Origin of the sequence: Streptomyces sp. GS7, assembly GCF_009834125.1 — a bacterium.
In the GTDB taxonomy this organism is placed as follows: Bacteria; Actinomycetota; Actinomycetes; order Streptomycetales; family Streptomycetaceae; genus Streptomyces.
Genome location: NZ_CP047146.1, coordinates 4631347 through 4689017, shown reverse-complemented (window position 1 = coordinate 4689017; position 57671 = coordinate 4631347). Strand labels below are relative to the sequence as shown.

Here is a 57671-nt window from a genome sequence, read left to right as displayed (position 1 = left end):
GGTCACATACGTGCAGCCATCCGGCAGCACCGCTGTGACCACCGCATTGGTCGCGTCGTGGTTACCCTTGTTGGCCACCGTCCACACAAATGTGGCCTCCCGCCCGGCAACTGCGTCCCTGGGGAATGCCTGGCCAGTGATGACGAGATCGGGCAGCGCGGTCTGCGCCGTGGCTTCCCGGTTCACTTCAGGTGTCCCGGTCGCAACCGCCTTCACCGTCGCGGCAAGCGCACCCTTGGCATCGTCCGCCACCGTTCCGTGCGCAGTGATCCGGACCGAGTGCGCCCCGCTTGTCGCGGTCGGCACGGAAGGCATCTTGATGATGATGTCGTTGCCGCTCCGCGTCCCGGGATAGGTAGTGCCGTCCAGGGCGGCGCTCGCGCTCACCGTGTGGGTGTGGTCGGGCATCGCCACGGTGAGGACCGCTTCATGGGCTTCCGAGGGCCCGTTGTTCGTCAACGTCCAGTTGTAGGTGACCTGCTGTCCGCGTGCGACCGGGTTCGGGGACGCCGTACCTTCCGTCAGCGCCCAGGCTCCGTGCGGGTCGGTCCTGAGCGTGACCTTCTTCGAAGCCGGCCAGGCGTTCAGAGCCGAAACATAGGCCCACGCCTCCTGGTTGCCCTGTACCGGGGCGGGTACTGACGCAGTGATCTTCAGGTCGACGGTGTGCTGGGCGGCGAGGTCCTGGGTGAGCGGACACATGATCCGACCACCGCCGGCATCGACGCATCCGGTGGGGCCATCGACGAAGAGGAAGCCCTTCGGGAGCTGCACCAAGGCCACCACGAACCGCGCATCGGTGCGACTCCCGGTGTTCTTCACCGTCCAAGTGAAAGTCACCTTGTCCTGGCCCGGAACTGCGGGGTTTGGCGCTGCCGAGGAGTTGCCGATCTTCAACATCGTCACTCCCCGGTCTTCCTCTTCCTTGTCCGGGTCGTCGCGATCGGGCTCGTCCGGATCAGGCATGCCACCGCCCCCACCTCCGAACGGCAGCCCAGAGAAGTCGGCCAGTCCCGCGAAAGCCCCGAAGGAGTCACCGACGAAGGAGAAGATGTCTGTCAGCCAGTTACACGACAGGCCGCCGCCAGCATCACCGCCGCCGGAAGCTACGGGGATCGTTGCATTGCTGGGGCCGGTGTCCCCGGAAACCGCCGTCACTTGAGCCGTCGCCGTCACCGCATTCCCCGACGGGCTGTCGGTGTGTCCGGCGATGCGGAACCAGCGCGACTCGCCAACGGGCAAGTCTGCCAGGTCCATCTGCACGTGCCCCTGGCCGTCGAGGGTGTACTTGTCGGAGACCGTCACCCCTTCCGGCAAGGCCACCGATACGTGCACCTTCCAGGCAGCGGACGGTCCTGTGTTGGTGACCTTCCAGCTGAAGAACACATCGCCGCCCGATGGTGCGAGTGTCTGCGGCCACACCCGTACTTCCTGAACCGAGAGCGTCGCCTTCACAGTGACGGTTGCCCTCAGAGGCACGTTGTCGGCGCCGTCAATCTGGAAGCTGCCGTTGCCGTAAGTACCCGGCGCGGTAGCACCGGACGTCTTGATGCGACAGGTGTAGGTAAGAGGCTCTTTGTGGTTGCCCGTGTCATTCAGGTCAGGGTTGTCGGTGAACGTCAGCGTCCGGTCATCTATACGGGTCACCGTGGGATCGAAGGTGTGCCCACTGCCGTATTCCGAGTGCACCACAAGGTCCGCGAACACGCAGTTGTCCGGAGCCTTGACTGTGAACTTCCTGCTGCCCGGCACCACCGGCATGCCCGGCGTCCTCGGACTGACCGTCACCTTCACATCAGCCGCCGCACCACCCGCGACCACAGCAACCGGCTCAGCCGCACCCACCAGATCCTTCACGTCCTGAGACGCTTGCACCGTCGCTGTCAGGTCCGCCTTCGTCGCCGCATACCCGTCCGGCGTGAACGAGCAGCCGTCCTGCTGTGTGTGGGGCCCCAAAGCCGTCTTAGTGTCCGCTGTCACCTGCGCCGACCACACCACCGTGCCCGCAGTCGGATTCGGCCCTGACCACAACCACGTCCTCCCGCCATTCGACAACTCCGCGTCATCGACGGTGCCGCTACTGCCGTTCTCCGACCAGCGTGGCTTCTGGGAAGAGTCGAAGGTGAAACCCGCTGGCAACGTGAGCTGAGCCTTGCCGCTGTATCCACGCGAGAACACCACCGACGCCGCTACCGTCCCCGAACCGCCCGCAATCACAGGAGGCGTCTGCGACTGCGTTACCGACGCTATCGGTGTACCCAGCACCGTGAACGACACGTGTGCTTTCACGCCCGCCCCATGGGAGGCGAACGCGTCTACCGTGTGCTGGCCCGCCGGCAGATCACCGGTGTAAGACCACTTCCCGTCCGTCACTGGCACCGTCTGCCACGGACCACCACCGCCATCCAGGTACAGGTCCACCTTCCCTGATGCCGCATTCGATGTCCCCGTGATCGTCACCGGCAACCCAACCTGTGCCTTCTCTCCCGGCGATGTGATCGCGATCGCCTCAGCCACGGTCGCCGTGAGGGGGAAATTGTCGGCGCCGTCGATATGGAAAATGCCGTTGCGGTACGTACCCGGCGCCGTGGTCCCAAGTGTCTTGATATGGAACGTGTAGGTAAGAGGCTCTTTGTGGTTGCCCGTGTCATTCAGGTCAGGGTTGTCGGTGAACGTCAGCGTCCGGTCATCTATACGGGTCACCGTGGGATCGAAGGTGTGCCCACTGCCGTATTCCGAGTGCACCACAAAGTCCGCGAACACGCAGTTGTCCGGAGCCTTGACTGTGAACTTCCTGCTGCCCGGCACCACCGGCATGCCCGGCGTCCTCGGACTGACCGTCACTTTCACATCAGCCGCCGCACCACCCGCGACCACAGCAACCGGCCCAGCCGCACACACCAGATCCTTCACATCCGATGACATCACCGTATTCTCTTGGGATGCGTGGAGACCGTTGTCCCAGCCCACGGCAAAAGTATGGGCACCGGGAGGGAGATCCCGGGCAGGGGAAATTCTCCACTGGCCATCCATGGACGTTTGCCCGTAAACAGTAGGGTCGCCATTGCAGGAGAGATATATGGTCGGCGGCGGCGACATGGTATCTGCGGTACCAATGAAGACTTCCCGAGCTGAAATTGGTGCACCGGGAGCAGGGGATGTGATCTTCAAAGGTCCCAATGCGACATTGAATTTCAGGTCGGCGGAAGCGATGGGCTGCACCTGGACATCCCGATCGCCGAAGAGGAACCATCCGGCCTTGCCGGAGCCCGCTCTGAAATCTTCAGTGGCCGACACCTGCGCCTTAATGTATGAGATGCCTTTGTTAATCGAATGAGGGAGAGGTACGGGGCATACGAGATTGTCCGGGCTTACAAGCTCCCATTCCTCGGTCCAGGATTCTCCATTCTCCACCTCCCGAGTGACCGACGAAGAGGAGAAGGAGAGGCCAGGCCAGGTCAGTGCGAAACCAATATCCATGCTTTCTGGATTGCGAGACCTGCTGGAATCCAGTCGGATGCCTATCGTGCATGAGGAGTCGGGTGCAATCCATGGAACCCAGGGAAGATCGGCGCGCACCCACTCATCCTCGTTCTGCTGCCGTGCCATTATTGCTTGCCTCCTGCGTAGATCTATTTGACGGAGAGACACCTTCTCGACCTCTCCGTGTGACGTGTCCGTTGACTTTTCAAGCCGAGCGGGGCAACCTCCGTGCGCCCGTCGCCACCCAAAGCCCAAGATTCAAGGGGCCCCTGGCCGTTTCTGAGGCACTTGAAGTGCCCGGTTCTGCATCCTGGCCCATTCGTGGGGCAGCGAACCTCGCCGACGGCCGACTTGCGGATGCACGTCGGCGTCACCGCACCCGCCTCATCGCAGCCGTAAGCCCCAACTGCCCGTATCCACAGACAATGGACCGGCGGATCGGTCGTCCTGGACACCGACCAGGCTCGCGCCCGCGCCAGCGCCCGCGACTACCTCACCAAGTACCTGTCCCTGCCCAACTACACCAGTTACCTCACCCGCGCCGGCTACACCGACGACGACTTCAAGGACGGCGGCAGCGACCGCCTGGTCGAGGCCCGGGTCGCACTCGGCGACGCCGAACAAGTCCGCACCCGCATCGAGGAGTTCCACAAAGCCGGAGCCGGCCACGTCGCCGTGCAGATCGCCCTGTCCGAAGGACAGGGCTACCCCGAACTGCTGCGGCAGTACCGCGAACTGGCACAAGCCCTGCCCCTGAAGCCCTGACACCCCCGCAACCCGCCGGCCCTCCGCGGCCGGGCGGTGGTCAGACGTCGGTGACGCGCAGGCCCGCGTGCACCTTGTACCGGCGGTTGACCGAGACCAGATTCGCCACCAGCGGCTCCACCTGATGAGCGATGCGCAGCTGCCCCGCATAGACCCCGCGCATCCCCGGGATACGGGCGGCGAGCGCCTGCACGATGTCGGCATCCGCCCGCTTGTCCCCCAGCACCATCACATCGGTATCGATCGTGCCGATGCCCGGGTCGGAGAGCAGCATGGCGGGCAGGTGGTGGAAGGCGGCCGTCACCCGCGACCCCGGCAGCAGCGCGGCGGTCTGCTGGGCGGCGCTGCCCTCCTCCGGCTTGAGCGCGTAGGCACCGTGCTTGTCGAACCCCAGCGGATTGACGCAATCGACCACCAACTTGTCCACCAGGTCCTCAACCGCCTTTACCTGCGGCGTCGGCAGATCAGACACACCCTTCCCGAGCGCCACGACCAGCGGGCCCACCTCCGTCGCCGTGGTAGCAACGGCGGTGGGCCTGCCGGTTTCGTTCCAGCGCGTTATGCCCGCAGGAACGAGGTTGAGCGGCTGATCAAACGGTCGAAGATCTCCCGGGCCGTAGCGGCATGCTTCGACAAGAGTGCGTATGCCTTTCACGGCACTGTGGCCTTCGCAGCCATCCCTCTCTGGCTCCGCACGTGACCTGCCAGGCAATACCTACACGGCTCTACCCGAGTTCGGCCTTGTACTTGTTCTGCAAGGTGAAATAGCCATTTTCTAGCTTGGTGAGCAGCCATTCGCTCTTGGAGGCGTCGTCACTAGCGCCTCCCCTTGCGCTCTTTCCCGAGGCCACGTTGTCCTCGCCATCGAACGCTCGGAGATAGGACGCTTCGGTGCCCACGTCGGTCTTGTACTTGTTCTGCAGGAGGAAGGAGAAGAGCCCTGTCGGGATGAGGTTCCATTCGCGCATGGAGGTGTAGTCGCTGGCACCTCCCTTCGCGGGTCCTCCGAGGGCCACGTGGTCGTTTCCCTGGAAGGTTCGCAGGTAGCAGGCTTCGTCGTGCGCGTCGGTCTTGTACTTGTTCTGCAGGTAGAAGTAGCCATTGCCTGCATCGACGAGCTTCCATTCGCGCATGGACGTGTAGTCACTGGCACCTCCCTTCGCGCCCCAGCCCAAGGCCACGCTGTCCTTGCCCTGGAACGTTCGCAGGTAAGGCGCCTGCGGGTGCGGCAGATCCGGATCGGGGTTGATGTACCACCGCTGGGCCGGCGTGCCGTTGGAGGTCCATTGCCGGACATTGGCTCCGTTGTCGTGGCTGCCGTCTTCGACGTCCAGTACTTTGCCGCTGTTTACGTTGGTCAGGGTGTAGGTCGAGTCGTCGTTGTGCCGGAGGCGCCACCACTGAGCGGGCGTCTTGTTGTAATCCCACTGATCGACGTTACGTCCGTCCTCGGTGCCGGACTGCCAGACGTCCAGGACCCGCATGCTGCCGGCGTTCCACACGACGTAGTGCCCGTCGGACTCCTGGAGAGTCCATTGCTGTTCCGGCTTGCCGTTGAGTTCCCACTGCTCGACGCTGGCCCCGCCGTCAACGCTTCCGCCCTTCACCCCCAGGGCTTTTCCGCTGCCGGCATTGGTCAGCGTGCGCAGCGGCTGGGGCAGCCGGTCCAAGGAGAGGAACAGGTAGACCATGCCTTCGCCGTGGTCACGGCCGTCGACCTCGACCCTGGTCTCGTAACTTCCCGTGATGCCCGCGAGCGCCGAGGGGGTGAAGGCGGCCATGGTGGTGGCGAGGTGGTCGTCGGCCATCCAACTGGTGCACGCGTCGATGATGGCGGCGATGGCGACGACTATGGCGATACCGATGCCCTCGGCGATGATCTTGGCTATCTCGCCGTCGAGGATGTCCTGGACGAGTTCCAGCCACATGCTGGGATCGGTCAGGTCGTCCTTCAGCGCATTCAGGATGTCGTCGAGAGCGCCGCCGTACTTCTCGTAGCCGCTTTCGTCGTCCTGCTCCCACCCATCGACGGTGCACACCAGGCCGTTGTCGCTGACCGGCCCGTACCAGAGGGTGTTCCCCTGGAAGTAGCGGAAGGTGCCGGTATACATGTCCTCCATCACCTCGGACTTGTACTTGGTGTGCCGGACCCGGTCGGTGGTGACGAACCCGAAGTAGTACTCGTCCTCAGGGGTGCCGTGATCGTCCCCGCCCTGCTGCCCGCAGTAGAGCTTGTCCGCGCGGAGGCTGAACAGCCCGGAGTCGGTGCCGTTGCCCGGCCGTTCGGCGGCAGGACTGCTTGAGCTGCGCCCGTGCAGGGTCAGACTCCAGCCGGCCGCGGACGCAGCCTGGGAGAAGGCCGTCGGCTGCGCCTCGAGGGCATCCTCGCGCATGCCAGCCGGAGCGGCGGCCACGGACGGGTCCGCAAGGTCGACCACCTTGACGTTCGGCTGCGTCAGGATGTCGACGACCATCTTCGGGGCATCGCGGCGGAAGTCCTGCTCGGTGTACCCGCGCTCGGTCGTCAGACCGGCAATGGCCTCGGGGAAGACGGCCTCCCTGGCCGCCTTCCCGGCTCCGGCGTGCACGGCACCCAGCTCGGCCAGTTGGCCGTCCGAGAAGCCCATGCGCCTGAACGGGCCGACCAGCTTCTCCTCGAAGCCCGTCAGCTCCTTCCCCTCGCCAAGTCGCGCGAACGCGTTCAGCGTTACACCCACCAGATGATGCCGAGCACGGTTCTCCTCCACGCGCTGCAACCGGGGATGACCATCGCGCGGACGCTCGTCCACCAAGGCGCCACGCAGACTGGCAAGAATCTTGTCGTGGTCGTCAGGGTGCGGAAGCCTCATCAAGAGCCCTTCGGGACAGTCGGCGAGAGGCAGGCGGCAGACTTCACGCCGCAGCCTCACTCCGAGATCAACTGGTCAGTAGCCCCATCCTGAAACCCCCGGCGGGCCCGCCACCAGAAGGGTCTGAGGGGTCCGTCCCAGTCTTGGGCCCCTCTCTAAGCGGAACATACGCCTCCGGAATGAAGTGCTCATTACACCTTCGGCATACGCCGCTGCCCCGAATGGCATACGCACGCTGTCGCGGCGGGGGCTGCAGTGCGCAGGCCGTCGGAGGGAGTTCCCCGGGAGCGGAGAACGCGACGCGTGACCGGCCCTGCAGAGCCGTCGCCGTGGGACTCTAAACTCGACCGGTGATCATGAAAGTTCGCGGCCGGGCAGCACTCGCGTCCTGCGCCGAGATGTTCCTGGCCGGGATCGCCATGCTGGTTACGGACCAGGTCGTCGTCTACCTCAACGAAATGCCGCAGGGCCGGTGGGAAACCGCGGCGCTCAGCGGCGCCGCTCTGCTCTGCTTAGCCCTCCGCCGCCGATGGCCGGTGGCCACGCTCCTGGGCTTGGCAGCCGTACTGGGCGCATTACCCGCTGCGGGCCTGCCCACAGCGATGGCAGCTTGCACGGCAGGCCGCGCAGCCGCGGCACGCCCGGGCTCCGGACTACGGTGGCGACTGCCGGCCCTCGGCGGGGCGACGGTACTCCCGGTCCTCACCGCGATCCCCGATGTCGGCCTGGGCATGGTGCTGTCGGCGGTGGCGGTGGCAGGTCCTGGTCTCGTGGGCACGGTGATGGGGCAGCAGGATCGGCTGGTGACGGCGCTTCGGGACAAGGCCGCCGCTGCCGAGGATGCCTCGCGGCTCGCTGAACGTGCCCGTATCGCCGCCGAGATGCACGACCTGATCGGTCACCGGCTGAGCCTGGTCTCCCTTTATGCGGGCGGCTTGGAAATGACCCTCGGCAAACTGGCGCCCGAGTTGCGTGGTGATGCGGTACGGCTCCGGGCAATGGCAGGCGACGCACTGGACGAGCTGCACGAGGTTCTGGGGGTGCTGGGCCCGCCGGACGACGCACAGACGGATGCGGCAGGGTCACGTGCCGATGTGGAGGCGCTGGCTGGGGCCTCGTCGTCCGCGGGTGCCCAGGTCCGCCTGGACTGGACGGGCCCGGACGTGGCAGACACCGCCTCAAGTGTGCGCCGCGCGCTGGACCGCGTGATCCGCGAGGCCCTGACGAACGCGCACCGCTACGCGCCGGGGGCAGCGGTGACAGTGACCGTGACCGTGGACGAACGGCAGGTGCTGGTACGCGTCCGCAACACTGCCGCAACGAGCCCTCCGACCTCCAGTGGCACCGGCCGGGGGCTGGTCGGCATCCGGGAACGCGTGGGGCTGCTGGGCGGTGAGGTGCGGACCGGCGCCACGGACGACGGCGGCTTCGCCGTAGAGGCGACGCTGCCGCTGGTCACGCCCACCATTGCCTCGACCCCGAAGGAGCCTGCCGCGAACGCCAGCGTTCCGGCCCCTTCGCACTGGCCCCGCCTGGCCGCCGGGGCGCTCGGGCTCGTCGCCGTCGCGGGCCTGCTCGTGCTCGGCCTCCGGTACGCGTATCCGCCGGCCGAGCCCTCCAAGTACGCGGAAAGCGTCGACTCCATCCACCGCGGCATGACCCACGCCGAGGTCGTCTCACGCGTCGGAGTGGATTCCGCAGCCACCCGTGCCGCGGCCGCCGGCCACGCCCCGCACAAACCCGCCGGGACAACGTGTCTGTACCCCTACTCTGCTGAGACGGTCCGCGACGGTCGGCTCAGCCTGGTCCGTTACTGCTTCATGAACGGCCGCCTGACCAGCATCGACCGATTCGACGTACCCGTGGAGACAGGATGATCCGTGTGCTGCTCGCCGACGACGAAGCACTGGTGCGGGCCGGAGTGCGGCTCATCCTCAGCCACGCCGACGACATCGAAGTCGTGGCCGAGGCCGATAACGGGGAGGGGACCGTGGAAATCGCCGCTCGCGAACACCCTGACGTCGCGCTCGTCGACGTCCGCATGCCCGGCACGGACGGCCTCTACGCCGTCGGCCGACTCACCACCCTCAACCCCCCGGTCGCCGTCGTCATGCTCACCGCATTCGGCGACGAGGAGAACGTCACCCGCGCCCTCCACGCCGGAGCCAACGGGTTCCTGCTCAAAAACTCCGGCCCCGAGGAACTCATCCACGCAGTGCGCGCCGCAGCCGCCGGCGACGCGGTCCTCTCGCCCAGCGTCATCGCCCACGTCGTACGGCGCATGCGGCAGGACTGCCGGGCGGACCGCACGCGGGCGGCGGTCGAACGGATCGCGGCCCTCACCGGCCGTGAACGGGAAGTCCTCGCCATGCTCGGCACTGGGCTCACCAACGCCGAGATCGCCCGGCGGATAGGCGTGGAGACCGGCACGGTGAAAGTCCACGTCGGCCGCATCCTCGCCAAGCTGGGCACCTCGAACCGAGTCCAGGCCGCGCTCATCGCGTACGAGGCGGGGATGGCCGACGGAACAAGCGCAGTAGGGCGCGCTTGACCCGTACGCGGCCACCGCAAGGAGAGGGACGGCGGTGAGCGTCATCGGCCGCAGGCGTGCGACCGCGTGCCTGACTCCGTAGGCCGCCGCGGCGATGAGCGGTACTGCGATGAGAGCGACGGCGCCCCAGCCCAGGAGAACGTCCCAGTTGCCTTACGCATCCATGCCACCGCCGAGGAGATGGTGGCCAGTGCGGTGTTGCTGCTCGGGTGCCCCGCGATACCAGCGCGCTAAGGGCTGTCCCGTAAATGATCTAGGGCATGCTCGATGACCTGTGCCTTCTCGTCACCCGGCGAGGGTCAGGTTGTACAGGCGGGCTATGCCGAGCATGGCGTGGTGGACGCCGTTGCCTTTGAGGCGGCAGTCGCGGAGGATCTTCCAGCTCTTCATGCGGGCGAAGGCATGCTCGACGCGGGCGCGGACTTTGCGGTGCGAGGTGTTGTGTTCCTCTTTCCAGGCCGGGAGTTCAGCCTGGCCTGGCTCGCGACGGTGCGGGATGACCAGGCCGGTTCCTCGGTATCCGCCGTCCGCGATGACGGTGGTCTGGCCGACAGCGTCCTTGGCGCCGGACAGCTCCCACGCTTGCAGTCGTTGCGGTTGCCGGGCAGAGGCCGGCCGACGGCGACGACGAGCCGGGAGTCGGCGTCGATGACGACTTGGTGGTTGGTGGAGTACCGGTAGTTCTTCGACTGCTCGGCGACGGTGTGGTCGCGTGTGGGGACCAGGGTGCCGTCCACGATCAGCACGGCGTCCTTGCGGAACCGCTTGCGCTGCTGGAGCGCGAGCGAGGGGCCGAGGTGGTCGACGATGCGGTCGGCAGCTGACTTCGACACCCCGAACAAGGGGGCGAGTTGACGCAGGGTGAGGTTAGTGCGCCAGTACGCGGCGACCAGCAGGACCCGGCCCTCCAGCGGCAGGCTCCAGGGCCGACCCTTGCGGACCGGGTCCGCGCCCTCGCGACGCAAGGCGTTGATCAGTTTGCCGAACTGCCGCGGACTCAGCCCGGTGAACGGGGCTATCCAGGACGGCTCCGAAGCCGTGATCACACCAGACACAGCAAGATCATCTCACCTGTGACCAGCAGTTACGGGACAGCCCTTAGCTTGTTTTTTAAGATCCAGTCTCGAATGTGCTTCGAACTTGATCAGCGTTTTCGCAGTTCAGCGGACGTGAAGGCGGCCTTCGGCTGATCATGTGCTCCGACCAAGGAACGCACACACTCAGCACGAAGGCCGTAAGGATGAGTCTGTCGCATCACGCCGTTGAACATGGGCAGTTCACAGAACTGTCACGCTTCCGAGGCGAGTTCTACTCCTGTCTGACCAGGCGTGCGGACGCACAGTTCGAGTTGGCCGATGCCGTGCTGAGTGCGGACGGCCCGGTCCGTTCTCTGGTTGAGTTGTCGCTGGTGGGGGAACATCGCCGCGGGCACGGTGGCCTCTACGACGCCTTGGCCGCCGGCCGGATGGACATCGGCCGGCTGCGGCGGGCAGTGGCCGCAGTACCTCTGCCACGGGCTGCGGACGGCCGGCTGGTGCTGGCCGCCGACATCACCTGCTGGCTGCGGCCCAACGCACACACCTCACCGCAGCGGATCCTGTGCCACACCTACGGCCGCGGCAAAGACCAGCACATTCCCGTTCCGGGTTGGCCGTACTCGGTGATCTGCGCGCTGGAGACGGGCCGCAGCTCGTGGACCGCGCCACTGGACGCGCTCCGACTGGCACCGGGCGACGACGACGCCACCGTCACCGCCAGACAGATGCGCGAGTTGGTCGGCCGGCTGATGGAGGCAGGGCAGTGGAAAGGCGGCGACCCCGAGATCCTCATCGTCGTGGATGCCGGATACGACGTGCCCCGCCTGGCATTCCTGCTCAAGGATCTGCCGGTGCAGGTGCTGGGCCGGATGCGTTCGGACCGCGTCCTGCGTCGTGCCGCCCCACCGCGAAAGCCCCATACGATAGGCCGCCCGCCGCGTCACGGCGGCGAGTTCGCCTTCGGCGACCAGTCCACCTGGGACATCCCAAACGCGCAGACCGTCACGCAGACCCGTCTGTACGGCACCGCCACCGCCCAGGCATGGGACCGTCTCCACCCACGGCTGACACACCGTTCCGCCTGGGTCGCCGAACTGGGAACCCTCCCGGTCATCGAGGGAACTGTGATCCACCTGCAGGTCGAGCACCTGCCCAGCGGCGCCATCCCGAAACCGGTGTGGCTGTGGTGGTCGGGCACCGACGCCACCCCCACTCAGGTCGACCTGCTCTGGCAGACCTTCCTGCGACGCTTCGACATCGAGCACACCTTTCGGCTGTTCAAACAGACCCTCGGCTGGACCCGCCCCAAGATCCGCACCCCCGAAGCCGCCGACCGGTGGACCTGGCTCATCCTCGCCGCATACACCCAACTCCGCCTTGCCCGGCCACTGGCGGCCGACCTGCGGCGGCCCTGGGAACGACCAGCAGAGCCCTACAAACTCACCCCTGCCCGAGTCCGCCGCGACTTCAGGCACCTCCGCCCGAAGACCCTCTGCCCCGCCGAAGCACCGAAACCCTCCCGCCCCGGCCCAGGCCGACCACCCGGCCGCAAGAACACCCACCCCACACCCCGCCACGACGTCCACACAGTCCGCAAAACAGACAAAACGAAACGACGAACGAAGAAATCAACAACCCCACGACCCCGCCGCAAAGGTTAAAGATCAAGTTAGCCACAACACAGCCCGTTGCCAACCTAGTTGGAGAGCGAAATGCAACGGGCGTCGGGGCTGCCGATACCAGCGCGGTCCAACTCGGGCCAGCCTGAACGTTTTTCGCAATGGCCGGGAAATTGTACTGTGGTGCGACAACTGGCATCGGGTTCTCGACCCCGGGCAGTGCAGAGTTCTGGACCATGGAGTGCCGCATGACCCCCGGAAGTCGACGTGTTTCCCGACGTAACGCCGCCGATGCTGACTTTGTGCTGACTTGCTGACCTGGAAATGCCCTCTGACCTGCAACGATGCCTTGCCGTGTCTCTTCGGGTTCCACTGGCAGTGGGTTTGGGGCAACGTTGCGGGTGAAGTGGGTTGGCCAGCACGTATGCAGCTCAGAGGTGGTGCAGAGTGGATTGGTGCATGTGCATGTGCCGCCACCTGTCACCACCTCCGGTAGGGTGCATGCTGACTCAATGCTGATTCAACTGAGGCCTCGTCAGTTAAATGCGATGGTGCGCTACTTCATCCGCGTGTGCCTTGAGCCGGGGGAGCGGGCAGCCTCGCGTGCCCGAGCTGTTGAGCCGGCGAGAATTCGCAGTGGACCCTGATGTAGATGTCTGCCCTGTGAGCCTGTTCGGTGCCTTGGAAATCCCCTTGGAGGCGCGATGACTGAGGGAGACGTGGTTGGAGTGGCGCAACAGAAGCGTCGTGCTGGCGGAGGGGCTTGCATGTACACGCCTCAGCGTGAGATTGGGCGAGGCTCAGTTATCGACGGCCGGGCTTTGGCTCGGTGCCGTGTCAGTGGACGCGGCCCTCATGGCTCCGAGCTCTTCGCGTATTGCTGTGACTACGTCTGCGTTCTGGAAGTCGAGGAAGAAGTGCGCGCCGGAGAACACGCGCAGGCGGAAGGATCCGTCGGTGCATTTCTTCCAGCAGGTGGCTTCCTCCACTGTGCACAGTGGGTCCCGGTCTCCCGTCAGCGCGCTCATCGGGCACGGAAGAGCTGGTCCTGGCCGGTAGTGGTAGGTCTCCGCTGCGGTGTAGTCGGCGCGGAGGCAGGGGAGTACGGCGCTGCGGATCTCCGGGTCGGCCAGTAGGTGGGCTGCAGGGCCTTCGTGGCGCGCGGCCTCTGCGGCGAGTCCGTCGTCGTCGAGGAGGTGTGCGTATTCCTCGCGGTGGGTTGGCGGGGCTCGGCGCCCGGAGACGATGAGTCCCGTGGGGGTGCTCCGCGCGCGACGGGCGAGTTCGAAGGCCACGAGTGCGCCCATGCTGTGGCCCAGCAGCACCCACGGGCGCTCGGTGATGCCCGGTGGCAGCGCTTCGCGGGCTTGGGTGGCCAAGGCGTCGATCGAGTCCAGTGGTGGCTCCGTGCGCCGGTCTTGCCGTCCGGGGTACTGCAGGGAAAGGACCTGGATGGACGGGGTCAGGGCTGCGGACAGCGGGCGGAAGAAACTGGCTGCTCCGCCGGCGTGTGGGAAGCAGAGCAGCAGCGGTGCGTTCGGTGCGGCGGTGTGGTAGCGGCGGATCCAGTGGTTGCCGCTTGGAGGTTGCGGTGGTGTTGTTGCTGCCGGCTCGGCGTCGCGCCACGTCATGGGGTTGGGCCTTGGCGGGTGGTCTCGGGCCAGTAGCGTCGGCGTTGGAATGCGTACGTCGGCAGGGAGACGCCGCGCGCTTCGGTGCCTGCGAACACCGGCCCCCAGTCGATGCGTTCGCCCTTCAGCCACCTCCGCGCCAGGTCGTGGGCGTGGGCTGTGTCCGGTGTGCCCCGGCTGCCCGTGCAGTCCGCCACCCGTCCGGGCAGGCCGCCCTCGGCCAGGGCCCGCAGCCCGGCGAGGAACCCGGCGCGGTCGGTACCCAGCAGTACGGCTCGCTCCTCGGTGAAGGCGGCCCGTGTCGTTGCGAGGGAAAGGCTCACATCGGCCGTATGGAGATCCGGGAACTCCTCCAGCCAGGCGCGCAGCCGGGCTGCCTGGGCCTGTAGCGCGGCGGGGGTGCGGGCTGAGAGAACCCATGGCAGTACGGCGGTGGAGTCGGCCGGTTCGTCTGGGTGCGCGGGGGGATCGGTTGTCTCGGGCGGGGGTTCTTCGAGGACGAGGTGGACGTTGGTGTGGCTGAGTCCGAAGGAGGAGACTCCGCAGCGGCGTGGGTGTCCGGTGCGTGGCCAGTCGCGGGCTTCGGTGAGGAGTTGTACCGCGCCGGTGGTCCAGTCGACGTGCGGGGTCGGCTTGTCGACGTGCAGGGTGCGCGGCAGGGTGCCGTGCCGCATGGCCATCACCATCTTGACGACGGCCGCGATGCCTCCGGCCGCCTGGGCATGGCCGATGTTCGACTTCACCGAGCCCAGCCACAGCGGCCCGTCGGCGGGACGGTGCCGCCCGTACACCGCGAGGACGGCCTCCGCTTCGTAGGGGTCGTCCAGGAGCGCGCCCGTGCCGTTGCCCTCCACCGCGTCCACTTCCGAGGGCTTTAGGCCGGCTGCCTTCAGCGCCTGACGTATCACGCGTTCGCGGGCCTGCCCGTTCGGGGTGATCATGGCGTTGCGGGCACCGTCCTGGTTCATGGCACTGCCCCGGATCACCGCGAGGACCGGATGGGCGCCGCGTCGGGCGTCCGACAGCCGCTCCAGGACGAGCAGCCCCACGCCTTCTCCCAGGCCCGGTCCGTCGGCCGCAGCCGCGAAGGACTTGCAGCGGCCGTCCGCGGCCAGGCCGTAGGAGTGTCCGACCTCGCCGAAGGCGTGCGGCGTGGACATCACGGCCACCCCGCCCGCTAGCGCCATGGCGCACTCCCCCTGGCGCAGCGCCCGGCAGGCGAGGTGGACGGCGGTGAGCGCCGAGGAGCAGGCGGTGTCCACGGTGAACGCAGGCCCGTCGAGGCCCAGGTGGTAGGCGACCCGCCCGGATGCCACGCTGTTGGCATTTCCCGCGAACAGGTAGCCCAGTACGTCCCCGTCGTCGGGTGCCGCCCGGGCCAGCAGGTCCTGGTAGTCGTGGTACATGGCGCCGAGGAAGACCCCGGTGTTGCTGCCGCGCAGGGCATGCGGGTCGAGGCAGGCGTGTTCGATTGCTTCCCAGGCGGTCTCCAGCAGCAGGCGCTGCTGCGGGTCCATCGCCAGTGCCTCGGCGGGCGGGATGCCGAAGAAGTCGGCGTCGAAGTCCGGTACTCCGTCGAGGAATCCGCCCTGGGTCACGTGTGGCAGTCCGCTTCCTGCGGTGGCGCGCCGGGCCGGCCAGCCCCGGTCGGTGGGGAAGCCGCGGACTGAGTCGCCTCCGGAGGCCACAAGCCGCCACAGTGCCTCGGCACTGTCCGCACCGGGGTAGCGGCAGGCCGTGCCGACGATCGCGACGGGTTCTTCGTTCAGTGAATTCGCCTGCCGCAGGCGGGTGTTTTCCGTCAGCGCGGCTCGCAGGGCCTCGACGAGCTTTGCGGTGCGGTCGTCGGACATGGCCTTCCTCTCCTGTCCGTACCTCCGGCCGCGGGCACGGCTCGGAGCTCGGCTCACGGGGTCGTGTCGTCTCCAAGTGCCAGCCGGATCAGCCCGTCGGCGTCCAGTGTCTGGATGTCCTGTTCTGCGTCGGGCATCCGCGTCTCGGGCAGGGCGCCGTCGCTGGGACCGTTTGCCGGGGAGCAGCCTGTCCGGGCCAGTTCTGTGCACAGGGCGACGGTCAGTGAGCCGACGGTGGCGTGGTCGAATAGCAGGGTGGCGGGCAGCTTGAGGCCGGTGGCGGTGGACAGCTGGTTGCGTAGTTCGATGGCGGTGAGGGAGTCGATGCCCAGGTCGGTGAAGAGACGGTCGTCCGCCACCGCTTGAGGGTTCGTGTATCCCAGTGCGGAGGCGACTTCGGCCCGGACATGCTCCAGGACCGTCTGCTCGCGCAGGTCCGGCGGAAGTGCTGCCAGCGGAGGCAGGGCGGGGCCGCCCCTTTCCTGGGTACGTTCCGTGGGGTGTGTCCTGGGCGTGGCCAGGGCGCGCAGCAGAGGCGGCACGTCCTTGGGCTCCCGGGTTCGTAGCGCTTGCGTGTCGAGGTGGATGGGCGCGAGGACGGCTTCGTCGGCGGTGAGTGCGGCGTCGAACAGGTCCAGTGCCGGGCCGTGGGCGAGGGGGAGTATCCCGGCGCGTTCCATGCGTGCGCGATCCGCCGCGGCAAGCCGGGCGGCCATGCCTTCTTCCCCGGCCCACGGTCCCCAGGCCAGTGCTGTCGCGGCCAGTCCACGTGCCCTGCGGTGGACGGCGAGTGCTTCCAGGAAGGCGTTGGCCGCCGAGTAGTTGGCCTGGCCCGGGCTCCCCGACAGTGCGGCGAAGGAGGAGAACAGCACGAACGCCGACAGGTCGTGTCCGCTGGTGAGCTCATGCAGGTGCCAGGCTGCGTCAGCCTTGGGACGCAGGACCCTCTCGATCCGCTCGTCGGTCAAGGTGCCCAGTACTCCGTCGTCCAGGACGCCGGCGGTGTGGACGACGCAGGCCAGGGGATGTGCGGCGGGGATGTCGGACAGCAGGCGTGCCAGCGCGTCGCGGTCGGCCACGTCGCAGGCCGCGATCGTCGCCTCGGCTCCCGCGGCGGTCAGTTCGGCCCGTAGACGCTCGGCACCCGGCGCCTGCGGTCCGCGCCGTGAGACCAGCAGAAGATGCCGTACCCCGTGGGTTGTGGCCAGGTGCCGGGCGACGGCGGCGCCCAGGCCCCCGGTGCCGCCGGTGATCAAGGCGGTGCCGTTGCGGTGCGGCAGAGTGTGCGAGGCATCCCGGGCGGCGTGCGCGCGCGCCAGCCGCGGAGCCAGTACTTTCCCGTCCCGCAGGGCGAGTTGGTCTTCTGCGGTGGCGAAGCCGAGTGCCGCGGCGAGGGCCGTGGGCGGCGGGTTGTCGTCGAGATCGAGCAGGACGAAGCGGCCGGGGTTCTCCGTCTGGGCCGTGCGCACCAGCCCTCGGGCTGTGGTCAGCGCAGGGGCCGTGAGGTCGGTGGCGGGCCCCGTGGTGAGGGCCCCGTGGGTCACCAGGACGAGCTGGGTGGCGTCGAGGCGCGGGTCGGCCAGCCAGGACTGCACGAGGGTGAGCGTCCTCGATGCAGCGGCATGCGCCTGCTGAACCGGGTCCCGGGAGCTGTCGTCGGCACCGGGGCCATCCAGGCAGGCGAGCACGGTCCGGGGCGCCGGTGCTCCCTTGTCGAGGGCTGCGCGCAGCTGCGGCAGCCCGTCGAGGGTGTCCGTCGGTATGCCCGCCGCGGTCAGTGCCAGGGCGAGGTTCTGGCTGGGGTCGCCCAGGACCGTGACGGGGCCGGCCTGCCTCGGCGGCGCGGGAGGCGTCGGCTCGGTCCACTCCACCCGGAACAGGGATGTGCTGTGCATCCCGGCGGCGGCCCGCAACTGGTCGGCGGCCACCGGGCGGGTCGTCAACGCCTCGATGCAGGCGACGGGTTGGCCCGCCTCGTTCATGGCCTCGACGGAGAACGCGCCGGGGGAGGTGGAGGCGATGCGCACCCGAAGCCGCGAGGCAGCGCGAGCGTGCAGTTCGATGCCGGTGAGGGCGAAGGGCAGCTGTGCTCCGTCCGGGTCCCGCCGGAGCAGGACCGACGGCTGCAGGGCGGCGTCGAGCAGCGCCGGGTGGACCCGGTAGCGGGCCGCTTCGCGCTCCTGTTCCGGGGCGAGCGCGACTTCGGCGAACAGCTCGTCGCCGCGCCGCCACAGGGTGCGTACGCCGCGGAAGGCGGGCCCGTACTGATAGCCCCGGTCCGCGATCCGTGCGTACAACTCGGCGGGATCGTGCTCCTCGGCTCCGGGGGGCGGCCAGGCGGCCTCGGCGACGGTCCGTACGGCGGCCGCCGAGGTGAGCGTTCCGGAGGCGTGGAGGATCCACCCTGCGTCTTCGTCCCGGGAGTACACCCGGAACTGGCGGCTGCCTGCGGCATCGGCGTCGTCCACGGACACCTGCAGCCGCACGCTTCGCTGGTCCGGCAGGAGCAGCGGGGCCTGGAGGGTCAGCTCTGCCACGTGTGGGCAGCCTGCCTCCTGTCCGGCGCGGGCGACGCACTCCACGATCCCGGTGGCGGGTACGACCACGACGTCGTGCACCGCGTGGTCGGCGAGCCAGGGGTGGGCCTGGCGGGACAGGCGGCCCGAGCACAGGTATCCCTGTGAGTCCGCGAGTTCCGTGATGGCGCCCAGGAACGGATGGTCGGGGGATTCGAGCCCGAGCGCCGAGGGGTCCTTGGCCGGCGGGTGCGGGTTCAGCCAGAACTTCTGGTGCTGGAAGGGGTAGGTGGGCAGGTCCACCAGGCGTGCCCCGGTACCGCTGTAGACGGCCTTCCAGTCCACCGGGATCCCGTGGGCGTGGAGCCCGGCGAGAGCGGCCGCGCAGGCATCGGTCTCCGTGCGGTTGCGGCGCTGCGCGGCGAGCAGCAGCGGCTTGCCGGAGACGGATGAGGGCACCATGGCCGTCAGCGCGGCGTCGGGACCCAGTTCCAGATAGGTGGTCACCCCCTGGGAATCCAGTCGGCGGATGCCGTCAGCGAACCGGACGGCTTCGCGGACATGGTGCACCCAGTAGTCGGCGCAGCGCAGTTCCACGCCGTCCGCCAGACGTCCCGTCAGGTTGGCCACAACAGGAATGCGCCCGGGCCGGTAGTCCACGGCCGCGGCGGCCTTCCGGAATTCCTCCAGCATGCCTTCCATCAGCGGCGAGTGGAAGGCATGACTGACCGTCAGCTGGTTTGTCCTGCCGCCCTGTTGCGACAGGTGGGCGGCGATGCGGGCCGTTGCGGTTCCGTCCCCGGAAATCACCACCGACCGGGGCCCGTTGACCGCGGCGATCGAGACGCTGTCCTCGAACCCCTCGATCAGGGCGAGTACCTCGGCCTCGCTCGCTTCCAGCGCGTACATCGCCCCGTTGCCCGGCAGGGCTTGCATCAGTCGGGCTCGCGCGGCGACCAGATGTACGGCGTCCGGCAGGGAGAGGATCCCTGACGCATGCGCCGCGGTCAGCTCGCCCACGGAGTGGCCGATGAGGAAGTCCGGCCGTACACCCCAGTGCGCGAAGTGCCGGTACAGCGCCACTTCGAAGGCGAACAGGGCGGGTTGAGCCCATCCGGTACGGTGCAGCAGGCCAGCGGACGCGGATTCCGGGGGAGCGAAGAGCACCTCGCGCAGTGGTCGTTCGAGCACGCGGTCGAACTCGGCGCACACCTCGTCCAGTGCGGAGGAGAACTCCGGGAAGAAGGCAGCGAGTTCACGCCCCATGCCCGGGCGCTGGCTGCCCTGCCCTGTGAACAGGACCGCGAGCCGACCCACGGAGCCCTCGGCGCACACGCCGCGGACGAGGTTCGTCGCCTCCTCTCCGGCGGCCAGGGCTCGCAGTCCCCTGAGCAACGCTTCCCGGTCCGAGCCTGTCACGACCGCGCGGTGCTCGAAGGCCGTACGGGCGGTCGCCAGTGTCAGTCCCACGTCGTGCGGGTCCGGCGCGGGCTCCGCGGAAGCAACGTATGTGTACAGGCGGGCGCCTTGGGAGCACAGGGCGGCCTCCGTGCGCGCCGACAGCACCCAGGGCACCCGTACGAGCGCCGCCTGGCGTGAGTCGGCCGGTGTGCCGGATCCCGGAGGACCGCCTTCCGGCGGCGCCTGTTCGATGATGGCGTGCGCGTTGGTGCCGCTGGCCCCGAAGGAGGACACCGCGGCCCGGCGCGGCCTGCCGGTGATGGGCCAGGACTGCTGCTCGGTGAGGAGCTTGACTGCTCCGGACGACCAGTTGGCGTGCGGGGTGGGTTCGGTCACCTGGAGCGTGCGTGGCAGCAGGCCGTGCCGCATCGCGAGCACCATCTTGATCACACCGGCCGCGCCCGCCGCACACTGCGCGTGCCCGATGTTCGGCTTCAGGGATCCGAGCCACAACGGCCGGTCTGCGGGCCGGCCCTGTCCATAGGTGTCCAGGATGGCCTGGGCTTCGATCGGGTCGCCGAGCCGGGTGCCGGTGCCGTGCGCCTCCATGGCGTCCACATCCGCGCTCTCAAGCCCCGCGGCGGTCAGCGTCTGGCGGATGACCTTGCGCTGAGCCGGCCCGCTGGGTGCGGTCAGCCCGTTGCTGGCGCCGTCCTGGTTGATCGCCGTGGCGCGGACCACGGCCAGGATCCGCCGCCCGCGGCGCTGCGCTTGCGACAGGCGCTCCAGGACCAGGACGGCCGCGCCCTCCCCGAACACGGTGCCGTCGGCCTCGGCGGAGAACGCCTTGAGCCGTCCGTCCCGGGCCAGCCCGCGCTGCCTGGCGAACTCCAGCAGAATGCCCGGCGTCGACATCACGGTCACTCCACCCGCGATGGCGAGTTCGCAGTCGCCCCAGCGCAGTGCCTGGCAGGCGAGGTGCAGTGCCACAAGCGACGAGGAGCAGGCGGTGTCCACAGTCACCGCCGGTCCCTCAAAGCCCAGTTGATAGGCGACCCGGCCCGACAGGACGGCGCTTTGACTGCCGCTGACGAAGTACCCCTCGAACTCGTCGAGTCCCTCCGGCGCCGCCATCAGCCGGGCACCGTAGTCCTGGAACGAGACCCCGTTGTAGATTCCGGTGCGGCTGCCGTGCAGCGACTTCGGGTCGATCCCGGCCTGCTCCAAACCTTCCCAGGTGACTTCCAGGATCTGCCGCTGCTGGGTGTCCATCGCCAGGGCTTCGCGCGGGGAGATGCCGAAGAACTCGGCGTCGAAGCCATCGGCGTCGTCCAAGAAACCCCCGCTGCGCGTGTACACGGTGCCCACCCGGTCGGGATCGAGGTCGTAGAGCGCCTCCCGGTCCCAGCCTCGGCCGGCCGGCCATTCGGAGAGCACCTCCCGCCCCTCCAGCAGGAGCCGCCACAGGTCGTGGGGCGTGCGCGTGCCCCCGGGAAGGCGGCAGGCCATCCCGACGAGGGCGATGGGCTCGTGTGCGGCCTGCTGCAGTTCCTCGATCTGCCGCCGCAGTCGTTCGCTCTCCCGCAGGGACCTGCGAAGTGCGGAAGTGAGCTGTGCACGTGACACGTCCATGATGCGCTGCCCCTTCGGCAGTGGATCCGTTCGGCGGACAGGGTCGGGGAAGTTCCAGAGATCAGGGGTCTGCTTCTTCTCCGGCCAGCCGGAGCAGACTCGCCTCGTCCATCGTCTCGATGGCTTCCAGCGAGTCGGGCCGCGACGGCGCCCGGCCGGCGGGCGCCTGCCCGTTCGGTCCGGTCAGCTCCCCCTGCAGGTAACGGGCCAGAGCGGTGGGAGTGGGGTGCTCGTACACGGCGGCGGACGGCAGTCTCAGCCCGGTCTCCGTACTCAGCCGACGGCTCAACGCGACACCGGTGACCGAGGTGAGGCCGATCTCCCGGAAGGCGCGGCCAGGCGGTACGTCTGCGGGGTCCTCGTAGCCGAGAAGTGCGGCGACGTGTTCCCGGACGAGGCCCAGCAGCACAAACTCACGTTCCCGTTCCGGCACCGAGCCGAGCCGTCCGAGCAGTGGTGCCTGCTCCTTTGGCAGCGCGTCTGGCGTCGGGGCAGGTGAAGCGGTCGCGCCGGACGGATCTCGCGCGTCCGAGAGGTGCTCCGGCGGATCGGGAAGGTAACAAGTGCGCTGGAAGGCGTAGGTGGGCAGTGCTGTTCTGCGCGCCCCCGTCCCGGCGAACACCGCGCTGAAATCCGCCTCCGCGCCGTGCGTCCATGCCTCGGCCAGCGCCGTCAGCATCCGGGCGCCGCCGCCCTCGCCCCGGTGCAGCGTCCCAAGTACCGCGATGTCAACGCCCGCGGCGCCGGCGGTGTCCTGAATCCCCGCGGCGAGCAGTGGGTGGGGACTGACCTCGACGAAGACGCGATAGCCGTCGTCCAGCTGCCTGCGTACGGTCTGCTCGAAGCGAACCGGGCGCCGCAGGTTCTCGTACCAGTAAGCGGCGTCCAGCACGGTGGTGCCCAAGGGCGCTGCGGACACGGTGGAGTAGAAGGGGACGCGCGGCGGCCGCGGCTCCAGCGGATCCAGGTCGTCGAGTATCCGCTCCCGTACCTCCGCGACCTGGGAGGAGTGCGATGCGTAGTCCACGGCGATCCGGTGCACGCGCACACCATGCGCCCGGCACCGGTCGGCCAGGGCATCGACGGCGTCCGGGTCACCGCAGACCACGGAACTGTCCGGACCGTTGACGGCAGCAAGCGACAACCTGCCCTCCCACGGGGCGAGTTGCGGCACGACCTCCTCCTCGGCCAGGTTGACCGAGAGCATGGCCCCGCGACCTGCGAGTGCCAGCAGCGCCTTGCTGCGCAGCGCCACGGCCCGCGCGGCATCCGGCACCGACAGCGCGCCCGCGACACACGCGGCGGCGATCTCGCCCTGGGAGTGTCCGCACACGGCCGCCGGCTCCACGCCGTAGTCCCGCCACAGCCCGGCCAGCGACACCATCACCGCGCACAGCACCGGCTGCACGACGTCCACCCTGTCGAGCCAGGGTGCGCCGTCGGCACCGCGCAGCACATTGAGAAGCGACCAGTCGACGTAGGGGGCCAGGGCCGCGTCCCACTCTTCGACGTACCGGTGGAAGGCCGTTGAGCAAGAGAGAAGTTCCGCAGCCATGCCGGTCCACTGCGAGCCCTGTCCGGGGAAGAGGAACAGCGGGCCAGGGCCTGCACTGGCCGTGCCCCTGATCAGGCTCGCCGCGGGTCTGCCAGCGGCCAGCGCCCGGGTGCCGGACAGCAGTTCGTCCCGGTCCCGGCCGGTGACGACGGCGCGGTGTTCGAAGGCGGTACGTGTGGTGGCCAGAGAGAAGGCGATGTCGGCTGCGTCCACCCCCGGGACCTGGCCGACGTGGTCCAGCAGCCGCTGGGCCTGGGCACGCAGGGCGGTGTCCGACCGGGCCGAGACCACCCAGGGAAAGCGCCCGACGGCCATCGGCCGTGTGCCACCGGGCGCCGTGAACGCAACCTCGGACACCGGCGCCGGAGCCTGCTCGAGGATGGCGTGGACATTCGTGCCGCTGATCCCGAAGGACGACACACCAGCCCGACGGGGCCGTCCGGTTTCCGGCCAGGCACGGGCCCGATCCAGCACGCGCACCGCGGCGGACGACCAGTCCACCCGGCGGGTGGGTTCCTCCACGTACAGAGTGCGCGGCAGCACCCCGTGCTGCAGCGCCAGCACCGCCTTGATCACACCGGTGACGCCCGAAGCGGCCTGCGTGTGACCGATGTTCGGCTTGACTGACCCCAGCCACAGCGGCTGCCCGTCCGTCCGGTTCTGCCCATACGCCTCCTGAAGCGCCCGCGCCTCGATCTCGTCCCCTCGCCTGGTCCCGGTACCGTGCGCCTCCACCATGTCGATCTCACCAGGAGCGAGACCGGCTGCGGCCAACGCCCGCTGGATGACGAGCCGTTGCGCGACGCCATTGGGAGCGCGCAGTCCGTCGCTCGCACCGTCCTGGTTGACCGCGGTAGAACGGACCACGGCCAGGATCCGCCGCCCGCGGCTTCGCGCATCCGACAGCCGCTCCAGGACCAGGACGCCCGCGCCCTCGCCGAGAGCCGTACCGTCAGCCGTGGCCGAGAACGCCTTGACGCGCTCGTCCGCGGTCAACACCCCCTGTCTGCCGAGCTCCAGCAGGACGCCGGGAGTCGACAGCACGGTGACGCCGCCGACGAGGGCGAGTTCGCAGTCGCCCGAGCGCAGCGCCTGGCAGGCGAGATGCAGTGCCACCAGCGAGGACGAGCAAGCCGTGTCCACCGAGATCGCGGGCCCCTGGAGGCCCAGCGTGTAGGCGACCCGTCCCGAGACGACACTGCCGCCGGTGCCCGTGTAGAAGAACTCGTCGTACTTCTCCATGCCGCCGGGGGCACGCATGAGCCGGGCGGCCGCGTACTCCCCGTAGATAACCCCAGTGAACACACCGGTAGCCGTCCCGCGCAGCGACCTTGGATCGATCTCCGCGCGCTCCAGCGCCTCCCAGGAGACCTCCAGCATCAGCCGCTGCTGCGGGTCCATGGCCACCGCCTCGCGCGGGGGTATCCCGAAGAATCCGGCGTCGAACTCCCCTGTGCGGTCCAGGAATCCGCCACGTTGTGTGGGGACGGTGCCTCGGTGGTCGGGGTCGGGATGGAACAGCCTGACCAGGTCCCAGCCGCGGTCGTCGGGAAACCCGCACAGGGCGTCCTTCTCATCACACAGCAGTTGCCAGAATTCCTCAGGCGACCGCACGCCGCCAGGCAGACGGCAACCGATTCCGACGATGGCGATCGGCACCTCATGCGAAACCGGCATGCCCGTCACCTGGCCTACTCGGCGATGGCCGTGCTGTAGCTCCAGCGGAAGACCGGCACGTCATGGCCCTCCACCCGCGCCTTCTCGCCCGTCAGCTCGAAATGCTCATGCCGTCCGTAATAGGCCACCACCACCCGGTCTACGGGCATCTCGATATCCAGCTGCTGGACCCGCCCAAGCCCCAAGGGCCCGCCCTCAACCACGACTGTGAGCACCACACACCCATTCCTTCACCACCGTCTACCGAGCCCGGCACGCGCGCAGGCGCACCGTTGCACGGCAGAGACCAGCCGGCACTCCTGCTCCGCTTCCCGAAGCGCCGGACAGACCCCAGTACGCCCCCGGAATCCAGCCGGCGGAAGCCTCGCAAGACCTCGACCTTGTGAACGCGTTGAATGCTTGCGTGCTTGTGGAACCGATTGGCCGGCCTGTGACACCCCAGCAGACCCCGTCGGTGAAGGCATCATCGACAAGGAGGCCAGCGTCGCGCGCTGCCCTCCACAGAGCCAGCGCCAGCAGTCGAGAGGCCGGCAGCCAGGTGCGCCTCCGTTCGGCCGCTGCTTCAGGAGTGTGCTCACCGGCCTCATAGGCGTCCATGTCGCCTGCGGAGTAACCGATTCTGCGTTCCGTCAGCTGCCGGGCCAGTCGTTGCACGCGGGCCCAAGGGCCCTCTCCGAGGACCTCCTCGTGCTGCTGCTCCCACCCCGTGGCCATCCCGCCTCCATCGCCGCGTTCGGCCTGACGCTACGGCATCCGAAAGGACCAGGGCCCTACAGCGCGTATGACGGGCTCTTCCGTGAGAGCGCCTGCCCGTGTCACTGAGGTAGGCGTTCTTTCAGGGCGCCGCGACGACGACCAGCGATCCGTCTTCGATCCGGTGTGTCCCCCGGACCCGCAAGGGCGGGGACAGGTACACCGTCTTGTCCCCGGAGTACATCCAGTACTCGAATCTCGTCGTCAGGTTTTCCAACGTGCGGTGCTGCTGCGGGTCGGCGTCCGGCAAGGTCGGCTCCACAAAACCGTGGCCGTCACGCCGGACGCCCACTGTCTTGATGTTGCCGACGAAGTCCATCGTCCCCTTTCCGGTGATGACGACGACCCGGTCACCGTGGATCGGTCGGGTGCCGGGCCAGGTCATGCCGGCACCTCCCCGGTGAGAGCAACCTCGGCGATGGGGGTCCACGTGATGCGCGCCCCGTCGTGCCACTGCTCGACGAGATGCAACCGGTCCATAAGCACCGTCCCCGAAAGTGGCTGGCCTATGGCGGCCAGAGCCGCCTTGAGGTCGGTCGCGTCGATATCCTCGGCGCCGCTGGTGGTGTAGGCGAGGGAGATGTGCGGGTAGCGGCTCTGCGCAGACTTGAACGGCCCGAACCGCCGCTCCATCACCTGCGTGAGCGTCTCCACGATCTCCTTGAAGGGGTGGCTTGGCCAGCCGCTGATCTCCACGGCCACGTTGCCGACCGCGGGCCGGTCGTAAGTGAGGACGCAGGGAGCGCCCACGGCTGCCTTATCCACGTTGCTGAGGCCGACGGCGTGCAGCAGCGTGCAGTGGAGGTCGTCTACCTCCACTTCCTTGAGCCCTGGGCCGGACAGGGGCATTGCCTTGTTGTCGGTTCACAATTGGAATGTCCCGTGACGGCCTGGTGTTTCTCGACTGTCTCATTGAAGGACACGGCACTTCTGTCTCACGATCTTGTCCCTTGAAGCTGCCGCTGTCCGTCAGTTCATCCGCAGCTGACGGACGTCTGGTCACACGGCGTCGCCAATGTGTTCATGGACTCGGCCGCCTATCACGCGTCTGTGTCTTGACTGTGGTCGGGCCTGATCAGCGCATCGGTTGGTGCGGATCCGGCGCGCATGGCTCGGCCGATGACTGTGGCGACTTCGGGGGAATCCCAATACGCGGAATGGGTCCACAAGCCGGTGCTGGCCGAGTGCGGGACGGGGATGTCCAGCGGGCTTCTGCCGTCGTGTAGTTGGAAGACGTTGGAGGCTGCGAAAGCCAGCACGTCGAGCGGCTCCCACAGGTTGGTCCAGTGAGCGAGGGATGCGGGGAGAGCGACGCGTTGGGCTCCGCTGTACGGCTCAAGCTGTCCGCCACGAGGGTCGCAGACGTGGAAGAAGGCTGCTTGCGAGCCGAATGTGAGCAGCCTTTCAGTCCACAGTGGGCTCGTGCTTGTGGCCATGTCCACGGCGATGACTCCGCCGAGGCTGTGGGCCACCACCCGTACGGGTCGGTCTGCGGACCGGCCGAGCTCGGGGTCGACGGCGTCGATGGACGCCCGTATCCGGGTGTGAATTGCGGCCTGATGGCGCTGGTAGACGAGGACGTCCCCCAGAAAGCGTGTTGTCCCGGGGCCGAAACGGGACCTCAGCGCGTGGTTCATGCGGCCGACAGCCGCTTGGATCGCTGCTCCGGCCACGCGGTCAAGGTCGGACAGGCGTCTGCGGACGAGCGAGCGCAGTCGACCCTGAGAGTCGGTTGGCTCTGAGCTGCGCAGCTCGGCGTAGCCGAACTCGTCCTGAGGCACGTCGTCGAGCAGAGTCCGGGCGAGGTTCCGTCCGACCTCGGTCAGTAGGAAGACGTCGTCCGTGCACTGCAGCCAGGTCGTTTCGTCCCACGCTTCGGTCAGGTACTCCGCGACCTGGTCACTGTCGATGGGCGTGAAGTCGCCGTCCCTCAATCCGTCGTCGTGGTCCTCCGCTGTGGCGGTGAGGTGCTCGCGAAGCGTTTGTTCAACGTGTGTAAGGGCGTCCGGTGAGGGGGTACGTGTGTCGAACAGGTCGGCTGCCAGGGCGTCGTCTGCCGTGGTGTGCGGTGCTCCACTCATGGCGCGCAGGATGTCGGTCGGAGCGCCGCTCGGTGGGAGGGTGGCTGCGATGTGCTGGTCCTGGGCGCCGAGGTCGCCCCAGTACACCGGATGCATCTCGACGCTGGAAGCCGCCTGGAGCGCGGCGACGGCGGCGGTGAAACCCGAAGGGTCGCGGTTGGCGACGCCGTGGACGACGAAGACCGGATCAGTCACTGGGCCAGCTCCTTTATATCGGGGTGTGGGCGGCGGCAGCGGGACTGCCGTAGACGGCGTAGGCCAGCCAGGTCGGATCGCCATCCTGACCTCTGATGCTCTGGCGGGCCTGCAAGGATGCCTGGCCAAGGGGCCTTCGGTGGGTGATGAGCTGTTCGTAGAAGGCGTCCGCGAAGTCCAGCGCGGACTGGGAGCGGACCGGCCACAGCGTGCCGATGAACGCTCCGGCGCCCGCCCGCAGGAACTGCGGAGCCCACCCCAGCGTTTCGCCGAACCAGTCGATTTCCCCTGCACTGCGGCAGGCGTTGAAGAAGACCAGCGGGTGTTCAGCACGCAGGCTGCGCAGTTGTGCGGCGACGGCCAGATCGATCGGGGCGAAGGGGCCGTCAGCCATCGACACCTGTGATCCCGCGGCCGTGAATGTGTTGTGGCAGGCGAAGTGCAAGAGCCCGCCGAGGCCGACTTCTATGAGGTTGGTAAGCGCCTCGCGCCGTTTGAGCACACCGAGGTCTTCTAGTCCCGGACCGAAGCGAGCGCGCAGTGCACGGACTTCTTGAAGGGCGTGGGTGGGAGATCCTGGGGGGACGACGAATGTCATCTTTCCCAGGGCCAGCTCGCGGACTCGGTCCTGGCCGAAGACGCGTCGAACGACGGGGAGCCATTCGGCCAAGAAGCCCTGATCGTGGCCTTCGTTGAGCGGGTACAGCAGTTCCCACGGGATGACGTCGTGCTCGCCGAGGATCGTGAAGGAGGTGATGCGGCGGCTCTGTTCCCAAAACTGGTGCTGGACAGTTTGCGGGACCGCCGAGGTCCATAACTGAACGCCGTGTGCCCGCAGCCGAGAGCGAAGGAATGCCGCGTCGACTTGGCCGGCCTTCGCAGCGGCCTCCTTGAGTGCGTGGAAGATTCGGGTGGCCGCCTCGTGTGGGTGGCCGGCCTGGAAGGTCTCGGGTGCGTAGCAGGTCTCGCTCAGCAGTTGGAACGTGAAGGCCCCTGGTCCGCTTCTGAGGACCTGCAGGGTCACTTCGCCAGGGTCGAAGGCGAGTGTCTCCAGGTCGGTAGAGTGGGGCGGTCCGCCACGGGTGGTTCCACCGGCTTCCACGGAGATCTGGCAGCGCACCTCTCCGAGGAAGGTGCCCTTGCGGAACGCGCGCACCGTCACCTCGTGGAGCCCGGGCTGATTCGCTCGGATGCCGAAGTGAAGGACGTCCGAATCCTGCCTGGGCAGGACGGTCACCTCCTGCTGCAACTCGCTAGTGATGACCAGCGCCGGTGCATGGACCGTGATTAGGAGGCGAGCCCCCGTATCCGGAACGTGGAACTCGCGTAGGAGTGCACCACGGCTGCCGCCACCAGTGACGATCTGCACCTGCAGAGGCACCTCTTTGCCCGGGGCAGTGTGCTCGGCGAGTTCCGCAACGAGACGATGACGCTCGCTGTCCCCGCCCTCACGGCGATGCTGACCCCCGCGGCCCCCTGCCCGCGAGTAGACCCGGACCACTCTCCGTTCCGCCCCGGCAGACGGGTTCGAGGGGGCGGTTTCGACGGGCGGGAGGTCGTTGAGCTCGGCGTGCAGTCCTGGGGCCGGCTCAGCTTCGCATCCTGACGTCTGCGCAAGATGATGCTGCAGTCGGGGGTGACGGAACTGATAGTCCGCGCCGGTTCGGCGTAGCACGCCTCGTTGGCATGCGTCGTCGAGGAAGGCGATCAATGCCCAGGGCACTCGCCCGGTCAGGGGCAGCCAGATGCGTACTAGTGCCACCCACTGGCCCCAGGCGGTGAGACTGATCCTGTATCCGAGTCCAAGCCCGAAGGTTGCCTCAAGCGCGGCACTAATCCCGTACCCATGCCACGCCGTGAACCGGTTGACGATTCCGGCCACGAGCATGAACAGCAGTGCCCAGGAGAGCAGTTGGAAGACTGCATTCCTTCGACTGGTGTTCAAGAGATCGGTGGGGCTGGCGGCGGACCGGGTGTCATCGGGCTCTTCCAGCAGGGTCATCAGGCCAAGCAACAGCCCGGTCCCGAGCCCGACTCCGGGCACGAACACGAGCGAGCCCGCGAGCCCGCCATCCAGCCCGAGCCCCGCGACCATGACTCCCGCGAGCGCCAGCGTCAGTGCGGCCAGCAGCCCAAAGACGAGCCCTAGCCCGAACCTGGGGAGGAGCCTCCTGCGTATCTCCCGGCGTCTGCCGAAGATCGGGACGCGCAGGCGCGAGGGCTCTGCCTCTCCCGCCCCTTCCGGGTAGCCGGCCCCGTACAAGATGACGCAAGCGAGCCCGGCCGCCAGCCCGACCGCGAGCCCCCGTTCAAGCGCGGAGCCGAGCCCGTGCGATGCCGAGACAAGGTCCACGGGGATGCTCACGAGCGCGGTTGTCGTCCCGACGGCCAGCGCGGTGAGCACCCCGAGCACGAACAGGCGAGAGAACCGGTTCACGGTGGTGCCCAGTCGCCACCATTCCAGATCCGGTGTAGCGAGGCTGCTCATGTGCGTGGCGAGGTACCCGAGCCAGTGCTGGGCACGCTCGGGATCCCAGTGCCGCTGGCGGCGACGTCCCCTGCTGCGCTCGCCTGACGAGCGGCGATAGGCGGCGGGGACGACAGCGTCCAGGAGATGTTCTTCAAGGGCCTCGGGGGTTGGGAACCGGGCGGTGTCCAGGAGTTCGGAAGGGTCGCGCTCGGGGACTTCGCTGTAGAGGATGCGGGCGAGCGCGACCATCAGCGGAGTGGTCAGCACCGCGGCAAGATTGGCACCGGACCGGCTGCGCCCCCGCTTGAGCAGCTCGGCGAGCACGGGATCCCAGACATGTGAGGCGGAGCTCGCGCCGCTGGCCTTGTAGGTGGTGCGCGGCAGGTAGTGGGCCAGGTCCTCCAGAGTGAGATCGATCAGCTCGATAGCGGCGGCGCAGGTGAGCACGTCGCTCTCTGCCACGGCGGCGGCGTATTCAGCCGGGCGGCTGGTGAGCAGCAGAGGCAGAGTGGTGGTGTTGAGCTCCTCCAGAGCGCGGCGCCGCAGACCGTCGGCGATTTCATCGAAGCCGTCCAGCACCGGGAGTACGCGGTCGTCCTCGATCAACATGGCGGCCATGCTCGCTCCACCTGGGCCGGGGACAGCCAGATTGGGGTAATCGCACGCCAATTGGCCAGTCAGCCACTCTGTCAGGGTGACGGCGGCGGGGTTCCACCCGCCGATGCTGAAGATCACCGGAACAGGATCGCGACCGTCCCTCGACGCCAGGTAGCGACGGGCGAACCGCACAGCCAGAACGGACTTTCCAGAGCCGGGCCTTCCCAGTACCACCAGCCGTCCGGACGGTATCCGTCGGTATACCTCCGCAACGTCATCCAGACGACCGCTGAGGTCCATCAGGCCGGCCACACTTCCCGGCGGAAGACGGCGGATGTTAGCCCGGTCGTCGGTCAATTCGCCTGAGGCCCGCTGCCAGCGCACCGGCAGCGGGAAGGGATCCTCACCCTGCAGTAGCTCTTGCTCATGCCACCAGCGGGAAGCCACCATCCCCGCGAGCTGCTTGGCAATATCGGCCAGTGGGGCACTCGATGCCGAACCCGGCTCGCTAGGACCCGGCCGCCCCCCGGCGGGCTCGTCCCAGCGGGCGTACCCGACCTGCGCGTACCGATTCCCCGGGTCGCTGTCAGAACTTCGGCGGACGGCAGCGCTCAGCAACTCCTCGCGCTCTTCGGGGCCAAGCTCCAGCGCATCGGCCAGCAGCCGCACCGTGGTCACGCGTGGGTCGGATCGCTCGCCGGTCTCCAGGCCGCGGATGGATCGCACACCCACTCCGGAGCGCTCCGCCAGCTCCTCCTGGGTCATCCCCGCCCGGCGCCGTAGCCGCCGCAGCAACTCGCTTAACTCACTGGCCACGGTGACGGCCTTCCGCTGATGTCTAGCCCTTCCCCGGTGAGGACTTTAGCGCGGCCACCCGCCGACATATAGCCGATCTTTTGGCTACTCCCGAGGCGGGCATCAACCGCTACTAGCGGTGAAGGATCAGGCGGGAGTTCGTCTCACTGCTCTGTCCCTCAGGCCAGAAAAGGGTCACCGTCAGTAGGAAGGGGACACCGGAAATGCGAGCCTACGGCTTGTGTAGGCCCTCAATTGGAATGTCCTGTTCCGTGATGCCGGCCTGCGTGTCCTCGGTCTGTCTCATCCAGGGGCCACGGCAACGTCTCTCACGATCTTGTCCCTTTGCCGGCGTCCGCCTCGACGCGGTTCAGGTATGTCTCCAGGGCGTGCGAGGCCGGTATGTCGCTCAGGACAACCGCAACCACCTGGTCGTAGGCGTGCGCCAGCGCGAAAGGGGAGGCGTGGGGAATCGGTTCGCGGGCGACTGTTCGTCGTGCTCGGTGTGGGTGTGGCGGCGGGGTTCTCGGCAAAGGACTCGACGGGGCCCGGGGGGTCCACCGCGCAACGTGCCATCAACTCGATGAGCTCGCTGAGGCGGACGGCTTCGCCCTGGAGACGGTCCCTCCGCCTTCACGTGAACCGCCTTCTGCTGCCGGGCTGGTGACGTCTGCGGGGGCCGGGGTCGGCTTGCTCGTCGGGGTGGTGCGGGAAAGGATCGACGGGCCGTGTCGGCGCCAGTGGCCGGCGGTGTACAAGAAGGGGAAGGTGGGGCGGGGTGAGCGAGCACGGCCGACGGCGGCGTCACCGTACGGTGGACCGGGTCGCGTGGATCCTGGAGGCTGCCGCGCGGGCGCCGGGCGGGGTGACCGTGGCCGAGTTGGCGCGGACGGTCGGGGCGCCGGCGAGTTCGGTGCAGGATCTGGTCAACGGCCTTGTCGCGACGGGTTTTCTACTGGAACAGCACGGGCACTTCAGGCTGGGGCCCGCCCCGCACGTCCTCAACCTCATCGCCGGCCGGGTCGTCCCGCGGATCAGTCAGGCCGAGCTTGACGAACTGAGCCGCGTCGCGGGTACCCCGGTGCTGCTCACGGTGCGGGTCGGGCTCGACGCCGTGTACCTCGCGCGCGGCGGCGAGGACCAGATGCCCCGCCTTGTGCCGCTCGCTGACCAGCACGTCGCCCGGCCGCTGCTGCGCACCGCCGCGGGCCGTCTGCTGCTGGCCTTCACCGACGAGGCGGAGCGCCGTGGGCTGCTCGACGAGCTCGGCCGCCACGACGCCGAGGGGGTCGCCGAGTTCCGTTGCGCTCTTCCGGCGATCCGCGCGTCGCGGATCAGCCGCAGCGAGGGTCTGGCCGACACCGAGGTCAGCGCGCTCGCGATCCCCGTCACCGACGGCCCCGTCGTCACCGGCGCCCTCGCTCTGATACACCGGCGTCGCGGCCGCTCGGAGCGGCTGCGCCTGGACCGTGCCGCGGCCCGGCTCCTCGCGCACATCCAGGAGAAGCAGACGTGACGTCCGCATCAATTCACGGATATCCGTGAATCAGGGCGCTCGTGCAGTGCGGGGAACGAGCATCCCGGCATGACTTCGAACACGCTCACCACGACCAAGCCGACACCGCCGACGCCCGAGATCGTCTCCCGGCTGCTGCACACCCTCGGTGACCCCGATCCGGCCCGGGGGGCCGAGGACATCACCGTCGTCGGGGCCGATCCCCTGGTGCCCTCGGTGCACCGCCTCGCCGATGCCATGTCCGCCGCGATCGGTGTCTTCGGGCGGCAGACGGCGGCGGTCGGCGAACAGCGCGGTCACCGGCACCAGAGGGTGGAGGTGCAGGCCGGGGCCGCGATCGACCAGCTGATGGCGACGTATCACACGACGCTCTCGGGGCGCCCGCTCGGTGTTCTGCTCGACGATCCGGCACTGCTCGGCAACAACGACTTCTACCGGGCGCGCGACGGCCGGTGGATCTTCATCATCACCGCCTATCCGCATCTGCGGGACGCCGTCGCCTCCGTGCTGCGGTGCCCGCTCGACAAGGTGGGGATCGCGCAGGCCGCGGCCGGCTGGAACGCCTTCACGCTGGAGGAGGCCATCTGCGCGCGGGGCGGCGTGGCGTGCGCCGTGCGCACCCGCGACGAATGGTTCGCGCACCCCGCCGGGCGGTACGTGGCCCAGCGCCCGGTCGTCGAGATCGAACGCGTCGGCGACGGACCCGTCCGGCCCTTCGAGCCGATCGGCGAGGCGGACGAGGCGCTCGCGGGCGTGCGGGTGCTCGATCTCACCCATGTGATCGCAGGTCCCGTCGCGGCGCGACTCCTCGCCCAGTTCGGCGCCGATGTGCTGCACCTGTCGCGTCCCGACCGCCCCGACCCGATCCCGATGATCGCGATGACCGGCGGCGGCAAGCGCAACGCGTACTGCGATCTGCGTGACGATCACGACCGGGCGGCCTTCTACGACGCGCTCCAGGACGCGGACGTCTTCATGCACAGTTACCGGGGACTTGCCCGGCACGGGGCGTCGACCGAGGAACTTGTCCGGCGCCGCCCCGGACTCATCACCCTCGAATACCACGGCTGGGGCGCCGACGGCCCCTGGGCCGAACGCGGCGGGTTCGACCAACTCGCCTGCTCGGCAACCGGATTCGCCATGGAGGAGTGGACCGACCGGCCGTCGGTGCCGCCGACGTACCTGCTCAACGACTACCTCGCCGCCTACCTCGGAGCCGCCGCCGTCGCCACGGTCCTGCGCCGGCGTGCGGCCGAGGGCGGCTCATGGCGGATCCGCGTGACCTTGGCCGGGGTGTGCCACTGGGTGCAGGAACTCGGGCTCCTCGCGCAGGAGGACGTACTCGACCTGCCCCGCCCCGGACGCGCGCCGCTCGCCGCACTGTCGACCACCGGGACCGACTTCGGCCCGCTCACTGAACCGGCGACACCATTCACATACAGCGGGCGCATGATCCCCCAGCCCGGCCGGCGTACCCCACTCGGGTCTGCCGCGCTCCAGTGGCGCTAAGGGCTGTCCCGTAACTGCTGGTCACAGGTGAGATGATCTTGCTGTGTCTGGTGTGATCACGGCTTCGGAGCCGTCCTGGATAGCCCCGTTCACCGGGCTGAGTCCGCGGCAGTTCGGCAAACTGATCAACGCCTTGCGTCGCGAGGGCGCGGACCCGGTCCGCAAGGGTCGGCCCTGGAGCCTGCCGCTGGAGGGCCGGGTCCTGCTGGTCGCCGCGTACTGGCGCACTAACCTCACCCTGCGTCAACTCGCCCCCTTGTTCGGGGTGTCGAAGTCAGCTGTCGACCGCATCGTCGACCACCTCGGCCCCTCGCTCGCGCTCCAGCAGCGCAAGCGGTTCCGCAAGGACGCCGTGCTGATCGTGGACGGCACCCTGGTCCCCACACGCGACCACACCGTCGCCGAGCAGTCGAAGAACTACCGGTACTCCACCAACCACCAAGTCGTCATCGACGCCGACTCCCGGCTCGTCGTCGCCGTCGGCCGGCCTCTGCCCGGCAACCGCAACGACTGCAAGCGTGGGAGCTGTCCGGTGCCAAGGACGCTGTCGGCCAGACCACCGTCATCGCGGACGGCGGATACCGAGGAACCGGCCTGGTCATCCCGCACCGTCGCGAGCCAGGCCAGGCTGAACTCCCGGCCTGGAAAGAGGAACACAACACCTCGCACCGCAAAGTCCGCGCCCGCGTCGAGCATGCCTTCGCCCGCATGAAGAGCTGGAAGATCCTCCGCGACTGCCGCCTCAAAGGCAACGGCGTCCACCACGCCATGCTCGGCATAGCCCGCCTGTACAACCTGACCCTCGCCGGGTGACGAGAAGGCACAGGTCATCGAGCATGCCCTAGATCATTTACGGGACAGCCCTTAGCCTCGCGCTTTCACGAACGGGTCAGTCCGAAGTGTGATCAAAGAGGTGAGGAGCGCCCCTGACCTGGGACGATGGGACTTGTCTAGGGTCCTGGTCGTCGTCAAGAAAGCTGCACTCCTCAGGTGAAGAAGCGTAGCGGGTCCTACCCGCCTGTCTGTGTTGAGGGCGGTGGGCGGTCGGTGGTCTCGCAGGCCGGGGCGGTGCTGCTGGTCGAGACGGTCCGCAAATCCGGTCTGGGCGGCGCGATATCGGCGGCAATGGCGCCGTGGCGCATGCCGCGGGCGGTGCACGACCCGGGCAATGTCCTGCTGGATGTCGCGCTCGGCGGGGACTGCTTGGCCGATGTCGGCATGCTGCGGGCCGAGCCCGAGGTGTTCGGCCCGGTGGCCTCCGAAAGACCACACCACACAATCACAGAGTCCCCGTCAACGAACCGACAGGGACTCGTGAACGATCGAGGCTAATCCTTTCCCCGAAGGTCCATCCAACGGGATTGCCGTCAGTTGTATTTGTGCCACGTGAACTGCATCGTGTCGCGGTCCACGGCGGCAACGGTCGACAAGGGGATTTCGTCTGGGTTGACCATCGTGATCTGGTCGTTGTTCGCATCGAGATAGCCCACCCACTTAACCGGGTTCGCGGTTTCGGCCAAGGGGTACTTCATGGTGGCGGTACCGTAGGTCGCCAGATCAGAATGACCGCCTTGTTTGGTCGGCCGCTCCATGATCCATTCCGCTTGGGAGCCGCTCACGGCAGTTGAACCGCGTGCGGTCAAGATGCGGGTGTACGACCCCGTTGTCTGGTTGGAAATGTTGAAGGACCCAAATTGGCCGTTCATCACGGGTCCTGAGTTCAAGTCAGCGGCAACCATGACCGAGCACTGAATTGCATCGCCAATCCTGACGGGGAAGTTCACTAGCTGTTGCGCGGCCCACTGCTGCGGCAAGAAGCACGTCCATGCGTAATAGACGCTCGTGCAGACCGGGACCGTCTGGCTGGGATCCACGATGCCGTCCGACTCCGTCCCGGCTTGGATGAGGTCGGGGGTCCCCGCCCCATCCAGGCCGATCCAGAAGGAACTGTACGTATACGGATTGAAGGGGCCCGCGCCACCGCCGGGGACATTCCAGCTGCCGTATACGTAGTCGTACGTGCCAGGGTTGCCCATCAGCTGGTAGCCGCTCCAGTTGTTCGACTCCCGCAAGGACAGTGGCTCGACGTTCCGGTCCCGGTCCCGCCCGCTCAGGCTCCGATACGTGTGGGTGAGGTCCGGACGGGGGACCAGATGCGGCTCCACAAAGGTGAAAGGAGCCGAGACGAATCGGCACCAGGCGACGAAGGCGGCGGGCGCGAGGTCAGGGCTCGGCCGCGGCGGGTATCCGCGTGCGAAGAGCTCTTCGTCGTCGAGGCCCAGACAGTCGTCCAGCTCCAGAGGAGGAATGGTGCGGCCATCTCGCGCTTGAGAGGTTCGAGCTCTGGCGGGTGGCGGCGGCATCTTTTCGGTCGGCTGGGTGGTGGACCGGAGATCCACCACGTGCTGCATTCCCTCGCCATCGGTTGCCGCGTCGATGCACAAGTGGGCTGTCTCGTTGCTCTCGCCCAGTGGTCGAACCGAAAATTCGAGGATCCCATAGGGGCCGGAATACGCCACGAGATAGGGACCGTCGTCCCGCTCCGTACGCACCCTGCATCTGGCATTCGGCAGTGTGGCAACGCTGATCGGGGTCTCCAGCCCGGGCGGCACCGTATAACGGTAGAGCCGTTCAACCTGGAGCTGATGAGTAACTGACACGAGCAACCAACCCCTTCGCCGAGGATTCCGCTACTGCGGCAGCTCCTGCTTCTGGGTGGGCCGGGTGTGATCAGGATGGGCTCGAACTCCGCGCAGATCCGCTGTCGCAGCATCCCTCTCTTTCATACAAACACGCGTCCGGACGACTGTCGAACGGGCCGAGATCCGGTGGTTCGTGAGCGTTGCAACCCACCTACCGGGAGCCGCACAAAGCGACCTAAACTCGCGCTTTCATGCGCGTGCTCGTCCACGCCTTGAACAAATAAGAGGAGAGCACTGCTGACCTGCAACGATGGGACCTGTCTAAGACGTCGTCTCATTTGGCTTCGTCGGTAGTCTGGGCTCGTGCTGATGGTGGAACGCTTGGTGCCGGACGAGCTGTACGAGCTGTTCCAGCGGGTTGTGCCACCCGCTCCGTCGCGGCCGCAGGGCGGGGGCCGACGCCGGTACGGTGACCGTGAGGTCCTCGCGGCGATCATCTTTGTGGCCACGACGGGCTGCAACTGGCGGCAGTTGCCGCCCGTCTTCGGTCCGTCGGGGCCGACCGTCCACCGGCGCTTCACCGAGTGGACCGCTGCCCGGGTCTGGGCCAAGCTCCACCGCGTCATCCTCGACGAGTTGGGATCGCGCGGGGACCTGGACTGGTCGCGCTGCGCCATCGACTCGGTGAACATGCGGGCCCTGAAAGGGGGGAGCTGACAGGTCCGAATCCTGTCGACCGGGGCAAGAAGGGCTCGAAGGTCCACTTGATCACCGAGCGGACCGTTTTACCCCTGTCCATCGGGATCTCCGGTGCGAACCTGCACGACAGTCAGGCACTCAAGCCGCTCGTCCGAGGCATCCCGCCGATCCGCTCGCGCCGCGGGCCGCGCCGATGACGGCCCGCCAAGCTCCATGCGGACAAGGGGTACGACTACGACGACCTGCGTCGATGGCTCCGCGGGCGAGGCATCCGGCACCGCATCGCCCGCAGAGGCATCGAGTCCTCCACCCGACTGGGCCGGCACCGCTGGACGATCGAGCGCACAATGTCCTGGCTCGCCGGCTGCCGCCGCCTGCACCGCCGCTACGAGCGCAAGGCTGAACACTTCCTCGCCTTCACCGCCATCGCCTGCAGCCTCATCTGCTACCGCAGACTCACCAAATGAGACGACTTCTAAGGTGCCGTTTCTCTCGGCGGCGGGGGAGGCTCCGACGTCGGGCCGAGCTTTACGGCCTAGGAGTCAACGCTCGGTCGGGCTGAGTGCTAAGGGGTGGCTACCGCGGTGGACCGGCCGCCCCCTTCTCGGGGCTGGCCGGTCCGGTGCCGTCGATGGGGTTCAACGTGGTGTCAGCGCTTCTCGATGACGATCTCGGAGATCACGACGTCCTGCTGCGGGCGGTCCATCTTTCCGGTCGGGGTGCGGTGCCGCGAACGACGCGACCGGCGCCAGAGCCCGTGTCCGTGACGTGTCAGGCATCGCGGTCGACATACTGGAAGACGAAGCCGAAGACGCCCCCGCCCAGCACGCCCATGCCGATGACGAACAGCCAGAGCCCGAACACCACTCCCAGCGCCGACAGCGCGAGCCCCAGTCCGGTGAGGAGCGGCCAGCCGCTGCGTGGAGGGAAGAAGGCCAGCGGACCCGCTGTGTCGGCCACCTCCGCGTCCCGCCGGTCCTGCGAACGCAGGCCGCGCTTCCGGTACTGCACGAAGTAGAAGCAGGCGACCAGACTCGACATCAGGAAAGCAACCGTCAGTGCTGCTGTCCCCGCCGGCTCCTCGGCCCGCCAGCCGTACACGGCGGCCGTACCGCCGAAATACAGGGCCATCACGACGAACAGCCGTCCCTCGATCTTCATGCCTCTTCCCCTCCCTTCTCGCCGGGCGCGGCGGGCGACCCAGCGGCCAGCCGCCGGCGGCGGGCCTCCAACTCGGCGACCTCCGGGTGGTGCAGGTCGAACGCCGGTGACTCCGAGCGGATTCTGGGCAGGGAGTGGAAGTTGTGCGCGGGCGGCGGGCTGGAGGTGGCCCACTCCAGGGACCGTCCCCAGCCCCACGGGTCGTCCTCGGTCACCTTCTCGCCGTACTCGGCGGTGTGCCAGACGTTGTAGAGGAAGATCAGTGTGGAGGAGCCGAGGACGAATGAGCCGATGGAGGAGATGGTGTTCAGCGTGGTGAACCCGTCGGCGGGCAGGTAGTCGGCGTACCGGCGCGGCATGCCGGTCAGGCCCAGCCAGTGCTGCACCAGGAAGGTGGTGTGGAAGCCGAGGAACAGCAGCCAGAACTGGATCTTCCCGAGCCGTTCGTCGAGCATCCGTCCGGTGATCTTCGGCCACCAGAAGTAGAAGCCGGCGAAGGTGGCGAAGACGACCGTGCCGAACAGCACGTAGTGCATATGGGCGACGACGAAGTAGGTGTCGGTGACGTGGAAGTCGACCGGCGGGGCGGCCAGTAGCACGCCGCTCATGCCGCCGAGCAGGAAGGTGACCAGGAAGCCGATCGACCACAGTATCGGGGTCTCGAAGGACACCGAGCCCTGCCACATGGTGCCGATCCAGTTGAAGAACTTCACCCCCGTGGGCACCGCGATGAGGAAGGACAGCAGGGCGAAGAACGGCAGGAGCACCGTGCCGGTGGCGAACATGTGGTGGGCCCAGACCGACATCGACAGCGCGGTGATGGCGATGGTGGCGCCGATGAGGGTGGTGTAGCCGAAGATGGGCTTGCGGCTGAAGACCGGGATGACCTCGCTGACGATCCCGAAGAATGGCAGCGCGACGATGTACACCTCGGGATGGCCGAAGAACCAGAACAGGTGCTGCCAGAGGATCGCGCCGCCGTTCACCGGATCGAAGACGTGGGAGCCGAACTTCCGGTCCGCCTCCAGGGCGAGCAGCGCTGCCGTCAGCACGGGGAAGGCCAGCAGCACCATGATCGAAGTGAACAGGACGTTCCAGGTGAAGATCGGCATCCGGAACACCGTCATGCCCGGCGCACGCAGGCAGGTGATGGTCGCGATGAAGTTCACCGCGCCGAGGATGGTGCCCACACCGGCCACCACTAGGCCCATGATCCACAGGTCCGCCCCGAGGCCGGGGGTGCGGATCGCGCTGTTGAGCGGCGCATATGCGAACCACCCGAACGCGGGCGCGCCCTGTGGGGTGAGGAAGCCGCTGACCACCATCAGCCCGCCGAACAGGAACACCCAGTAGGTGAAGGCGTTGAGCCTGGGGAAGGCCACGTCGGGCGCACCGATCTGCAGTGGCATGATCGCGTTGGTGAAGCCGACGAAGGTCGGCGTCGCGAACAGCAGCAGCATGATCGTGCCGTGCATGGTGAACAGTTGGTTGTACTGCTCGTTGCTGAAGAACTGCAGGCCGGGGCGCATCAGCTCGGCCCGCATCAGCAACGCCATCACACCGCCCACCAGGAAGAACCCGAAGGCCGTCGCCAGATAGAGGTTCCCGATGACCTTGTGGTCGGTTGACGTGAGCCAGCGCAGGAGCGTGCGGCCGTGCCGGATCCGCGCCCGCGGGGCGGTCGGCGTGGTGTCCACGGCCGTCATGAATCCTCCTTGCACTCGGCATCGGTGGCGGTTGAGGGCTCACCGTCAGGCTCGTGCGGTGGCGCGAGAGCGCGAGCGATCTGCCGGCGCTGAGCATCGGTGGCGGGCATCTCTACGCGGTCCTGGTGGAACCATGCGCTGAGAGCGGCGCGCGCCCGCTGGGCCCGCTGCAGCAGCCGGGCTGAGGGCGACACCTCTCCCGCCTCGTACGGCGGCGGTGCTTCGAGTGGTTCCGCCAGGTCTCGTACCAGGACGACGTAGCGCTGATCCGCGGTCAGGCTTCTGCGGTCCGGCTCGGAGTACCCGCCCTCAGCCGACTGGACGATGTCGCCTGTCCGCTCGCCCTTCAGCAGTCGCTCACGGTCGCGCGCCTGCAGCGCCAGGCAGAGCCGCTTGGCCACCATGAAGCTCAGGGGCGGCAGGGCGATCAGCGCGACGCGCAGCGTCCAGACGAGTGCGTTGACGGAGATGCCGAAGGAGTAGGCGATGACGTCGTCGCCTCCGGCCACCAGCAGTACCGCGTAGAAGGCGATGCCGCCTACACCGAGTCCGGTGCGGGTGGGTTGGTTGCGCGGCCGGTCGCACAGATGGTGTTCGCTCTGGTCCGCGGTGAGCCACCGCTCCACGAACGGGTACAGGTAGAGGAGCGTGAACATCGCGCCCGGCAAGAGCACAGCGGGCACGAGAGCGCTCCAGGAGAGGGTGTGGCCGAAGACCTGGGTCTCGACGGCCGGCATCAGGCGCAGTGCACCCTCCAGAAAGCCGATGTACCAGTCGGGTTGGGAGTCCGTCGAGGCAATGTCGGGGCGGTAGGGACCGTAGACCCAGATCGGGTTGACCTGGGCGAGGCCACCGAGCAGCGTCAGGACACCGAGGAGGGCGAAGAGCAGGCCAAGGGTGCGGGTCAGGAACTGCGGGAACATCGGCATGCCGACGACATTGCGGTTGCCCCTTCCCCGCCCGGCCCAGTGCGTGTGCTTGAGGGAGAAGACCAGGGTGAGGTGGGCCCCGATGAGCGCCAGTAGCAGGCCGGGTACCAGCAGGATGTGAAGCTCGTAGAGCCGGGGAATGACGTCCCGGCCCGGGAACTCGCCGCCGAAGACGAAGACGGTGACATAGGTTCCCACGAGCGGGAGGGAGAGCATGATCCCCTCGGCGATCCGCAGGCCGGTGCCGGAGAGAAGGTCGTCCGGAAGGGAGTAGCCGCAGAAGCCCTCCACCATGGCGAGCATGAAGAGGGTCATGCCCAGTACCCAGTTAAGCTCCCGCGGCCGGCGGAAGGCTCCCGTGAAGAAGATCCGCAGCATGTGCACGCCGAGCGCGGCAACGAACACCAGCGCGGCCCAGTGGTGGATCTGACGGATCAGCAGGCCGCCTCGAATGTCGAAGCTGATGTGCAGGGTGGAGGCGTATGCCTCGGTCATGTACACCCCGCGCAGTGGCCGGTAGAAACCGTGGTAGACGATTTCACCCATGCTCGGTTTGAAGAAGAAGGTGAGGTAGACGCCGGTCAGCAGCAGCACGACGAAGCTGTACAGGGCCAGCTCGCCCAGCAGGAACGACCAGTGGTCCGGGAACACCTTGCGGACCAGCCCCTTGGCGGCGTCCAACAGCGGCGTCCGCCCGTCGATTGCGACCGCAGCAGCCTCGACCCGCGGCGTCTCCCGTCTCCGCGCGATCCTGGGAGCCCCCATACGCCCTCACCTTCTGGACCCGGGCCCGGTGTGCCTCTGACAGGCCATTCCTCGCGATCCGCGGCCAACACTGGCGGCATGGGCGGCACCGCGCGCCTGCCGACGCCGACATGGGCGTCGTACTGGCCAGGTGCCTCGTGTCCTTGCTGTCGGGCACCTCTTGGCATGGCGAATGTAACGCTCGTTGCATCACGCCATGCGGTGGACTCGCAAGGCTGCGGAATCCCCGTGGTGGCGTGTCGCGATAGCACCCGGACGGAGCAGGTGATCTCCTGCCGGGTGATGGTCAGCCGGGCAGAGGCGCGGAACTCGCTGGCGGGTGTGCGGTGGGTCTTCACGAGTTGGCTTACATCGAGGACGGTGTCCGAGGCCGTGGGCATGGAAGATCCCACGAACGTCTCCGGTAGGCATATCCGGAGTGTGAGGGTCCAGACATCGCGGTCCGCCGTGAGATAGAGCGTCAGGGCTGGGATGAAGCCGGCGAGGCAGGCAATTGCAATTCGCCCCGCAACACCGGCATGTACGTATGGTTCAAGTCCCCCCGGACACACACGCAAAGAGCCTGGTCAGTGCGCTGACCAAGCCCTGAACCGTTCCGGGTTCGGTAAGGACTCGATCGTTTGAGAGGAGCGAGTTATGGCACGTCCTTCCCAGTACCCGCTTGAGCTGCGCCTTCGTGCGGTGCGGATGGTCGCCGAGGTGCGGCCGGAGTACGACACCGAGTGGGCCGCGATGAAAACGGTCGCCAGAAGCTGGGCATCGGCACGACCGAGACGCTGCGCAAGTGGGTGCGGCAGGACCAGATCGACGCCGGGACCCGTCGACGCGATCGCCCCCGCAGGGCAGAGGTGAGCGCGACCCCGGGAGCGCGCATCATGCAGCGATGAGCGTCACCGTCGTGGCCATGGAAGGGCATCGCACTCACCGCGGCTCCCGCAACACTGCGAGCCGCCGTTTGTACTCCTCCTCGTCGATCTCTCCGCGAGCGAACCGTTCGGCGAGTAGATCCTCGCCCTGCCCAGGCCCCCATACCCGCTCTCCGGCTGGTCCGGAGGTTCCGGAGGGGCCGGGCCAGGTCTCCCGTCGGGCGCCTGTGAAGTAGTGGATCAGCGCGATGACCCCAGCGATCAGCAGCCCCCAGAACAACGCCACCGTCACGGCCATGGTAAGCCAGCCACCCCACCCCCATCCGCAGCCGTACACATCATTGCCATCGCCTCCTTCCGCTGGCATGCGCCTCCGTGGTCGAATCTCCGCATCCATGGTTGCGCGTCGGCATGCCGAGGGCGACGGCCTGCCTTCGTTGGTCGGCCTCGGCGTCGAGCTGGACGAGCTCGTCCTGTTCACCGGCGAGGCTGCTCACGGCTGCCTGAGGCTCGCTGACGGGTATGGCGCAGGTCAACCGAAGACCAGGCTTCGAAAGGCGTTGCGGATACGGGTCACCGGTTCGCGGTCGCGGGTGTAGTAGAGCTTGTTCGTCAGCAGGACGGCCCAGGTTCCCCGTTTGGGGGAGATCTACATGCCGGTGCCGGTGAAGCCGTAGTGCACGTACGAGCGGTCGGCGGGGGCGGTGCCGGGGGCGGGGTGCCGGAAGAGGTCGCGTACGGGTTCCAGGGTTCCGGTCTGGACGTTGAGCGATTCCTCGACCCAGTTCGGCCCGAAGCCTGGTGCTGTGGGGGCGGTCGTGGGGTCGAGCATGTACCGCAGGAAGCGGGCGAGGTCGTTGAGGATGGAGAAGGTGCCGGCGATGCCGCAGACGCCGCCGAGGAGGCGGGCGGAGAAGTCGTCGGCGGTGCTCTTGAGATGGTGGCCGATGTCTTCGTTGAGCTCGGTCGGGGCAGGGACTGTAAATAGAACGGCCCTGTCTCACTTTCGGTGGTGACGGAGGGTGTCGCTATCCGAGGAGGATGCGGTGGCGAAGCAGGGTGAAGCCTGCTCGACCGTGCATCTGGCGCGCGATCCGTTTGGTCTTGGTGTTGACGCCCTCGGCGGGGCCGTTGCTGTACGGGAGTGTGAGCGCGGCGATCACGGCGTCGTGGTCTCGTTCCAGGCCGCGGGTGAAGGCGTGCAGATGGGGCAGGTCGGTTGCGCGGACCTGGACGATCCAGCGCGCGAGCGCGTCGGTGTTTCCTGTGTGAGGCGTCAGGAGTTGGGCGAACTCCGTGATGTGGTTGGTGAGTTGAGTCATCTCGGGGCAGGCTGTGGTGAGCTTGGCCAGGAGTTCGTGATGTTCGGCCTTGAGGTTGTCGGGCCTGGTCAGCAGCATCCGGGCGAACCTGCGCGGGGAGGTGTGGCTGCGGTCGGCGTCCGCGCGTCCTTGGTTGATGTACTTGTGCAGGAGATTGAGACAGCCGGTGAAGCCGAGGGCCTTGATCTCTTCGAAGAGGTGCTGGATGGGGACGGCGGGGTCCTCGGCGCGGCGTGTGCGCAGGTGCTCGCGGTAGGGGTCGACGAGGCCGGCGCGGTACTTGGGGACGCGGAGCATGCGTTCGGGCCGATCGGCTCGGGCGTAGCGTTTGACGGTGTTCAGGGCCAGTTGTAGGCGGCGGGCGCATTCGAGCAGGCCCACGCCCTGGTCGAGCAGGTCGTGGATCTGGTGCCGGCGTTCCAGGGTGGTCTGTGCGCGGGGTCCGTCGTACAGGGGCGCGTCCAGGACGGTGGCCCAGCAGCTGCTGTGCGCCTTGATCTCGCTCAGGGCGGCTTCGGACAGGTTGCGCCAGACGTGCCAGCGATCACCAACCTGGACCGCGTCCGGCGGGGCGCGGCGGATGGCCTGGGTGTAGGTCGTGGAGCCGTCACGGCACACGACCTCGATGCCTGGATGCTCGCGCAGCCACGCCTCCAAAGTGTCGGCCGTGCGGTCGGGCAGTACGTCGATCCGCTCATGGGTTTCGGCGTCGATTACCACGGTGGCGTAGCGGTGGCGCCGGCGCAGAGCGAAGTCGTCGACGCCGATCACGCGGTGTACCCGGCCGCCGGGCAGCGGGATGCGCAACAAGGTGCGCAGGGCCGTGTGACGCGACAGGCCCATCGCGAGTATCGCCGGCAAGCGGACTCCCGCCCGGCCCGCTAACTCCTTGACTACGGCCTTGACTTGACTGGTCAGACGGGCTGTGCGGTGCTGGTGACGCTCCAGGACCCCGGGCACCTGTTCGCGGAAGGTGTGGCGGCAGCCGTGCGTGGGACACACCAGACGCCGCACCCGCACACGGACCACCACCCGCCGGCCGCCAACCGGGACGTCGGCCACCGTCCGCCAGTGATAGCCATGCACGCGTCCCGACGACGCCCCGCACACCGGACAGACCGCGGAGTCCTGCGGAGTTCGTGCCCGCACCACGATCCGCTCACCCTCGTCGACCACGCCCTCGATGACCAGCGGAGACAGACCAGAAAACACCGTCTGCACAAGCTCGTTGACATCCATCACACCGACGTCAACGACCCTCACGACTCTCCGTCACCACCGAAAGTGAGACAGGGCCGTTAGATTGACAGGCCCCAGCGGCACGCCTGAGCGCCCGCTACGGGCCCGCCTTCACGGAAGCGCAGGGGAGTGTCTAATCAACGGCGGATCTGATGATCAAGGAGACGCCAGATGACTAGGACTGCCGGGGAGCCCGAGTCCGTACAGCCTGCTGCCGGGGCACCGTCGAATTCGGCGACCGACGAGCAGTTGATCGCGATGCTTGTCGACAGGGCCCGTAACGAGGGCTTGCAACTGACCGGCGAGGGCGGGCTGTTGCAGCAGCTGACCAAGCGGGTGCTGGAGTCCGCCCTAGAGGGCGAGATCACCGACCATGTGGGCTACGAGAAGCACGATCCGGCCGGGAAGAACAACGGCAACAGCCGCAACGGCACACGTGCGAAGACCGTGCTGACCGATGTTGGGCCGGTCGAGGTGAAAGTGCCCAGGGACACCGCCGACACCTTCGAGCCGCAGATCGTCAAGAAACGGCAGCGGCGTCTGACCGGCGTCGACGAGATGGTGTTGTCGTTGTCGGCGAAGGGGCTCACGCACGGCGAGATTTCGGCTCATCTGGCCGAGGTGTACGGCGCTGAGGTGTCCAAGCAGACCATCTCCACCATCACCGACAAGGTGATGGAAGGCATGGCCGAATGGCAGAGCCGTCCCCTCGACCGTGTCTATCCGGTCCTGTTCGTGGATGCCATCAACGTCAAGATCAGGAACGGGCAGGTCGCAAACCGTCCGGTCTATGTCGTGATGGCGGTGACCGTGGACGGCACTCGGGACATCCTCGGTATCTGGGCCGCTGACGGCGGTGAGGGGGCCAAGTACTGGCTGCACGTGTTCACCGAGCTGAAGAACCGCGGCCTGGACGACGTGCTGATGCTGGTCTGCGACGGGCTCAAGAGCCTTCCCGATGCAGTGGAGGCCGTCTGGCCTCGCACGATTGTCCAAACGTGTGTGGTTCACCTGCTGCGGAACTCGTTCCGTTACGCCGCCCGTCAGGACTGGGACAAGGTCGCCAAGGCCCTCAAGCCCGTCTACACCGCGCCCAGCGAGGACGCGGCGACGGAGCGGTTCCTGGAGTTCCAGGAGTCCTGGGGTCAGAAGTACCCGGCGATCGTGAAGCTGTGGTCGGACGCCTGGGCCGAGTTCGTGCCCTTCCTCTCCTTCGACGTCGAGATACGCAAGATCATCTGCAGCACGAACGCGATCGAGAGCGTCAACGCCCGCATCCGCAAGGCCGTCCGCGCCCGCGGACATTTCCCCAACGAGGCCGCCGCCCTCAAGTGCATCTACATGGCGCTGATGAGCCTGGACCCGACGGGGAAGGGCCGCAAGCGGTGGACCATGCGCTGGAAGGCACCCCTCAACGCGTTCCAGATCGCCTTCGAGGGCCGCCTGACCCCGAGGAACAACTGACCACTCAACAACCAAGATCAGCCGTTAAATTGACACACCCAAGCGCAGGCGCGAGGTTTGAGTGTCTCTCTGTGATCGCCGCCGGGTCAGGCAGGTGCTCAGGGACCGGGACCTGACGGAGGCTCGGCGCCTGGCACAGGCAGCGGGGGCTCGGACGCCATGATCGTGGCGTAGGCACGGGTCACGCGGAGCAATGGCCCGACCGCGATGCAGGTGGCAAGCGCGAGGACATGGTGTCGGTTGCTTGTCGGTCTCTATCGCGTTTGTGGTCTGGGGCTCATCCCGGCGAAGACCGCTTGCAGGACGCGGTCGATGTAGTCGTGTGTGATCGGCTTCTGCGTGATGAGGAGTCTGTAGTACAGGGGGCCGGACAGGATGTCGAATGCCAGGTCGAGGTCGAAGCCGGGCGCGAGTTCCCCCTGTTCCTCGGCGGCTTTGAGGCGAGCCAGGGTGTCGGCGGTCTGCGGCTCGATGAAGCGCCGGTTGAGCGCGGCGGCGACCTCGGGATCGTGCTGCGCTTCGCCGATGAGGGCCTGGTACAGCGGGCCCCATGGGGGCCGACCCAACAGGTCGACGGCCTTGGTCATCGTCTCGCGCAGGTCTGCCACGACGTCGCCGGTGTTGGGGTGGTTGAGGCGTTCGGTGCTCAGGCTGAGTACCGCGTCGAGGAAGAGAAGGCCCCGGGAGGACCAGCGGCGGTAGACGGTGTGTTTGCCGACACCGGCCCTGGTCGCGACCGCCTCGATGCTGAGCTTGGCATAGCCGACCTCCAGAGCCAGGTCGAGCGCGGCCCTCATGATCGTTTCGGTTCGGTTGTCGCTACGGCTGGCGCGGCAATCGGTCATGTCGCCACTCTAGCGGCACGGAACGTGCCGTATTGACAGTGGGCGGCTACATTGATCAGACTCTCGACTCGGCACGGTCCGTGCCGTGCCGGCCCGGGCTTGGTCAGCCACCGTGAAACTGCGAGAGAAGTGGCCAGTGATGGACGCCGATGTGATCGTTGTGGGTGCCGGCCCGACCGGCCTGATGTTGGCCGGTGAACTGGGTTTGGCCGGTGTGCGAGCGCTGGTGCTGGAGCGGCAGCCGCAGCGCCGAGACACCCCGAAGGCCAGTGGTATCGGCGGGCAGATCCTTCAACTGCTCAGCTACCGGGGCTTGTTGGGACGTTTCGAAGCGGCCTGCACCGACCCTGTTCCGGCTCCCCGGTTCCCGTTCGGCGGTGTGCATCTGGACTTCACTCAGCTGATAGATCCGCCGATGCATGCCCTGCCGCTCCCGCAACCGCGGCTTGAGCGGCTGCTCGACGAACGCGCCGGCGAACTCGGTGTCGACGTCCGCCGCGGACACGAGGTGTCCCGGGTCAGCCAGGACGATGCCGCGCTGATGGTGGACGTGCGTGGCCCGGACGGGCCGTACCGGGTCACCGCCCGCTACCTGGTGGGGTGCGACGGTGGCCGCAGCCGGGTCCGTGACTGGGCCGGTATTCCGTTCCCCGGCACCACCTACCCGGAGGTCAACCGACTGGCCCAGGTCACCTTGCCCGACACGGTGACCGTGCTCGGCAACGGCGATCTCGACGTCCCCGGCTTCGGCACGATCCGCGCCGGTTTCACCCGGACCGACCGAGGTCTGTTCGGACTCGGCGCGTCGCCGGACTCCAAGGTCGTCTCCCTTTACACCATCGAAGACGAGACCACCGAATACGACGACGACTCGCCGATGACGGTGGCCGAACTCCAGGACAGTCTCTGCCGCGTGCTCGGTTCGGATCTGCCCTTGGGTGAACCGCTTCGGCTGTCGCGGTTCACCTTCAAGGCTCGGCAGGCCGAGCGCTATCGCGACGGGCGGATCCTGCTGGCCGGAGATGCCGCGCATCTGTTCCCCGCCACCGGTGTGGCACTCAATGCCGGCATGCTCGACGCGGTCAACCTGGCCTGGAAGCTGGCCGCCGACGTCCACGGCTGGGCACCGGCCGGCCTGCTGGACACCTACCACGACGAACGTCACCTCGCCGGCGCCCGTACCATGCTGCACACCCGAGCTCAGGTGGCACTGCGGCGCGGGCACGACCCGGCCGCCGAAGCGCTTCGCCAAGTCTTCCAGGAACTGCTCGTCGACAAGCAGCCGTTGCGCCGCATGGGAGCGCTTGTCGCCGGCACCGACATCCGCTATCCGATGCCCGGATCCCACCACGCGCTGGCCGGCACCTTCGCACCCGACCTCACCCTGCACACCGACCAGGGCACAACCAGCGTCGCCGAACTCATGCACACCGCGCGGCCCATCCTCCTCGACCTCGGCGACCGCCCAGACCTCCGCCAGGCCGCCCAAGACTGGCAGCATCGCGTCGAGGTTCACACCGCCAAAACCGACGATCGACCAGCCGACGCACTCCTGATCCGTCCGGACGCCCACATCGCCTGGGCCGCAACCATCGACGAACCCGCCGACACCGCCGCGCCCGCGCTGCGAGAAGCGCTCTCCGGCTGGTTCGGCACCCCCTGAGAACGACAATGCCGATCACCAATGTCCGAACAGGGTGCCCACCTGGCTATGCGGATGACTGCGACGTCTCCCACCGGCGCCTGACGTTCGCCGGCCCGCAGACACCTCTTCAGGAAGGAATCAATTCGTGATACAGCCTGTTCCCGCCGACCCGACCGTGGTGCATCCGATGCCCGAGCAGCCGCGGGTGGTGCTGCTCAAGCCGCTGATCACCTCGCCGCTGATCGAGGTCGGAGAGTTCTCCTACTACGACGATCCCGACGATCCGACCGCCTTCGAGACCCGCAACGTGCTGTACCACTACGGGCCGGAGAAGCTGGTCATCGGGAAGTTCTGCGCGCTGGGCGAGGGCGTGCGGTTCATCATGAACGGCGCCAACCACCGTATGGATGGCCCCTCGACGTTCCCCTTCCCCATCATGGGCGGTTCCTGGTCCGAGCACTTCGACCTCATCACCGGCCTGACCGGACGGGGCGACACCGTGGTGGGCCATGACGTCTGGTTCGGATACCGGTCCATGGTGATGCCCGGCGTACGCATCGGCCACGGAGCGATCATCGCTTCCGGATCCGTCGTCGTCGACGACGTCCCCGACTACGGCATCGTCGGCGGCAACCCCGCCCGCCTCATCCGCCGCCGCTACAGCGACGCCGACATCAACCGCCTCATCCAACTGGCCTGGTGGGACTGGCCCCTCCAGCACCTCACCGAACACATCCGCACCATCATGTCCGGCAGCATCGACGACCTGGAGAACGCGGCACCCGAGAACATGGGAAGGGCACCTCAAGACCCACCGCCCAGCAGCGCAACGAGCCGTTGAACGAACCCGGCACAGCACGACCGGATCTGCGGAGGCCGGCCTGCGACCTGCGAAGATCGTCACCGGTCGCAGGCTCCCCGCTCCAGCCAGTCCACGGCTCCGTCTTCCGAAGACGCGACGCGCAGTGAGGCCGAACGGTTCACCCCCATGTCGCCGCACCCGGGGGGTTGCCCTCTGCATAGTGCTCCGTTCCCGTATCGGCGATCCCTCCACATTCCAGCACCCAGAATCGAGCTGTCAGCATGCCTGTTTCGCCCCACCGCAACCCGTTCGCCGACTGGCTGCGCACCCACGCCGTCCCCCTCACCCACCTCACCCCTGAGGCGCCGCTGGATGACTTGGAGCCGCTGCGCGCCATCATCGGCAACGCCCGCGTCGTCGCGATCGGCGAAAGTTCCCACTTCATCAACGAGTTCGCCCTCATGCGCGAGCGCATCCTGCGGTTCCTGGTCGAACGCTGCGGCTTCACCGTCCTGGCCTTCGAGTACGGCTTCAGCGAAGGGTTCCCCCTCGATGCCTGGGCCCAGGGCGAGGGGACGGACGATGACCTGTCGGCCCACCTCGCCGCGACGGTCCCCGTGGGAGTCGATGAGCCGCTGCGCTGGATGCGCCGGCACAACCGCACGGCCCCAACTCCGGTGCGCTTCACGGGCATCGACATCCCCGCCGCCGGTGGGTCGTTGCTTCCCGCCCTGGCTCCGGTCGCCGACTACCTGCGTCAGGTCGACCCCGAAACGCTGCGGGCGGTCCAGGAGGCGATGCGGATCGCCGAATCATTCGCCGGTGGTTCCGGGGCCGTCGCCGCGCCCGCGTGGGTACGCCTGGCCACCGCCGAACAGGACGCCCTCAGCGCCACCTTGACGCGTCTGCTCATCCGGTTCCGCTCCCTCGAACCGTTGTATGTCTCCCGCAGTGACCAGCACAGCTACGACATCGCCGTGCGCCGCCTTGAAGGCGCCTGCCACGCCGACTACACCTTCCGCGCCATGGCCGACCTCTTCGCCGGCACAGGGCTGACCGCAGACACCTCGGCCCGCGACATCTACATGGCCGGATCGGTCCTGTGGCACCTGGAGCGCTTCGAACCCGGGACCCGCGTCGTGCTGGCGGCGCACAACGCCCATATCCAGAAAACACCGATCTCCTTCAACGGCCACCTCACGGGACTCCCCATGGGGCAGCACCTGCACCGCGCGCTCGGCGATGAATACTTCGCCCTGGGCCTGATCAGCACCACCGGACACACCGCGGACATGCCCCGGGACGAGAACACACGCTTCGGCTTCACCATCGACGCCACCGCGCTGGAGCCGGCCGAGCCGGGAAGCATCGAAGCCGCCTTCGCCGACGCCGAACTCGGCCTCAGCATCGCCGATCTCCACCAGGCGCACCCGCAGGCCCGCGGAAACGCCGGCCTTGTCCCGGGCCCCGACCGCATCCGGATCCAAAGCGCCTACCTGCACACCCCCGTCCTCGAGGCGTTCGACGCCATCCTCCACACCCCGACCTCCACCGTCGCCGACAATCTCGAAATCACCTGAGACAGGCCAATGTCCAGGGCGGTGAGGCCGACAAAGCACACCCGGTGTCGGCGTAGGCGTGAACGTCCCCAGCCACGTACGGATGAACGGGCCCCTCAGCGGATTCAGTCGGTTGACCCAGCTGGCGGCGCGCGGGTCATAGGCGGATGACGATCAGGGCGATGTCGTCGCGGGCGCCGCTACTGACGCCGAGGTGCGCGAGCACGGCGTCGGCGAGGCGTTCGGGTTTGTGGCGGGCATGGCGGGCTAGCGCGTCGGTGAGGCGTTGCAGGCTCACGTCGATGTCCTCGCCGCGGCGTTCGATGAGGCCGTCGGTGTAGAGCACGAAGGTGTCGCCGGGGGTGTAGGGAAGGTCGGCCTGGGGGCGGGGGACGTGTTTGGGGCGGGCTCCCAGCGGGGGGTCGGTGGCCTGGTCGAGAAGGTCGCAGCTGCCGTCTTGGTGGACCAGGACGGGGGGCGGGTGGCCGGCGCTGCTGTACGTGATGCGGCGAGCGTGGTAGTCGATGACGGCTTGGACGACGGTGGTGGCCAGCGCACCCTCCACGTAGCGTGCGTACAGGCCCAGGCAGTCCAGGGCCCGCGCGGGCCCTTCGACGGCCCGGATGGAGGCGGACAGCGCGCTGCGGAGCATGCCCATGACGGCGGCGGCCTCCAGGCCGTGGCCGACGACGTCGCCGACCGCGACGGCGCATCTGTTCTCGGGCAGGTCGACCACGTCGTACCAGTCGCCGCACACGTTCAGTGACCCGGCGGCGGGCAGGTAGCGCACCACGGCGTCCCGGTGCCGGGCCAGGTGGGGCGAGTGGAGCATGGCCTCCTGCAAAGTGAGGGCGACCTGGCGTTCCCGGGCATGGGCTTGGCGCAGTTCCTCGTTCAGTCGCTGGAGCTCGCGCGCCCGCGCGTACAGTTCGACCTCCATAGCCTCCACGTCGCTGAGCGCCCCGCCTTCTCGCGGGCGGGGGTGGGAGAGGAGAAACGCGGTCACGTCCTCCCCCCGGTGAATGATCCACGCCACCTCCCCATCCGGCCCGAGCACCGGGGTGTTGATCGCGGACCACCACCGCTCCTCGAACACGCCGGGCTGGCCGACCACGGGAATGGCGTACTTCTGCACCGCCACCGTGTCCGGCTCCTTCGAGCGCAGGACCCGGTGCAGGGAGACATGCAGATTCCGCGCCCCGTCAGCACACGGGTCCGCCGGATTATCAGGGAAGGCGTCGAAGAGGTACTGCCCGAGCAGATCCTCCCGAGTACGGCCGGTCACCCGGCAGGCCGCCTCGTTGACGTCGGCGATCACCAGGTCCGGGCCCAGCACCATATAGGGGCTGGGGGTGACCGCGAACAGCGCCTGGTAGTCGATCTCCGGCCTCGTCACACGGTGCGACCGTGCTTCCTCATCAGGGATGTTCTCGTCCCTCACCCCTACGTTCTACCGCTCGTCGGCGCCGTCGGCACCTGGGGCGCATCACCTGCCCTCGGCACGTCAGCCTCTGTCACCCGCCCTCATGACGACAGCCTCTACTGACCTTTGTTTATGGGGTTGACGGTTGTGGGTTCCAGTCCAGGCGGGTGGCTGCGAGGAATCCGGTGACCAGGGCCGGGTGATGTTGGATGTGTCGCAGGCCGCGGCGGGCGGTGGTGAGGAGTTCGTCGAGGGTTCGGGCGCCGAGGTTGGCCAGCGGCCCGCTTTTGACGTGTGCCCAGCCGCCTTCGACCGGGTTGAGGTCCGGTGCGTAAGGCGGGAGATAGACCAAGGTGAGCCAGTGGCTGCGGGCGGCGAACGTGTGCATCCGGCGGCTGCGATGGCTACTGAGGTTGTCCCAGATCAGTATGATCGGGCGGCCGAGGGACTGGTGCACCTGGCGTAATTGGCGGATGAGGATGCGGTCGGTGACCGATCCGGGCACGACCCGGTAGAAGTACCTCGCCGGCCGGCCGGGGCGGCAGGAGCACCAGCCGACGACGGAGACCTTGGGCCGCTGCCCCATCCGCATCTCGATGGTGGGGGTCTGGCCGCCGGGTGCCCAGGTCCGTCGCACCGGTGGTAGTAGCGACAGACCGGATTCGTCCGAGAAGGCGATCACTGCTCCACTGCGCTCGGCGGTGGTTTTACCTGGGGCCACACCTCGCTCCGCCAGGTCATCACCGCCTTCTCATCGCGTTCGTAGGCTCGGCGCGTGGGGGTCTGCCGCGACCAGCCGTGTCGCTTCAGCAGCCGCCACACCCCGGACGGGGTGGTGTACTCGGCGCCGGTCGTCTCCTGGATCACCCGGCGGATCCGGGCCAGGGTCCACACCTGCCCGGTGAAGCCGTGTGCGGCGGGGCCCTGCTTCAACGCCTCCGCGACCTGCGCGAATTCTTCCCCCGAGACCAGCGGGCGCCTGCCCGACGGCCCTGCGGAGCGCAATGCCTGTATCCCACCGTTCTCCCACTTCTTGTGCCAGACGTGCACCGCCTGTCGGGAAGCCCCCAACCGCCGGGCTACTTCTGCCTGGGGAACGCCCTCTTCGAACCACTCGGCCGCCTGCAAGCGCAGCCGCTCCCGATGCAGACGCCCCTCCCGCGTCAATCCCGTCTCCTCCATAACCACGGGATAGCACCACCAGACGAGCCGTCAACCCCAGCATCAAGCCTCAGTAGCGGTAGTTCGTTAAATCCGGCGGTAGAGGTCGATGCCGTGTCCGGTGGTGACCGCGTCTATCAGGGCCTGGAGCTCGGAGGGCGGGTCCGTGTCCGTCCAGGCTCGCCACCACTCAGCAAGAACCGTCAGGCCCCGAGAACCGCTCTGCCCCAGACGGCAGCCGGCGACGACCCGCTGCTGCGGCTCCAGCAGGAGACGCAGCCCTCTGGCGGGAACATCGGTTTGCGCGCCACCACACACCCCGAGGAAATCGTCATCACCGGGATCACCGTCATGTGCCCGAACTGCGGCGCCCGACGCGACTGGATGGTCATCCGCGACCGCAACGAAGTCAGCATCCGCTGCCGCTGCGCACACCAATGGGTCGAGCGCGAACTGACTCGCGCGCACTACCTGACGATGATCGGCGAAGGCATCGGCCAGGACTCCCCGACCCTGTAGGCCGCAGTCCAGGCCGCGGGATACGACGGCACGCTGGCCGGCACCTATCTCGCTGAGCCCCGTGCGGAGTGAGGGCTCATCAACAATGCCCGAAGACTTGGCTGCGTCGCGCCCACTGGGGCGTGTATCGAATGTGCTGGTCACAGCCACTCGTTGATGGCTGCGACGAGAACGGTCGCTTCGTAGCGGACGGCGAGTTTCTCGTAGCGGGTGGCGACCGCGCGGTGGCGTTTGAGGCGGTTGATCCCGCACTCGACCGCGTGCCGCTCGCGGTAGTCGGTCTTGTCGAACTTCGGCGGCCGACCGCCGCGGGAGCCGCGCTTCTTGCGGTTGCGGACCTGGTCGGCCTTGTCCGGGATCGTGCAGCGGATCCCGCGTCGCTGCAGGTAGGCACGGTTGGCGCGAGAGGCGTACGCCTTGTCTGCGCGCACATGGTCGGGCCGCGTGCGGGGCCTGCCCGGCCCGATACGGGGCACGCAGATCGCCTTCAGGACGAGCTCGAACTGCGGGGAGTCCCCGCGCTGTCCGGCCGTGATGACGATCGACATGGGTTTCTGGCCCTGCTCGACGGCCAGGTGCAGCTTGGTGGTCAGGCCGCCGCGCGAGCGTCCGAGGCCGTGGTCGGCCGGCTCGGTGGTGATGCCACCCGGCGGCTCTTTTTGCAGATCCCCCTTTCCGCGCCCCGGCGGCGTGCTGGTGGCCCCGGCAGATGGTGGAGTCGACGTTGATGTCCCAGGTGATCAGGTTCTTGGCGTCGGCCTGGGCCTGCAGTTCGGTGAAGATACGCTGTCAGGTGCCGTCCCGCTGCCAGCGCCGGAACAGGTCGTACACCCGACCCCATGGCCCGTACCGCTCCGGGATATCCCGCCACGGCACACCCGTCCGGGTCCGCCACCGTATGCCGTCGATCAGCTGCCGCCTCGTCCATATCGGAGGCCGGCCAGGCTTCTTGCCCTTGGGTAGCAGCGGCTCCAGGCGGGCCCACTGTGCATCCGTCAGATCTCCACGTGCCACGAGCCAAGATCATCTCACGCCCAAGATCCACTTTCGATACGCGCGCTAGCGCCCTTCGGCAACAACGCTTCCAGCACCGTCCACTGAATCTCTGTCGGATCTGCCCGAGCCACGGGAGGCGATCATCGCACGACCTTGATCCACTTTCGAACAGGTCATAGCGGCTACCGGCTCAGTTCGGGGTAGTAGGTCAGCTGGTACGACGACAGCTCGGAGACGGCCAGCTGGCCCGCGCCCCGGCAGATGGGGCAGACGCGATGCCCGCCGCACTGCCTGCAGTTGCTGCGCCCGTGGGGCTCGCTGGGCACCCAGCCGCGTCCACCGCAGTCGTGGCAGGCGCCGAGGCCGTCACACTCGTAGCAGAGCACGTAGCCGGACGTGAGGGTCTCGGGCGTCCGGACCGGCTCCGGCCACTGGAACTCCTCCGGTTCGTGCAGGGCCAGGGCGGGGGTCTGCCCGCTGTAGAACACGGCCGAGGTACGGTCGCCCGTGCGGACTTCGATGCGAGTGCCGTCGGAATGGCGGGCGGTGAGCACGTACGTGCGTTTCGTGCCGTCGATCTCCTCCTCCGGCCCCGCGATGTCCCAGTCGGCCGGGCTGAACAGGCCAGCCGCCCTGGAGACGACGTCGGCAGCGCCGACCCCTTCGGGGCGTCGCCCACGGAACACGGCCGAGTAGCTGTAGCGCAAAGGCTCGTGCCAGTCGGCGACGTCCGGCCAATCGAGGAAGAGGAGGCCGAGGTCGGCGCCGGGGGTCAGGTCGTTGATCAGCTCGACGAGCTGCGCACGCAGGGAACGCCCGAGCCGGTCCAACGCCTCACGCGCACCAGGTATTTCTCCCACGGGAGCCCTCTCTCGCTTGATCACGGGCATCCTATGCGGGTGAGAACGGCGAGAACACAGGCAGAGGCGCGTACCCAGCTGCTACGGCACTTCACGGAGACGCTCCGTGTGCTGCCCCCGGAACTGTCGCTGGCGCTACGGCATCCGGACCTGCCCCGCGCGGGCCTGCACGGCGGGGTTGTCCTGTCCGAGGACCTGAACCATCCCGATGACGGCTGGGCGACCTTCAACATCAGGTACTGGATGCTGGGAACCACGCCGAACACATGCGACCGGTATTTCGACCTGGTGACAGGGGTGTGGCGCGAGTGGGGCTGGACGATCAGGGACGAAGGGGATGCCCGTACGCGCACGGGTTGGGCGGACGCCCCCGACGGGTACGGCTTGACCCTCACCCGGAGTGTGAACGGCTACCTGAGCATGGGCGGCTGGACACCGCTGTTCCTGCGGGACTCGGTGGTAGGGGAACCGATGCCGAGGCGGATTGCTTGGCGGAACGGGGAGGCGGTGTCCTCCTTGTAGTCAGGCTCGCGGAGTGAGTGGTGTGCATCGTGAAGTGGCGGGTCACGGACCTGGTGTGCGT

Annotated in this window: 32 protein-coding genes and 10 pseudogenes (1 of these 42 running past the window's edge); 16 read left to right on the top strand and 26 right to left on the bottom strand. The window is 67.8% G+C overall.

Annotated elements, in window-relative coordinates:
- On the bottom strand, positions 1-3609 hold the 5' portion of the coding sequence (locus tag GR130_RS41380; RefSeq protein ID WP_159506114.1) for a ribosome-inactivating family protein. Its footprint begins 2571 nt before the window's first position; the window shows 3609 of its 6180 coding nt (coding positions 1-3609); the start codon lies at positions 3607-3609; the stop codon falls past the left edge of the window.
- 679 nt (positions 3610-4288) lie between these two features.
- A pseudogene (locus GR130_RS20845) lies at positions 4289-4684 on the bottom strand (NADPH-dependent F420 reductase); the annotation flags it as partial.
- Between GR130_RS20845 and GR130_RS20840 the strand changes: the two are divergent.
- A pseudogene (locus GR130_RS20840) lies at positions 4685-4948 on the top strand (IS5/IS1182 family transposase); the annotation flags it as partial.
- A gap of 25 nt (positions 4949-4973) precedes the next feature.
- Here the strand turns inward: GR130_RS20840 and GR130_RS20835 are convergent.
- On the bottom strand, positions 4974-7097 hold the full coding sequence (locus tag GR130_RS20835; protein WP_159506111.1) for an RICIN domain-containing protein: 2124 nt from the start codon (positions 7095-7097) through the stop codon (positions 4974-4976).
- A gap of 356 nt (positions 7098-7453) precedes the next feature.
- Here GR130_RS20835 and GR130_RS20830 point away from each other — a divergent pair, with 356 nt between their 5' ends.
- On the top strand, positions 7454-8974 hold the full coding sequence (locus GR130_RS20830) for a sensor histidine kinase (protein ID WP_236574005.1): 1521 nt from the start codon (positions 7454-7456) through the stop codon (positions 8972-8974).
- Positions 8971-9648: a response regulator gene (locus GR130_RS20825; protein ID WP_159506110.1), complete on the top strand. Its 678-nt coding sequence runs from the start codon at positions 8971-8973 to the stop codon at positions 9646-9648. Before GR130_RS20830 ends, GR130_RS20825 begins: the two co-directional genes overlap by 4 nt.
- Positions 9649-9933: 285 nt before the next feature.
- On the opposite strand, the pseudogene GR130_RS20820 reads toward GR130_RS20825, so the two are convergent.
- Positions 9934-10703: pseudogene (locus GR130_RS20820) on the bottom strand (transposase).
- A gap of 185 nt (positions 10704-10888) precedes the next feature.
- On the opposite strand from GR130_RS20820, the gene GR130_RS20815 reads away from it, so the two are divergent.
- Positions 10889-12346, top strand: a complete 1458-nt coding sequence (locus GR130_RS20815; RefSeq protein WP_159504108.1) for an NF041680 family putative transposase — start codon at positions 10889-10891, stop codon at positions 12344-12346.
- 758 nt (positions 12347-13104) lie between these two features.
- On the opposite strand, the gene GR130_RS20810 is transcribed toward GR130_RS20815, so the two are convergent.
- From GR130_RS20810 to GR130_RS20770, 9 genes and pseudogenes are all read right to left on the bottom strand, one after another.
- Entirely contained in the window at positions 13105-13935 is an 831-nt protein-coding gene (locus tag GR130_RS20810) for a thioesterase II family protein (protein WP_159506109.1), read from the bottom strand.
- A pseudogene (locus GR130_RS20805) lies at positions 13932-15791 on the bottom strand (beta-ketoacyl synthase N-terminal-like domain-containing protein); the annotation flags it as partial. The pseudogene GR130_RS20805 and the gene GR130_RS20810, both read right to left, overlap by 4 nt.
- A 50-nt stretch (positions 15792-15841) precedes the next feature.
- Positions 15842-21331, bottom strand: a complete 5490-nt coding sequence (locus tag GR130_RS20800; protein WP_443043775.1) for a type I polyketide synthase — start codon at positions 21329-21331, stop codon at positions 15842-15844.
- A gap of 67 nt (positions 21332-21398) precedes the next feature.
- Positions 21399-24578 (bottom strand): type I polyketide synthase, encoded by a 3180-nt coding sequence (locus GR130_RS20795; protein WP_443043634.1) that lies wholly within the window; start codon positions 24576-24578, stop codon positions 21399-21401.
- Between the two features lie 5 nt (positions 24579-24583).
- Complete coding sequence (locus GR130_RS20790; protein ID WP_159506105.1) at positions 24584-24787, bottom strand: DUF5988 family protein; 204 nt, start codon at positions 24785-24787, stop codon at positions 24584-24586.
- Between the two features lie 617 nt (positions 24788-25404).
- Positions 25405-25707: a hypothetical protein gene (locus tag GR130_RS20785; RefSeq protein ID WP_159506104.1), complete on the bottom strand. Its 303-nt coding sequence runs from the start codon at positions 25705-25707 to the stop codon at positions 25405-25407.
- Positions 25704-26141, bottom strand: coding sequence for a hypothetical protein (locus GR130_RS20780; protein ID WP_159506103.1), 438 nt, complete (start codon positions 26139-26141; stop codon positions 25704-25706). Before GR130_RS20780 ends, GR130_RS20785 begins: the two co-directional genes overlap by 4 nt.
- Positions 26142-26362: 221 nt before the next feature.
- The gene (locus GR130_RS20775; RefSeq protein ID WP_159506102.1) at positions 26363-27598 is read right to left on the bottom strand and encodes a hypothetical protein; all 1236 of its coding nucleotides are present in this window, start codon (positions 27596-27598) and stop codon (positions 26363-26365) included.
- Positions 27599-27611: 13 nt separating this feature from the next.
- The gene (locus GR130_RS20770) at positions 27612-31481 is read right to left on the bottom strand and encodes a CHAT domain-containing protein (RefSeq protein ID WP_159506101.1); all 3870 of its coding nucleotides are present in this window, start codon (positions 31479-31481) and stop codon (positions 27612-27614) included.
- A gap of 757 nt (positions 31482-32238) precedes the next feature.
- Between GR130_RS20770 and GR130_RS20765 the strand changes: the two genes are divergently transcribed.
- The 4 genes and pseudogenes from GR130_RS20765 to GR130_RS20750 form a co-directional block, all read left to right on the top strand.
- The gene (locus tag GR130_RS20765) at positions 32239-32976 is read left to right on the top strand and encodes a helix-turn-helix domain-containing protein (RefSeq protein WP_159506100.1); all 738 of its coding nucleotides are present in this window, start codon (positions 32239-32241) and stop codon (positions 32974-32976) included.
- Positions 32977-33045: 69 nt separating this feature from the next.
- Entirely contained in the window at positions 33046-34485 is a 1440-nt protein-coding gene (locus GR130_RS20760; RefSeq protein WP_159506099.1) for a CoA transferase, read from the top strand.
- A 43-nt stretch (positions 34486-34528) separates the two neighbouring features.
- Positions 34529-35298, top strand: a pseudogene (locus GR130_RS20755) (transposase).
- A 177-nt stretch (positions 35299-35475) separates the two neighbouring features.
- Positions 35476-35748, top strand: a pseudogene (locus GR130_RS20750) (transposase); the annotation flags it as partial.
- A 104-nt stretch (positions 35749-35852) separates the two neighbouring features.
- On the opposite strand, the gene GR130_RS20745 reads toward GR130_RS20750, so the two are convergent.
- A complete protein-coding gene (locus tag GR130_RS20745) occupies positions 35853-37145 on the bottom strand; it encodes a G1 family glutamic endopeptidase (protein WP_236573278.1) in 1293 nt (430 codons plus the stop codon).
- Between the two features lie 351 nt (positions 37146-37496).
- On the opposite strand from GR130_RS20745, the pseudogene GR130_RS20740 reads away from it, so the two are divergent.
- Positions 37497-38293 (top strand): annotated as a pseudogene (locus GR130_RS20740) (IS5 family transposase).
- Between the two features lie 304 nt (positions 38294-38597).
- On the opposite strand, the gene ctaF reads toward GR130_RS20740, so the two are convergent.
- The 3 genes from ctaF to qcrB are packed head-to-tail and all read right to left on the bottom strand — an operon-like array spanning position 38598 to position 42387.
- Positions 38598-38987, bottom strand: coding sequence for an aa3-type cytochrome oxidase subunit IV (gene ctaF, locus GR130_RS20735; RefSeq protein WP_159506097.1), 390 nt, complete (start codon positions 38985-38987; stop codon positions 38598-38600).
- Positions 38984-40693 carry an aa3-type cytochrome oxidase subunit I gene (ctaD, locus tag GR130_RS20730; protein WP_159506096.1) on the bottom strand — a complete coding sequence of 570 codons (1710 nt, stop codon included), beginning with the start codon at positions 40691-40693 and terminating at the stop codon, positions 38984-38986. The genes ctaF and ctaD overlap by 4 nt, the downstream gene beginning before the upstream one ends.
- A complete protein-coding gene (gene qcrB / locus GR130_RS20725) occupies positions 40690-42387 on the bottom strand; it encodes a cytochrome bc1 complex cytochrome b subunit (protein WP_159506095.1) in 1698 nt (565 codons plus the stop codon). Before qcrB ends, ctaD begins: the two co-directional genes overlap by 4 nt.
- A gap of 636 nt (positions 42388-43023) precedes the next feature.
- Between qcrB and GR130_RS40755 the strand changes: the two are divergent.
- Positions 43024-43208 (top strand): annotated as a pseudogene (locus GR130_RS40755) (IS3-like element ISMyma3 family transposase); the annotation flags it as partial.
- A gap of 100 nt (positions 43209-43308) precedes the next feature.
- Here the strand turns inward: GR130_RS40755 and GR130_RS20720 are convergent.
- The 3 genes and pseudogenes from GR130_RS20720 to GR130_RS20710 form a co-directional block, all read right to left on the bottom strand.
- Positions 43309-43551, bottom strand: a complete 243-nt coding sequence (locus GR130_RS20720) for an SHOCT domain-containing protein (RefSeq protein ID WP_159506094.1) — start codon at positions 43549-43551, stop codon at positions 43309-43311.
- Between the two features lie 234 nt (positions 43552-43785).
- Positions 43786-44226, bottom strand: a pseudogene (locus tag GR130_RS20715) (serine hydrolase); the annotation flags it as partial.
- Between the two features lie 55 nt (positions 44227-44281).
- Positions 44282-45814 (bottom strand): ISL3 family transposase, encoded by a 1533-nt coding sequence (locus GR130_RS20710; RefSeq protein WP_159506093.1) that lies wholly within the window; start codon positions 45812-45814, stop codon positions 44282-44284.
- Between the two features lie 258 nt (positions 45815-46072).
- Here GR130_RS20710 and GR130_RS20705 point away from each other — a divergent pair, with 258 nt between their 5' ends.
- Complete coding sequence (locus tag GR130_RS20705) at positions 46073-47278, top strand: IS256 family transposase (RefSeq protein WP_236574003.1); 1206 nt, start codon at positions 46073-46075, stop codon at positions 47276-47278.
- 254 nt (positions 47279-47532) lie between these two features.
- On the opposite strand, the gene GR130_RS20700 is transcribed toward GR130_RS20705, so the two are convergent.
- Positions 47533-48123: a TetR/AcrR family transcriptional regulator gene (locus GR130_RS20700; protein ID WP_159506092.1), complete on the bottom strand. Its 591-nt coding sequence runs from the start codon at positions 48121-48123 to the stop codon at positions 47533-47535.
- A gap of 139 nt (positions 48124-48262) precedes the next feature.
- Between GR130_RS20700 and GR130_RS20695 the strand changes: the two genes are divergently transcribed.
- The 3 genes from GR130_RS20695 (at position 48263) to GR130_RS20685 (ending at position 52150) form a co-directional block, all read left to right on the top strand.
- Positions 48263-49786, top strand: coding sequence for an FAD-dependent monooxygenase (locus GR130_RS20695; RefSeq protein WP_159506091.1), 1524 nt, complete (start codon positions 48263-48265; stop codon positions 49784-49786).
- Positions 49787-49955: 169 nt separating this feature from the next.
- Positions 49956-50609 (top strand): CatB-related O-acetyltransferase, encoded by a 654-nt coding sequence (locus GR130_RS20690; protein WP_443043774.1) that lies wholly within the window; start codon positions 49956-49958, stop codon positions 50607-50609.
- 242 nt (positions 50610-50851) lie between these two features.
- Complete coding sequence (locus GR130_RS20685; protein WP_159506090.1) at positions 50852-52150, top strand: erythromycin esterase family protein; 1299 nt, start codon at positions 50852-50854, stop codon at positions 52148-52150.
- Between the two features lie 136 nt (positions 52151-52286).
- Here GR130_RS20685 and GR130_RS20680 read toward each other — a convergent pair whose 3' ends face one another.
- From GR130_RS20680 to GR130_RS20670, 3 genes are all read right to left on the bottom strand, one after another.
- Complete coding sequence (locus GR130_RS20680) at positions 52287-53525, bottom strand: SpoIIE family protein phosphatase (protein ID WP_159506089.1); 1239 nt, start codon at positions 53523-53525, stop codon at positions 52287-52289.
- A 157-nt stretch (positions 53526-53682) separates the two neighbouring features.
- A complete protein-coding gene (locus GR130_RS20675; protein ID WP_159506088.1) occupies positions 53683-54273 on the bottom strand; it encodes a transposase in 591 nt (196 codons plus the stop codon).
- Positions 54231-54734, bottom strand: coding sequence for a winged helix-turn-helix domain-containing protein (locus GR130_RS20670; protein WP_159506087.1), 504 nt, complete (start codon positions 54732-54734; stop codon positions 54231-54233). The genes GR130_RS20675 and GR130_RS20670 overlap by 43 nt, the downstream gene beginning before the upstream one ends.
- A gap of 123 nt (positions 54735-54857) precedes the next feature.
- Here GR130_RS20670 and GR130_RS20665 point away from each other — a divergent pair, with 123 nt between their 5' ends.
- Positions 54858-55232, top strand: a complete 375-nt coding sequence (locus GR130_RS20665; protein WP_443043773.1) for a hypothetical protein — start codon at positions 54858-54860, stop codon at positions 55230-55232.
- Positions 55233-55372: 140 nt separating this feature from the next.
- Here GR130_RS20665 and GR130_RS20660 read toward each other — a convergent pair.
- Together GR130_RS20660 and GR130_RS20655 are read right to left on the bottom strand one after the other, a co-directional pair.
- Positions 55373-56246 (bottom strand): annotated as a pseudogene (locus GR130_RS20660) (IS5 family transposase).
- Between the two features lie 164 nt (positions 56247-56410).
- Complete coding sequence (locus GR130_RS20655; RefSeq protein WP_159506086.1) at positions 56411-57088, bottom strand: hypothetical protein; 678 nt, start codon at positions 57086-57088, stop codon at positions 56411-56413.
- A gap of 108 nt (positions 57089-57196) precedes the next feature.
- Between GR130_RS20655 and GR130_RS20650 the strand changes: the two genes are divergently transcribed.
- Entirely contained in the window at positions 57197-57610 is a 414-nt protein-coding gene (locus tag GR130_RS20650) for a hypothetical protein (RefSeq protein WP_159506085.1), read from the top strand.
- Positions 57611-57671: the final 61 nt, after the last annotated feature.

Excerpts from the sequence above, each read along its gene's own strand:
- GR130_RS20705 (WP_236574003.1), top strand. The coding sequence starts at position 46,073 with ATGCTTGTCGACAGGGCCCGTAACGAGGGCTTGCAACTGACCGGCGAG.
- GR130_RS20785 (WP_159506104.1), bottom strand. The coding sequence starts at position 25,707 with ATGACCTGGCCCGGCACCCGACCGATCCACGGTGACCGGGTCGTCGTC.
- GR130_RS20825 (WP_159506110.1), top strand. The coding sequence starts at position 8,971 with ATGATCCGTGTGCTGCTCGCCGACGACGAAGCACTGGTGCGGGCCGGA.
- GR130_RS20835 (WP_159506111.1), bottom strand. The coding sequence starts at position 7,097 with ATGAGGCTTCCGCACCCTGACGACCACGACAAGATTCTTGCCAGTCTG.
- GR130_RS20670 (WP_159506087.1), bottom strand. The coding sequence starts at position 54,734 with ATGGAGGAGACGGGATTGACGCGGGAGGGGCGTCTGCATCGGGAGCGG.
- GR130_RS20710 (WP_159506093.1), bottom strand. The coding sequence starts at position 45,814 with ATGGATGTCAACGAGCTTGTGCAGACGGTGTTTTCTGGTCTGTCTCCG.
- ctaF (WP_159506097.1), bottom strand. The coding sequence starts at position 38,987 with ATGAAGATCGAGGGACGGCTGTTCGTCGTGATGGCCCTGTATTTCGGC.
- GR130_RS20760 (WP_159506099.1), top strand. The coding sequence starts at position 33,046 with ATGACTTCGAACACGCTCACCACGACCAAGCCGACACCGCCGACGCCC.
- ctaD (WP_159506096.1), bottom strand. The coding sequence starts at position 40,693 with ATGACGGCCGTGGACACCACGCCGACCGCCCCGCGGGCGCGGATCCGG.
- GR130_RS20690 (WP_443043774.1), top strand. The coding sequence starts at position 49,956 with ATGCCCGAGCAGCCGCGGGTGGTGCTGCTCAAGCCGCTGATCACCTCG.
- GR130_RS20700 (WP_159506092.1), bottom strand. The coding sequence starts at position 48,123 with ATGACCGATTGCCGCGCCAGCCGTAGCGACAACCGAACCGAAACGATC.
- GR130_RS20720 (WP_159506094.1), bottom strand. The coding sequence starts at position 43,551 with ATGGCCGTGACGGTGGCGTTGTTCTGGGGGCTGCTGATCGCTGGGGTC.
- GR130_RS20810 (WP_159506109.1), bottom strand. The coding sequence starts at position 13,935 with ATGACGTGGCGCGACGCCGAGCCGGCAGCAACAACACCACCGCAACCT.
- GR130_RS20685 (WP_159506090.1), top strand. The coding sequence starts at position 50,852 with ATGCCTGTTTCGCCCCACCGCAACCCGTTCGCCGACTGGCTGCGCACC.
- GR130_RS20695 (WP_159506091.1), top strand. The coding sequence starts at position 48,263 with ATGGACGCCGATGTGATCGTTGTGGGTGCCGGCCCGACCGGCCTGATG.
- GR130_RS20815 (WP_159504108.1), top strand. The coding sequence starts at position 10,889 with ATGAGTCTGTCGCATCACGCCGTTGAACATGGGCAGTTCACAGAACTG.
- GR130_RS20830 (WP_236574005.1), top strand. The coding sequence starts at position 7,454 with ATGAAAGTTCGCGGCCGGGCAGCACTCGCGTCCTGCGCCGAGATGTTC.
- qcrB (WP_159506095.1), bottom strand. The coding sequence starts at position 42,387 with ATGGGGGCTCCCAGGATCGCGCGGAGACGGGAGACGCCGCGGGTCGAG.